Here is a 53,812-nt window from a genome sequence, read left to right on the forward strand (position 1 = left end):
CCTGTTCGAGCCAGCCGAATGCAGAAACTTCTTCAAGGCTGCCGGATATGAGGCCAATTAATAGCGACACGCTTTAGCGATCTTGGCTTGCCGGTGGATTCGCTTCCAAACCCCCCGTCCGTTTAGTCGAAAAACGCCTCGACCACGTTGCGCTTGCCGAGCATGAAGGCGTCGGCGACGTGCTGGAGGGGCGCAAGGTCGACATCGGAGACGCCGGCGCGCACGATCTCGGCGAAGCGCCGGTAGAGCTGGGGATATTCGGCCTCCGGCTCGTCATGGACCACCTTGCCGTCGACGGCGAGCCTCGTGCCGCCGCCGGACAGCACCATCTTGCCTTTGTCGGTGTCTGCCAGGATGTCCCAGCTCTGCGGGCCGGTCTGCAGCCAGTCGAGTTCCATCGTCACCGGCAACCCATCGGAGGTGCGGAAATTGACATGGGCGGCAACCGGAGAGGCGCGGTTTTCGGGAAAGTCGAGCACCGCCGAGGTGATGAACATTGCCGGCAGGATGTGTGTCACGATCGACAGCGCGTTGATGCCGGGATCGAAGACACCGAAACCGCCCGCAGCCCAGATCCAGTCCTGGCTCGGGTGCCAGCGGCGGACGTCTTCTTTCCAATTGATGGCGGCTGAGGTGACCTTGGCCGAAGCCAGAAAAGCGCGTGCGGCTTCCACCGCCGGCGCGTAGCGCGAATGCCAGCTGGCGAACAGCGTCACACCATTGGCCTCAGCCACCCGCTTCAGATCCTCGACCTCGCTGACCGTGGCGCCTGGAGGCTTTTCCAGGAAGACATGCTTTTTCGCCATCAGGGCCGTGCGCGCCGCATCGTAGCGGTACTGCGGCGGCATGCAGAGCGACACGGCCTCGAGTTCGGGCACCGCCTCGAGCATCGCCTCGATGGTCGGGAAGTTCGGGATGTCGTCGACCTTGCCGTGCCGGCTGGCGGCGGCGATCAGGCGGTAATCCCCGTCCTTGGCCACCGCCGGCAGATGCTGGTCGCGCACGATCTTGCCCACGCCGACGATGCCGAGCTTGATGGGACCATTGTTGGAGGACATGGGGACTCCGCAGATTGGAATTTGGACTGTTCTTAAGTTGCTTGGTTCTTAGCAGAGAACCGATGCCCGGCAAGCCGGCGCGATGACAAGTGCGAGCCGAACCCGATTCTCAGGCTTACAGCGGGACCTCGAACGTCACGATCGATACTTCGCCTTCGAGGGCGCCCTGGAAGGCCGACAGATGCGGCTCATCGTCGGGCTCGCCCTCCATGTCGCCGATCTGGTCGAGCTCAGCCTCGGCATAGCCTTCGGCGGCGAGCGATTCGAGGGCACGGCGCACGGCCGAATCGTCGTCGGGGGCAACCAGCATCACATGGACGCCTTCCGGCTTGCCGCCCTTCTTTTTCCAGACGCGGCCGGTGATGATGGTGACCGGGCGCTCCTCATTGTCGTTCACGGGCTGATTCCTCTTGAGATTCGGGCGGGCATGGGGTTTGGGGCTGTCCATGGCGCCTTTTGCCACGAAGCGGCGGTGCAGGACAGCCGCAAGCCGGTCACTTTCTTCCTTCCCCTTGCAAACTTAAGAAAGAAAATTACGTGCGTTTTTCGCATGGCTGCCAAGCCTTGGTCAGCGCGCAATATTTGGCGTGCCGGGGTTGACGGTTCCCGGTCTTGCGAGTAGAAGCCGCCCAGTCAGAACCGATGTGAGGCTCTCCCTTCCGAAGCGACACGCTTTGGAGTTTGCCTCAAACAGGGTTCGTTTTACGAGCGAAAAGACATTTCCGGCGCGCATGAGGCGGTTTCCGCTTCCTCTGCATTTTGTTCGGGCAGGACCGCGAGGCGCGGTTTATGGCCCGAATTTGCGTATGGAATTGACGCTTTGAGCGGCCCTGACCGGGCGAGACACGGAATTGAGAGACAAGAGGGTTTAATGCCTACCGTCAACCAGCTGATCCGCAAGCCGCGCATTGCGCCGGTGAAGCGCAACAAGGTCCCGGCCATGCAGCAGAACCCGCAGAAGCGGGGCGTCTGCACGCGCGTCTATACAACGACGCCGAAGAAGCCGAACTCGGCACTGCGCAAGGTGGCCAAGATCCGCCTGACCAACGGCTTTGAAGTGATCGGCTACATCCCCGGCGAAGGTCACAACCTTCAGGAACACTCCGTGGTCATGATCCGCGGCGGCCGCGTCAAGGATCTTCCGGGCGTGCGCTACCACATCATCCGCGGCGTGCTCGACACGCAGGGCGTGAAGAACCGCAAGCAGCGCCGTTCGAAATACGGTGCGAAGCGTCCGAAGTAAGGTTTTCCGGCTTCGGCGCTTTTTTTTGACAGCGCCGGGCTATGAGAGATTGAGAGACAAAAGCCATGTCCCGTCGTCACAGTGCAGAAAAGCGTGAGATCAACCCGGATCCGAAGTTCGGCGATCTGATCGTTACCAAGTTCATGAACGCCGTCATGTATGACGGCAAGAAGTCGGTCGCCGAGACCATCGTCTACGGCGCGCTCGACCAGGTTCAGTCGAAGACCAAGCAGGAGCCGGTCACCGTCTTCCATCAGGCGCTCGACAATGTCGCGCCGCATGTGGAAGTCCGGTCGCGTCGCGTTGGCGGCGCCACCTACCAGGTTCCGGTCGATGTGCGCCCCGAGCGCCGCCAGGCCCTGGCAATCCGCTGGCTGATTGCAGCTGCGCGCAACCGCAACGAGACCACGATGGTCGACCGCCTCTCCGGCGAGCTGATGGACGCGGCCAACAACCGCGGCACGGCTGTGAAGAAGCGTGAAGACACCCACAAGATGGCAGAAGCCAACCGCGCTTTCGCGCACTACCGCTGGTAAAGCGCGAACGAGACTGAGAAGGCATCCACGATGGCCCGCGAATATAAAATCGAAGACTACCGCAATTTCGGTATCATGGCGCATATTGACGCCGGCAAGACGACGACCACCGAGCGCGTCCTCTATTACACGGGCAAGTCGCACAAGATCGGCGAAGTGCACGACGGCGCTGCCACCATGGACTGGATGGAGCAGGAGCAGGAACGCGGCATCACCATCACGTCGGCCGCCACCACGACCTTCTGGAAGGGTCGTGACGGCAAGATGCACCGCTTCAACATCATCGACACTCCCGGACACGTCGACTTCACCATCGAAGTCGAGCGTTCGCTGCGCGTGCTCGACGGCGCCATTGCGCTGCTCGACGCCAATGCCGGTGTCGAGCCGCAGACCGAGACTGTCTGGCGCCAGGCCGACAAGTATCGCGTTCCGCGCATGATCTTCTGCAACAAGATGGACAAGATCGGTGCCGACTTCTACCGGTCGGTCGAAATGATCGGCTCGCGCCTCGGTGCGCAGGCTGTCGTCATGCAGCTGCCGATCGGCGCCGAGACCGAGTTCAAGGGTGTCGTCGACCTCGTCGAGATGAACGCGCTGGTCTGGCGCGACGAGACGCTGGGCGCTGCCTGGGACGTCGTTGAGATCCCGGCCGACCTCAAGGCTCGTGCTGAAGAATACCGCGAGAAGATGATCGAAGCCGCCGTTGAAATGGACGAGACGGCTCTCGAGAACTACCTCGAAGGCAAGATGCCGTCGAATGACGAGATCCGCTCGCTGATCCGCAAGGGCACGATCGCGGTCAAGTTCTACCCGATGTTCTGCGGCTCGGCTTTCAAGAACAAGGGCGTGCAGCCGCTGCTCGACGCCGTCGTCGAATATCTGCCGTCGCCGGCCGATGTTCCCGCCATCAAGGGTGTCGACGCCAAGACCGACGCCGAGATCGAGCGTCATGCGGACGACAACGAGCCGCTGTCGATGCTGGCCTTCAAGATCATGAACGACCCGTTCGTCGGCTCGCTGACCTTTGCCCGCATCTATTCGGGCAAGCTGACCAAGGGCGTCTCGCTCGACAACACCGTCAAGGGCAAGAAAGAGCGCATCGGCCGCATGCTGCAGATGCATGCGAATTCGCGCGCCGACGTCGAAGAGGCTTTTGCCGGCGACATCGTTGCTCTGGCTGGCCTCAAGGACACGACCACCGGCGATACGCTCAGCGATCCGCTGCACCCGGTCATCCTCGAGCGCATGGAGTTCCCCGATCCGGTCATCCAGATCGCCATCGAGCCGAAGACCAAGAACGACCAGGAAAAGATGGGCCTCGCCCTTCACCGCCTGGCCGCCGAGGATCCGTCCTTCCGCGTCAAGACCGACGAGGAAAGCGGTCAGACCATCATCTCGGGCATGGGTGAGCTTCACCTCGACATCATCGTCGACCGCATGCGTCGCGAGTTCAAGGTCGAGGCCAATGTCGGCGCGCCGCAGGTGGCTTACCGCGAGACGATCACCCGCAAGCACGAGCAGGACTACACGCACAAGAAGCAGACCGGCGGTACCGGTCAGTTTGCTCGCGTGAAGCTGCTGTTCGAGCCGAACCCGGAAAGCTCGGAGTTCGAGTTCGAGTCGAAGATCGTCGGCGGTGCGGTTCCGAAGGAATACATCCCGGGTGTCGAAAAGGGCATCAACAGCGTGATGACGTCGGGCCCGTTCGCAGGCTTCCCGATGATCGGCGTCAAGGCGACGCTCATCGACGGCGCTTACCACGATGTCGACTCCTCGGTGCTCGCCTTCGAAATCGCCGGCCGCGCCTGCTTCCGTGAAGCTGCGCCCAAGCTTGGCGTGCAGTTGCTCGAGCCGATCATGAAGGTCGAAGTCGTGACGCCGGAAGACTATGTCGGCAGCGTCATCGGCGACCTGAACGGCCGTCGCGGCCAGATCCAGGGCCAGGAAGCGCGTGGCGTGGCTGTCGTGATCAACGCGATGGTGCCGCTGGCCAACATGTTCAAGTACGTCGACAACCTGCGCTCGATGAGCCAGGGCCGTGCGGCCTACACGATGCAGTTCGATCACTACGAGCCTGTGCCGACCGCGGTCGCCCAGGAAGTGCAGAAGAAATACGCGTAACCCGAACGGGTTGCAGCGGTAACTTAATTCAAGGCCCGTATGGGCGAGCAGATTGGAGACATCACATGGCAAAAGGTAAATTCGAGCGCACTAAGCCTCATGTGAACATCGGCACGATTGGTCACGTTGACCATGGCAAGACGTCGCTGACGGCGGCGATCACGAAGTATTTTGGCGAATACAAGCGCTACGACCAGATCGATGCGGCGCCGGAAGAGAAGGCCCGCGGCATCACCATTTCGACGGCTCACGTCGAATACGAGACGGCCAACCGCCACTACGCCCACGTCGACTGCCCCGGCCACGCCGACTATGTGAAGAACATGATCACCGGTGCCGCGCAGATGGACGGCGCGATCCTGGTGGTGTCGGCCGCCGACGGCCCGATGCCGCAGACCCGCGAGCACATCCTGCTTGCCCGTCAGGTCGGCGTGCCGTCGATCGTCGTGTTCCTGAACAAGGTCGACCAGGTCGACGACGCCGAGCTGCTGGAACTGGTCGAGCTCGAGGTTCGCGAGCTTCTGTCGAAGAACGAGTTCCCCGGCGACGACATTCCGATCGTCAAGGGCTCGGCTCTTGCCGCTCTGGAAGATTCGAACAAGACCATCGGTGAAGACGCGATCCGCGAGCTGATGGCTCAGGTCGACGCCTACATCCCGACGCCGGTTCGTCCGCTGGACAAGCCGTTCCTGATGCCGATCGAAGACGTGTTCTCGATCTCGGGTCGTGGCACGGTCGTGACCGGCCGCGTCGAGCGTGGCGTGGTCAAGGTCGGCGAGGAACTGGAAATCATCGGCATCCGTCCGACGACCAAGACGACCTGCACGGGCGTTGAAATGTTCCGCAAGCTGCTCGATCAGGGCCAGGCTGGCGACAACATCGGCGCGCTGCTGCGTGGCGTTGACCGTGAAGGTGTCGAGCGCGGCCAGGTTCTGGCCAAGCCCGGTACGGTGAAGCCGCACAAGAAGTTCGTGGCCGAAGCCTACATCCTGACCAAGGACGAAGGTGGCCGTCACACGCCGTTCTTCACCAACTACCGTCCGCAGTTCTACTTCCGCACGACCGACGTGACGGGCATCGTGTCGCTGCCGGAAGGCACCGAGATGGTGATGCCGGGCGACAACATCACGGTCGATGTCGAGCTGATCGTGCCGATCGCCATGGAAGAGAAGCTGCGCTTCGCCATCCGTGAAGGCGGCCGCACCGTCGGTGCCGGCATCGTCGTCACCATCAAAGAATAATTAGACTTAAACCGATCTGTCGCGGGCGCGGAGTTGCCCGCGCCGCGCCAGAACAAGGAAGTGACGCATGAACGGACAGAATATCCGCATCCGCCTGAAGGCGTTTGATCACCGGGTGCTCGACGCCTCGACGAAAGAAATCGTGTCGACGGCCAAGCGCACCGGAGCAAACGTCCGCGGCCCCATTCCGCTGCCGACGCGGATCGAAAAGTTCACGGTCAACCGGTCGCCTCACGTCGACAAGAAGAGCCGCGAGCAGTTCGAGATGCGCACGCACAAGCGTCTGCTCGACATCGTCGATCCGACCCCGCAGACGGTCGATGCTTTGATGAAGCTCGATCTGGCCGCCGGTGTCGACGTCGAGATCAAGCTCTAAGGGAATGAGAGCGCGGTAAGGGGCGGTGCCCCTGGCCCGGAACTCTAAAGGAATTGAACCGATGCGTTCAGGTGTGATTGCAAAGAAGGTGGGAATGACCCGCATCTATAATGATGCCGGGGAACATGTTCCCGTCACCGTTCTCCAGATGGAGAACTGCCAGGTCGTGGCTCAGCGCACGCAAGAGAAGAACGGCTATACGGCCGTCCAGCTCGGCGTTGGCCTTGCCAAGGTGAAGAACACGTCGAAGGCGATGCGCGGCCATTTCGCGACCGCTTCCGTCGAGCCTAAGGCGAAGGTCGCCGAGTTCCGCGTCTCCGCCGACAACATGATCGACGTTGGCGCCGAGATCACCGTCGAGCATTTCGTCGCCGGCCAGAAGGTCGATGTGACGGGCACGACGATCGGCAAGGGTTTCCAGGGCGTCATCAAGCGCCACCACATGGGTGGTGGCCGCGCGACGCACGGTAACTCGGTTTCGCACCGTACGCACGGCTCGACCGGCCAGCGTCAGGATCCGGGCAAAGTGTTCAAGGGCAAGCATATGGCTGGCCACATGGGCGACACCCGCGTCACCACACAGAATGTCGAGATCGTTTCGACCGACGCCGATCGCGGCCTGATCCTGATCCGCGGTGCGGTTCCCGGATCGAAGGGCGCCTGGATCCTGGTCCGCGATGCGGCCAAGGTGGCACTGCCGGCCAATGCGCCGAAGCCTGCCGCGATCCGCGCTGTCGCGAAGAACGAGGCTCCGGCCGCAGAGGGAGCAGAATAATGGATCTCAAGATCACAACGCTTGGCGGCAAGGACGCCGGCAAGGTGAAACTCTCCGAGGAGATTTTCGGCCTTGATCCGCGCGAGGACATCCTGCAGCGCGTCGTGCGCTGGCAGCTGGCCAAGCGCCAGCAGGGCACGCACAAGGCCAAGGGCCGCGCCGAAATCGCGCGCACCGGCGCAAAGATGTACAAGCAGAAGGGTACGGGCCGCGCCCGTCACCATTCGGCACGCGCTCCGCAGTTCCGCGGCGGCGGCAAGGCCCACGGCCCGGTCGTTCGCAGCCACGAGCACGATCTGCCGAAGAAGGTGCGCGCCCTGGGCTTGCGCCATGCTCTCTCGGCCAAGGCCAAGAGCGCGTCGATCATCATCATCGACGAGCTGAAGCTGACCGAGGCCAAGACGAAGGCGCTGATCGCGAATTTCGCGACGCTGGGCCTGACCAACGCTTTGGTGATCGGCGGTGCCGAGCTTGACCAGAACTTCAAGCTGGCGGCGACCAACATCCCGAACATCGACGTGCTGCCCATCCAGGGCATCAACGTCTACGACATTCTTCGCCGCGGCACGCTGGTCCTTTCGAAGGCCGCCGTCGAGGCTCTCGAGGAGCGCTTTAAATGACCGACCTTCGTCATTACGACGTGATCGTCTCGCCGGCGATCACCGAAAAGTCGACCATGGCTTCCGAGAACAACCAGGTCGTCTTCAACGTCGCCAAGAAGGCGTCGAAGCCGGAAATCAAGGCCGCTGTCGAAGCGCTGTTTGGCGTCAAGGTTACGGCCGTGAACACGCTTGTCCGCAAGGGCAAGATCAAGCGCTTCCGCGGCACGATCGGCCGCCAGAGCGACGTCAAGAAGGCGGTAGTGACGCTGGCCGATGGCCAGTCGATCGACGTCGCGACGGGTCTCTGAGCTAGGCCGCGAGGACAGGACAATGGCACTTAAAAAATTCAACCCGGTAACGCCGAGCACCCGCCAGCTGGTCATCGTCGACCGCTCGGGCCTCTACAAGGGCAAGCCCGTCAAGGGCCTGACCGAAGGCCTGACCAAGTCGGGCGGCCGCAACAATCACGGCCGCATCACGGCCCGCTTCATCGGCGGCGGTCACAAGCGTTCGTACCGCATCATCGACTTCAAGCGCCGCAAGTTCGACGTCGTCGGCACGGTCGAGCGCATTGAATACGATCCGAACCGCACCGCCTTCATCGCGCTGATCAAGTATGACGATGGCGAGCTGTCCTACATCATCGCCCCGCAGCGCCTTGCCGCCGGCGACAAGATCGTGGCAGGTGAATCGGTCGACGTGAAGCCGGGCAATGCGATGCCGCTGGCTTCGATGCCGGTCGGCACGATCGTCCACAACATCGAGCTGAAGCCGGGCAAAGGCGCCCAGGTCGCCCGTTCGGCCGGCGGCTACGGCCAGCTGGTCGGTCGTGACCAGGGCATGGCGATCCTGCGCCTCAACTCGGGCGAGCAGCGTGTCGTTCACGGCTCCTGCATGGCCACCGTCGGCGCCGTGTCGAACCCCGACCACGGCAACATCAACGACGGCAAGGCCGGCCGCACGGTCTGGCGCGGCAAGCGCCCGCACAATCGCGGCGTGACCATGAACCCGGTCGACCACCCGCATGGCGGTGGTGAAGGCCGCACCTCCGGTGGCCGTCATCCGGTCAGCCCGTGGGGCAAGCCGACCAAGGGCAAGAAGACGCGGTCCAACAAGGCGACCGACAAGTTCATCCTGCGCTCGCGCCATCAGCGCAAGAGCTAAGAAGAGGTAACGCCAAGTGACTCGTTCTATTTGGAAAGGCCCCTTCATCGACGGCTACCTTCTCAAGAAGGTGGACAAGGTTCGTGAAGGTGGTCGCAATGAGGTGATCAAGATGTGGAGCCGTCGCTCCACCATCCTGCCGCAGTTCGTCGGCTTCACCTTCGGTGTCTACAACGGCCAGAAGCATGTTCCCGTCTCGGTGAACGAGGACATGGTCGGTCACAAGTTCGGTGAATTCGCTCCGACCCGGACCTATTACGGTCACGGCGCGGATAAGAAGGCGAAGAGGAAATAATCATGGGCAAGGCCAAAGCTCCGCGCAGGCTTGCTGACAACGAAGCGCGCGCCGTTCTGCGCACGATCCGTATCAGCCCGCAGAAGCTGAACCTGGTTGCCGCGCTGATCCGCGGCAAGAAGGTCGCGACAGCGCTTTCCGATCTCGAATTCTCGGCCAAGCGGATTTCCGGCACGGTCAAGAAGACGCTGGAATCGGCGATCGCCAACGCGGAAAACAACCACGACCTCGACGTCGATGCGCTGATCGTGGCGGAAGCCTATGTCGGCAAGTCGATCGTCATGAAGCGTTTCCACGCTCGTGGTCGCGGTCGCGCCAGCCGTATCGAAAAGCCGTTCTCGCACCTCACGATCGTCGTTCGTGAAGTCGAAGAAAAAGGGGAGGCCGCATAATGGGCCAGAAAGTCAATCCGATCGGTCTTCGCCTCGGCATCAACCGCACCTGGGATTCGCGCTGGTTCGCGAACACCGGCGAGTACGGCAAGCTGCTGCATGAGGACATCAAGATCCGCAAGTATCTTGAGAAGGAACTCAAGCAGGCTGCGATCTCCAAGGTCGTGATCGAGCGCCCGCACAAGAAGTGCCGCGTCACCATCCATGCGGCGCGTCCGGGTCTGATCATCGGCAAGAAGGGCGCCGACATCGAGAAGCTTCGCAAGAAGCTGATGGAGATGACGAAGTCCGAGACGCACTTGAACATCGTTGAAGTCCGCAAGCCGGAAATCGATGCGACCCTGGTCGCCCAGTCGATCGCCCAGCAGCTCGAGCGTCGTATCGCGTTCCGCCGCGCCATGAAGCGCGCCGTGCAGTCGGCGATGCGCCTTGGTGCCGAAGGCATTCGCATCAACTGCGCCGGTCGTCTCGGCGGCGCCGAGATCGCGCGCATGGAATGGTACCGCGAAGGCCGCGTGCCGCTGCATACGCTGCGCGCCGATGTCGACTACGGCACGGCCGAAGCGAACACGGCTTACGGCATCTGCGGCGTCAAGGTCTGGGTGTTCAAGGGCGAAATCCTCGAGCACGATCCGATGGCTTCGGAACGTCGCGCGACCGAGGGTGATGCTGCGCATGGCGGTGGTGGTGATCGCGAACGCGGTCGTCGTCGCGAAAACGCCTGATTATTTAGGAATTTGGAGTTAGAACGATGCTGCAGCCAAAGCGCACAAAGTTCCGCAAGCAGTTCAAGGGCCGTATCCATGGTACCGCAAAGGGCGGCACCAACCTGGATTTCGGTGGTTTCGGGCTGAAGGCGCTTGAGCCGAACCGCGTCACTGCGCGTGAGATCGAGGCGGCCCGCCGCGCGATCACTCGTGAGATGAAGCGTGCCGGCCGCGTGTGGATCCGTATTTTCCCTGACGTGCCGGTGACGTCGAAGCCGACCGAAGTGCGCATGGGTAAGGGCAAGGGCGCGGTCGATTACTGGGCGGCGCGCGTCAAGCCGGGCCGCATCATGTTCGAGATCGACGGCGTCAACGAAGAAACCGCCCGTGAGGCGCTGCGTCTCGGCGCGGCCAAGCTCTCGGTCAGGACGCGCTTCGTACAGCGCATCGCAGAATAAGGACGGGCTGATCATGAAAGCCGAAGACATCCGGACCAAGACCCAGGACCAGCTGACCGACGAGCTGGCCAGCCTGAAGAAGGAGCAGTTCAACCTGCGCTTCCAGAAGGCCACCGGCCAGCTCGAGAAGACCGCGCGCGTGAGGCAGGTCCGCAAGGACATTGCGCGTATCAAGACCATCGCTGCGGAAAAGTCCGCGGCCAAGAAGGCTTAAGGACGAAAACCATGCCAAAGCGCATTCTGCAGGGCACTGTCGTCAGCGACAAGAACGAGAAGACGGTAGTCGTCAAGGTCGAACGGCGCTTCACGCATCCCGTGATGAAGAAGACCGTGCGCATGACCAAGAAGTACAAGGCGCACGACGAGAACAACGCCCACAAGGTCGGGGACCAGGTGTTCATCCAGGAATCGAAGCCGATTTCCAAGGACAAGCGCTGGATCGTCGTATCCTCGGATCAGGCGTAAACAACGAATTTTGGACAGACCGGGGAGGGGCTTTGAGCCCGTCCCGTTAGAAAAGAAGAAGGCGGCCAGTCATGATTCAGATGCAAACAAACCTCGACGTCGCGGATAATTCCGGCGCGCGTCGTGTCATGTGCATCAAGGTGCTGGGCGGCTCGAAGCGGAAATACGCTTCCGTGGGCGACATCATCGTGGTGTCCATCAAGGAAGCCATTCCGCGCGGCCGCGTTAAGAAGGGCGATGTGATGAAGGCGGTCGTGGTTCGCACGGCCAAGGACATCCGCCGCCCGGACGGCAGCGTGATCCGTTTCGACAAGAACGCGGCCGTTCTCGTCGACAACAAGAAAGAGCCGATCGGCACGCGTATCTTCGGACCGGTTCCGCGCGAACTCCGCGCCAAGAACCACATGAAGATCATCTCGCTCGCGCCTGAAGTGCTGTAAGGAGCCGGACCAATGCAAAAGATTAGAAAAGGCGACAAGGTCGTCGTGCTGGCCGGCAAGGACAAGGGCCGTTCGGGCGAAGTCCTCTCGGTTCAGCCCAAGGAAGACACCGCGCTGGTGCGCGGCGTCAACATGATCCGTCGTCACCAGAAGCAGTCCCAGTCCCAAGAGGGCGGGATCATCACCAAGGAAGCGCCGATCCAGCTGTCGAACATCGCGCTGGCCGACCCCAAGGATGGCAAGCCGACCCGCGTCGGCTTCATCTTCCAGAAGGACGGCAAGAAGGTGCGCGTCGCCAAGCGCTCGGGAGAAGTCATCAATGGCTAAGGCTCAAACCACGAAGCCCAAGGCTGAAAGCAAACAGTCCAAGGCCCAGAACACGCCGCGCCTCAAGCAGGTCTACAACGAGACCATCCGCAAGGCGTTGCAGGAGCAGTTCGGCTACGACAACGAGATGCAGGTTCCGCGCATCGACAAGATCGTGCTGAACATGGGCGTCGGCGAAGCGACCGCAGATTCGAAGAAGCCTTCGATCGCGGCCGAAGACCTGGCGATGATCGCCGGCCAGAAGGCCGTCGTCACCCGCGCCCGCAACTCCATCGCCGGCTTCAAGGTCCGCGAGAAGATGCCGATCGGCGCCAAGGTCACGCTGCGCAAGGAACGTATGTACGAGTTCCTCGACCGCCTCGTGAACATCGCACTGCCGCGCGTTCGCGACTTTCGCGGACTGAATCCGAAGAGCTTCGATGGCCGTGGCAACTACGCCATGGGCATCAAGGAACACATCGTGTTCCCGGAGATCAACTACGACAAGGTTGATCAGATCTGGGGCATGGACGTCATCGTTTGTACGACTGCGAAGACGGACGACGAAGCCAGGGCATTGCTCAAGGCCTTCAACTTCCCCTTCCGCCAGTAACGGCAGCGAGAAAAGGAAAAATCTGAAATGGCAAAGACCAGCTCAGTCGAGAAGAACAACAGGCGCCGCAAGCTTGCCGACCAGTACGGTCCCAAGCGCGCTGCCCTGAAGGCGATCATCATGGACCAGTCCAAGCCGATGGAAGAGCGCTTCCGCGCTCAGCTGAAGCTTGCTGCCCTGCCGCGCAACTCGGCCAAGATCCGCATCCGCAACCGCTGCGAAGTGACCGGCCGTCCGCGCGCCTATTATCGCAAGCTCAAAGTATCGCGCATCGCGCTTCGTGATCTCGGCAATAACGGCCAGATCCCGGGCCTGGTCAAGTCGAGCTGGTAAGGAGGACATAACATGTCATTGAGCGATCCTCTCGGCGATATGCTGACCCGCATCCGCAACGCGTATGGCCGCAAGAAGTCGAGCGTTTCGACGCCGGCCTCGCGCCTGCGTACCCGCGTCCTCGACGTGCTGAAGGCTGAAGGCTATATCCGCGATTACAGCCAGACCGACTTCGACAACGGCAAGTCCGAGATCGAAATCGAGCTGAAGTATTTCGACGGTGCTCCGGTCGTGCGCGAAATCGCCCGCGTCTCGAAGCCTGGCCGCCGCGTTTACGTCTCGGCCAAGTCGATCCCGCACGTCGCCAACGGCCTCGGCATCGCCATCCTTTCGACGCCGAAGGGCGTGATGGCCGATCACGAAGCACGCGAACAGAATGTCGGCGGCGAAATCCTCTGCCAGATTTTCTAATTCGGCAGCGTGATCCCGAAAAGTGGAATCCGGTTTTCGGGCAAGATCACGCTCGAAACAGAGACCTGAAACAAGAGAAGTGACGAGGACAACAAAATGTCTCGTATTGGAAAGAAACCCGTTTCGCTGCCGCAGGGCGTGACCGCGACCGTCAACGGGCAGACCGTGACGGCGAAGGGCCCCAAGGGCGAGCTGAAGTTCGTGGTGAACGACGAAGTGCTGGTCAAGATAGAAGGCAGCGAGATCGCTGTCCAGCCGCGCGACCAGACCAAGACCGCCCGTTCCAAGTGGGGCATGTCGCGCACGCAGATCGTCAACATCCTGCAGGGCGTCAAGGACGGTTTCGAGAAGAAGCTCGAGATCACCGGCGTCGGCTATCGCGCCGCCCTTCAGGGCAAGAACCTGCAGCTGGCTCTTGGCTTCAGCCATGATGTCGTCTACGAGACGCCGGCCGGCATCACGATCACTGTGCCGAAGCCGACGGAAATCACCGTGACCGGCATCGACAAGCAGCAGGTCGGCCAGGTTGCCGCCGAGATCCGCGAGTATCGCGGTCCCGAGCCCTACAAGGGCAAGGGTGTCCGCTATGCCGGCGAGAAGATCGTCCGCAAGGAAGGCAAGAAGAAGTAGTGGGCCTGGCCCCGAAAAGTTGAAGACTTTTCGGAAAAGGCCAAGCCAAAGAAGTGCAACGCCGCGGGGAGCGGTCGCGGGAGGCGCTTTCGCCTACCGCATATGGCGGCCCCCGTCTTTTGAAGGCAAGGAAGACTATCATGGCCGACAAGGAATCCATCCAGCGCCGCGCGCAGCGCGTCCGCCGCCAGATCAAGAAGGTCGCCGGCGAGCGTCCGCGTCTGTCGGTGCACCGCACGTCGAAGAACATCTATGTTCAGGTCATCGACGACGCCAAGGGTCACACCATCGTCGCCGCCTCGACGCTCGAGAAGGACCTCAAGGGTTCGCTCAAGACCGGCGCCGACACTGCGGCTGCGGCCGCGATCGGCAAGCTGATCGCCGAGCGCGCCACCAAGGCCGGCGTCAAGGAAGTCGTCTTCGACCGCGGCGCCTACATCTATCACGGCCGCGTCAAGGCGCTGGCCGAGGCTGCCCGTGAAGGTGGCCTGAGCTTCTAATTTTCACCGTCGGCGACCCAAAGCGGCGCCGGCATTCAGCAACCCGTGCTTCCGGAAAAGAATAAGGAACAGGATATGGCACAGGAACGTAGGGATGGCGGCCGCGGCCGCGATCGTGAAGAACGCGATGACGGCATGGTGGACAAACTCGTCCACATCAACCGCGTCGCCAAGGTCGTCAAGGGCGGCCGTCGCTTCGGTTTTGCAGCACTCGTCGTCGTCGGCGACCAGAAGGGCCGCGTCGGCTTCGGTCACGGCAAGGCGCGCGAAGTGCCGGAGGCCATTCGCAAGGCAACCGAATCGGCAAAGCGCGACATGATCTTCGTGCCGCTGCGCTCGGGCCGCACGCTGCACCATGACGTCGAGGGACGCTGGGGTGCTGGACGCGTGCTGCTGCGCGCTGCCAAGCAGGGTACCGGCATCATCGCCGGCGGCCCGATGCGCGCTGTCTTCGAGACGCTCGGCATGCACGACGTGGTCGCCAAGTCGATGGGTTCGTCGAACCCCTACAACATGGTTCGCGCCACCTTCGACGCGCTGAAGAGCCAGATGCATCCCAAGGATGTGGCTGCTGCGCGCGGCATCAAGTATTCGACCCTTCAGGCCCGCCGCGGCACCGCCGTTGCGGCTGAAGAATAGTCGATCTGACCAGGGATTTTGACCATGGCCAAGAAAGCAACCAAGACCATCACCGTTGAGCAGATCGGTTCGCCGATCCGCCGCCCGAAGGAACAGCGCGCAACGCTGGTCGGCCTCGGCCTCAACAAGATGCACAAGCAGCGCACGCTGGAGGACACTCCCTCGGTGCGCGGCATGATCGCTGCCGTCCAGCATCTCGTCCGCGTCGTGGACGAGGGCTGAGCAAAAGCGCAGGAGAACCCAGATGAAACTCAACGATCTGCGTGACAAGGACGGCGCGACGCACTCCAAGAAGCGTCTTGGCCGTGGCATCGGCTCCGGCTCGGGCAAGACCGGCGGTCGCGGCGTCAAGGGCCAGAAGGCGCGCTCCGGCGTCGCCATCAACGGCTTCGAGGGTGGCCAGATGCCGCTCTACCGGCGCCTGCCGAAGCGTGGCTTCAACAACATCTTCGCCAAGAGCTTTGTCGTCGTGTCGCTGGCCCGTATCCAGACGGCGCTCGATGCCAAGAAGCTCGACGCGAAGGCGACCGTGACGGCTGAGGCACTCGTTGCCGCCGGCGTCATCCGCCGCGTCAAGGACGGCGTGCGCATCCTTTCGGATGGCGAGCTCAAGGCAAAGCTTGCCTTCGACGTCGCCGGCGCCTCAAAGGCCGCGATCGAGAAGATCGAAAAGGCCGGTGGTTCGGTCAAGCTGCCGGAAGCGGCCGCTGCCGAGTAACGGCAATTTGAAGGGCGATCAGCAAGAACGGCATCCGTTTTTGCTCACGATTGCACTTTGATCCGATCAATTAAGCGGCCGCGTCAACGCGGCCGCTTGCATGTTGAGAGCCCGGAGCTTATCTCGTGAGCTTCGGTGAAACGCGCCGCCTGAGCTGCGGGCATCGAGCGTGACATAGAAATCAAGAAGTAGCGCATGATGTTGTCCGAAAACCGCTTCACACTTTTCGGCATCATGCTCTAGCGGAGAATCAGGCATGGCTTCGGCTGCTGAACAACTAGCCTCGAATCTGAATTTTGCGGCCTTCGCCAAGGCGGAGGACCTGAAGAAGCGAATCTGGTTCACCATCGGCGCGCTGCTCGTCTATCGTCTCGGCACCTATATCCCGCTGCCCGGCATCAACCCGGACGCGTTCGCCCAGGCCTTCTCCTCGCAGGCCAAGGGCGTGCTCGGCATGTTCAACATGTTTGCCGGCGGCGCCGTGCAGCGCATGGCGATCTTCGCGCTCGGCATCATGCCCTATATCTCGGCCTCCATCATCATGCAGCTGATGACCTCGGTCATTCCCTCGCTGGAAGCGCTGAAGAAGGAAGGCGAACAGGGCCGCAAGGTCATCAACCAGTACACGCGCTACGGCACGGTGCTTTTGGCGCTGGTGCAGGCCTACGGCATTTCGGTGGGCCTCGAAGGCGGCAACGGCATCGTCAACGATCCAGGGATGTTCTTCCGCATCTCGACCGTCGTCACGCTGGTTGGGGGCACCATGTTCCTGATGTGGCTGGGCGAGCAGATCACCGCGCGCGGCATCGGTAACGGCATTTCGCTGATCATCTTCTCCGGCATCGTCGCTGGCCTGCCTCGCGCCATCTCCGGCACGCTGGAACTCGGCCGCACCGGCGCCTTGTCGACCGGCCTGATTCTCGCGATCATCGTGCTGGCCATCATCGTCATCGCGCTGATCGTGTTCTTCGAGCGCGCACAGCGTCGCCTGCTGATCCAGTATCCGAAGCGCCAGGTCGGCAACCGCATGTTCCAGGGCGACACCTCGCATCTGCCGCTGAAGCTCAACACGTCGGGCGTCATTCCGCCGATCTTCGCGTCGTCGCTGCTGTTGCTGCCGGCAACGGTTGCCGGCTTCTCGCAGTCGACGAACCTGCCGGCGTGGGCAAGCACTGTGCTCGCCTCGCTCGGCCACGGCCAGCCGCTCTACATGCTGTTCTATGCGGGGATGATCGTGTTCTTCGCCTTCTTCTACACGGCCATCGTGTTCAACCCGAAGGACACGGCGGACCAGCTCAAGAAGCATTCCGGCTTCATCCCGGGCTATCGTCCTGGCGAGCGCACCGCCGATTACATCGACTATGTCCTGACGCGCATCACCGTCGTCGGCGCCATCTATCTGGTGCTGGTGTGCCTGCTGCCCGAGTTCCTGATTTCGGCGACTGGCGTACCTTTCTACCTCGGTGGCACATCGCTTCTGATCGTGGTCAGTGTAACCCTCGATACGGTGGCGCAGATTCAGGGTCACCTGATCGCGCACCAGTACGAGGGCCTGATCAAGAAGTCGAAGTTGCGCGGGGGGAAGAAGGCCAGATGAGATTGATATTGCTTGGGCCGCCAGGAGCGGGCAAGGGGACGCAAGCACAAAGACTGGTAGACAGACACGGCATACCCCAGCTGTCGACGGGCGACATGCTGCGGGCGGCCGTGCAGGCCGGCACCGAAGTCGGCAAGCGCGCCAAAGCGGTGATGGACGCCGGCGAGCTGGTTTCCGACGCGATCGTCAACGCGATCGTGGCCGAGCGCATCGATCAGCCAGATTGCGCAAACGGGTTCATCCTCGACGGCTATCCGCGCACGCTGGTGCAAGCCGATGCGGTTGAATCGATGCTTGCCCAGCGCGGCATTGGCCTCGACGCCGTGATCGAATTCGTCGTCGACGACAAGGCGCTGGTCGGCCGCATCGTCAAGCGCGCCGAAGACGCCAAGGCCGCCGGCCAGCCGGTGCGCAAGGACGACAACCCGGTTGTGTTCGAAGAGCGCCTGCGGGAATATTACAAGAAGACCGCGCCGCTGATCGGCTATTACTACGCCAAACGCACGCTGAAGAGCGTCGACGGCATGGCCGGCATCGACACTGTGACAGCCGAGATCGAAGCGCTTCTCAAGGCAGTGACGCGGGAGACCGTTACGGCAAAGTAAAGATTGCGCTTGACTGGAACGGTTCGCTGGGTTATGGCGGCCCGTCTTCCTATCAGGCATGAGGCTTGCTTGTCCGCAAGGGCAAGGCAGCCGCATTGAAACCAGGAAACTCCCGCATGGGCCGGCCTCCACCGGACGCGGGGTAATTTGAACAGCGCCGGGCCCGCCTTTTGAAGGTTGGCCGGCCCACATGGAGAAGAGAAGAATATGGCTCGTATAGCCGGCGTCAACATTCCGACCAACAAGCGCGTCGTCATTGCGCTTCAGTACATTCACGGCATTGGCAAGAAGTTCGCACAGGAGATCGTCGACAAGGTCGGCATCCCGGCCGAGCGCCGCGTCAACCAGCTGACCGACGCGGAAGTGCTGCAGATTCGCGAGACCATCGACCGCGACTACCAGGTCGAAGGTGACCTGCGCCGCGAAGTGTCGATGAACATCAAGCGTCTGATGGACCTCGGCTGCTACCGCGGCCTGCGTCACCGCCGCTCGCTGCCGGTTCGCGGCCAGCGCACGCACACCAATGCACGCACCCGCAAGGGCCCGGCCAAGTCGATCGCCGGCAAGAAGAAGTAAGTGAGCGAATAGCGAGTAGCCATTGGCGAGTAGGGGTCCCTATTCGCTATTCCCTACTCACTACTCGCTTTCAAAGGTGGAGCCGCTGGCATTACGGCGGTGTAGAGATCAACTGAAAGGACTATCATGGCCAAGGAAGCCGCTCGTGTTCGCCGTCGCGAACGCAAGAACATCTCGTCGGGCGTTGCCCACGTCAATTCGACCTTCAACAACACGATGATCACCATCACCGACGCGCAGGGCAATTCGATTGCCTGGTCGTCGGCCGGTGCCCAGGGCTTCAAGGGTTCGCGCAAGTCGACCCCGTTCGCCGCCCAGATGGCTGCCGAAGACGTCGCCAAGAAGGCCCAGGAACACGGCATGCGCATGCTCGAAGTCGAGGTCTGCGGACCCGGCTCCGGTCGTGAGTCGGCGCTTCGCGCCCTGCAGGCGGCCGGCTTCACCATCACCTCGATCCGTGATGTGACGCCGATCCCGCACAATGGCTGCCGCCCGCGCAAGAAGCGCCGCGTCTAAGACATTACCGAACGCCGCGCGAGCGCCTCAGGCGCTCCTCCACGGCACTCCAGGTCGCCCGCCACGATTGGATGGTGGCGGGTCAACGGAAGGAAAGCATCATGATCCAGAAAAATTGGCAGGAACTGATCAAGCCGAACAAGATCGAGTTCTCGTCGAAGAAGAAGACGCTGACCACGCTGGTCGCCGAGCCGCTCGAGCGCGGCTTTGGCCTGACGCTCGGCAACGCGCTGCGCCGCGTGCTTCTGTCTTCGCTGCGCGGTGCGGCTGTGACCGCCGTGCAGATCGACGGCGTTCTGCATGAATTCTCGTCGATCGCCGGCGTCCGCGAAGACGTGACCGACATCGTCTTGAACATCAAGGAAATCGCCATCCGCATGGAAGGCGATGGCCCCAAGCGCATGGTCGTTCGCAAGCAGGGCCCGGGTGCGGTTCTGGCTGGCGACATCCAGACGGTTGGCGACGTCGAGATCCTCAACCCCGACCACGTCATCTGCACGCTGGACGAAGGCGCTGAAATCCGCATGGAATTCACCGTCGACACCGGCAAGGGTTACGTGCCGGCAGAGCGCAACCGCGCCGAAGACGCGCCGATCGGCCTTATCCCGGTCGACAGCCTGTATTCGCCGGTCAAGAAGGTCTCCTACAAGGTCGAGAACACCCGCGAGGGCCAGGTCCTCGACTATGACAAGCTGACCATGACCATCGAGACCGACGGTTCGATCTCGGGCGAGGACGCGGTGGCATTCGCCGCTCGCATCCTGCAGGACCAGCTTGGCCTGTTCGTCAACTTCGACGAGCCGCAGAAGGAAGTCGCCACCGAAGCCGTCACCGAGCTCGCCTTCAACCCGGCGCTGCTCAAGAAGGTCGACGAACTCGAGCTTTCGGTGCGTTCGGCCAACTGTCTGAAGAACGACAACATCGTCTACATCGGCGATCTCATCCAGAAGACCGAAGCCGAGATGCTGCGCACCCCGAACTTCGGCCGCAAGTCGCTGAACGAGATCAAGGAAGTCTTGGCGGCGATGGGCCTGCACCTCGGCATGGAAGTGCCGGACTGGCCGCCGGAAAACATCGAAGACCTCGCCAAGCGTTACGAAGACCAATATTGAGCATGAATTCCAAGGATCGGCGGCGTGAGCCGCTCGATCCGACGGTCATGCGGAAAGCCATCAGAGGCCGTGGCCTCTTGAACAACTGAAGAAGGAAAAGAGCCATGCGCCACGGTTTCAAAGGCCGTCGTTTCGCCCGAAGCATTAGCCATCGCAAGTCGATGTTCGCCAACCTCGCCGTGTCGCTGCTCGAGCACGAGCAGATCGTCACCACCCTGCCGAAGGCGAAGGATTTGCGTCCGATCGTCGAGAAGCTGGTGACGCTCGGCAAGCGCGGCGATCTGCATGCGCGCCGCCAGGTGATTGCCCAGATCGGCAATGAAGGCGTCGTCAAGCGCCTGTTCGACACGATTGCGCCGCGCTACGCCAACCGCAATGGCGGCTACCTGCGCATCATGAAGGCGGGCTTCCGCCACGGCGACAATGCCGCCATGGCGGTCATCGAGTTCGTCGATCGCGACCCCGACGCCAAGGGCGCCGGCGACCGCGCCCGCCTCGAGGCCGAAGGCACCAACGAGGAAGCCGCGGCCGCATAAGGCTCGGTATTTCACAAAGCGTTCAAAGGGGCCTGCGGGCCCCTTTTTCGTTGCCTTTACGTGACCGGCTATCGAAGGAAATCTCCAACGGGCCGAAAAACCAATAGAGCGGAACAAGATCGCCATCGCCGATATTCCAGCCGTCTGGTGAACCGAGTGTCTCGGCGACCTCAATCAGCTTCATGCCAGGCGTCACCGGTCCCAACTTGCCGGTGGCCAGAAAATCACGGAATGAAGCGAGCTGTTTTTTCATGCGATCGACAACGGTACCGGTTGCAGACAGAGCTTTAGCCGATTACTGGGCTGAAAATAATTCGATTTCATCGTCTTAGCCTTTCATTCTGCACAATCGTCGGGACAATGACGCCCGATCTGGAGGATTCGGAATGCACTTCAAACGGCTGTTTCTTGTCGCCCTTTGCGCGCTGGCCGCCTTTGCCGCGGCACCGGCCGTGAGGCAGGCGCTGGCCGAGGACGCCGCCAAGCCAGCGGATCCGGGGCTCTCCGATGTGCTGACCGATCTGTTGCACGGCGTCGAGGGCGAGAACGGCACCTCCGGTCCCGACAAGCGCGTGCCGTTCGGCCGCGAAGAGGTGCAGCTGTCCTTTGCACCACTGGTCAAGCAGACGGCGCCGGCGGTGGTCAATGTCTATGCCTCACAGACGGCCAAGGTCACGTCGCCCTTCGACGGCGATCCTTTCTTCGAGGAATTCTTCGGTCGCGCGCAGCCGCGCGCGCAATCTTCGCTCGGCTCGGGCGTGCTGGTTGACCCGAGTGGCGTTGTCGTCACCAATTTCCACGTCATCAAGGACGCCGATGAGGTCAAGGTCGCGACCGCCGACGGGCGCGAATTCACCTCGAAGGTCATGCTCAAGGACGAGACGCTCGACCTTGCCGTGCTCAAGATCACGTCCGACAAGCCGTTTCCGGTGATCGCCATCGGCGATTCCGACGCGCTCGAGGTCGGCGATCTGGTGCTGGCGATCGGCAATCCGTTCGGCGTCGGCCAGACCACCACCAGCGGCATCGTTTCGGCACTTGCCCGCAGCCATATCGGCGTTTCGGATTCGGGCTATTTCATCCAGACCGACGCTGCCATCAATCCCGGCAATTCCGGCGGCGCGCTGATCAACATGGGCGGCCAACTGGTCGGCATCAACACCGCCATCTACAGCCGCAGCGGCGGCTCGATCGGCATCGGCTTTGCCATCCCGGCCAACATGGTGCGCGCCTTCGCCGACGCGGCCAAGGCCGGGCTCGATTTCTTCGAGCGGCCCTATATCGGCGCCGAGTTCGAGGCGGTCACACCGCAGATCGCCGAATCGCTCGGCATGGAGAAGCCGACCGGGGCGCTGGTCTCGTCTGTCGAGGAGGCCGGACCGGCAGCCAAGGCAGGGCTGAAGCCCGGCGATGTCGTGCTGCAACTTAACGGCACGACCGTCGAAGGCATCGAGGCACTGGATTACCGCATGGCAACGCTGTCGATCGGCACCAAGGCGACCTTCGCCATCCTGAGCAAGGGCCAGCAGGCGACGATGGAGATTGCGCTGGAGCGCGCGCCGGAGGGCGCCAAGGCGTCGGAAGTGACGCTGCATGGCCGCAGCCCGTTCTCCGGCGCCAAGGTCGCCGAACTGTCGCCACGGCTTGCCCAGCGGCTTGGCCTGCGCACCGACCTGAAGGGCGTCACCGTGGTCGACATCAACCACGATTCGCCGGCTGCCGATTTCGGCTTCCAGCCCGGCGACATTGTGCGCGAAGTGAACGGCACCGCCGTCGATACCGCGGCGACACTTGCGCAGCTTGCCCAGCAGGATACACGCTGGTGGCGCTTTACCGTCGAGCGCGGCGGGCAGATACTGCGCCAGGTGTTGCGTTACTGAGGCGCTCTTCCCATCTTGAGGGTCGTCCAACAAAAAGACTTGCATGGCCGATCTGTTCAGCGTCGATGAACCGGAAAGAGCGCCACCTGGCCGGCCGCTCGCCGACCGGCTGCGCCCGAAAAACCTCGGCGAGGTCGTTGGCCAGGAGCATCTGACCGGGCCCGATGGCGCGCTGACGCGGCTGATCAATTCCGGCTCGCTCGGCTCGATGATTTTTTGGGGACCGCCGGGGACCGGCAAGACGACTGTTGCGCGGCTGCTGGCCGGCGAGACCAGTCTTGCCTTCGAGCAGATATCGGCGGTGTTTTCCGGCGTCGCCGACCTGAAGAAGGTGTTCGAGGCGGCAAAACTGCGGCGCGCCAATGGCCGCCAGACGCTGCTGTTCGTCGACGAGATCCATCGCTTCAACCGCGCCCAGCAGGATTCCTTCCTCCCGGTCATGGAGGACGGCACGGTCGTGCTGGTTGGCGCCACCACCGAGAATCCCTCCTTCGAGCTCAATGCCGCGCTTCTATCGCGCGCGCGGGTGCTGGTGTTCCATTCGCTGGGCGAGGAGAGCATCGCCAAACTGATGACGCGGGCGGAGGAGGCCGAGGGCAGGGCGCTGCCGCTCGACGACGAGGCGCTGGCGATGCTCATCCGCATGAGCGATGGCGACGGTCGTGCCTCGCTGACCTTGGCCGAAGAGGTCTGGCGCGCCGCCAAACCTGGCGAGGTTTTCGATCCAGAAGGGCTGCAGCGCATCGTCCAGCGCCGCGCGCCGATCTACGACAAGGGCCAGGACGGCCACTACAATCTGATCTCGGCGCTGCACAAATCGGTGCGCGGGTCCGATCCCGACGCGGCTCTCTACTATCTCGCCCGCATGTTCGACGCCGGCGAGGATCCGCTCTATCTCGGCCGCCGGCTGGTGCGCATGGCGATGGAGGATATCGGCCTCGCCGACCCGCAGGCGCTGGTCGTGGCCAACGCAGCCAAGGACGCCTATGACTATCTGGGCTCGCCCGAAGGCGAACTCGCCTTCGCCGAGGCGACCGTCTATCTCGCCACCGCGCCCAAATCCAACGCCGTCTACACCGCCTTCAAGGCCGCCACGCGGGCGGCGAAGGAGTTCGGTTCGCTGCTGCCGCCCAAGCACATCCTCAACGCGCCGACCAAGCTGATGAAAGAGGAGGATTACGGCGCCGGCTACCGCTACGACCATGACCAGCCCGATGCCTTTTCCGGCCAGGACTATTTTCCGGAAAAGATGGGCCGGCAGACATTTTACGATCCGCCCGAACGTGGCTTCGAGCGCGACATCCGGAAACGGCTGGACTATTGGGCGAAGCTGCGCAGCGAGCGGGAAAAATAGGCTTGCGCGCGCCTGTGGTTTTGGCGCCCCAGGACGAAACCGTGGCATGGGGCATTCCCGCCTCTATCCTTTCCTGTGCACTGAACTAAGTGGAATACAAAACTCCAAATAATTTTGCCGGCAACCGCCGACGGCCACCCCAGCGCCGCGCGATGGCATTGTGCGTGGGGACAAAAGACCCTATCAAGGCGCACGGCCTCGGGGGTGGCCGTCGCCAAGATGCTTGGCGATTGTCGTCGCAACAGGAATCGCGCCCGGCGGCGCGAGAAAAAAATGAAAAAGTCCCTTCGCAAATCCCTTCGCCAGGCTGTGATTGCACTGCCGGTTCTCGCGCTCGGCTTCTATTTCATCCCGATCCTGACGACGATCTGGATCGTCTGCGGCCTGATCGATGTGCTGCGCAATGCCAACAAGAACCTGTCGCTGTTGCGCGGCTATTTCCTCGGCAACGGCATCTTCACCTGGCTGCTGTCGCCCTTCAACCTTCTGGTCGATCTGCTTAGCTACCGCAACCCGGGCGTGTGGAAGCTGGAGCAGTTTCCGCCGGACTATCAGCGCGAGGTCAATGAGGTTCTCGACGTCTTCAAGGCGCGCAAGGACGAGATCATCGCCGATATAGACGCCAATTTCGGCACCGCCAGGCGCGGCATGTATGTCTATCAGTGGTACGGCAAGCACAAGATCGACAACGTCGCGGAATTCAACAAGGATTTCAAATACATCAAGACCATCGCCGTCTCGGTCTTCAGGAGCAAGGAATCGACCTCCTGGCATTTCGGACCGCTGCGGCTCAGCCTGCGCATCCTCTACAATTTGCTGCCGGTGAAGGCCGAGATTTTCGTCGAGTGCAACGGCGCCAGGAACTACTGGCACGACAATCCGCTCTATATATTCGACGACACGCTGCTGCACCGCTCGGTCAACGAGTATGACGGGCGCCGCTACTGCGTGTTCATGGACATCATCCGCCCATCGCCATTCCCCGGCCTTATCGCCGGCCTTCTGGCCATCGTCTCGGTCAGCGTCGAGCGCATCAACTCCATGTTCTACAAGAACTGGAAGATGCTCGGTTCGAGCAGGGCAAAGAAGGTCGAGACAACCTGACGCGTAGTCTTGACCGGCAAGAGGGAGCGCGATGTATCACCTGTTGCTTGTCTGTCTTGGCGGCGCGATCGGCGCGATGGCCCGCTTCTTCCTGTCCGGCTTCATCGCCCGCCGAATCGGCGAGACCTTTCCCTGGGGTACGATGGTCGTTAACGTCTCGGGGGCGTTTGCGATCGGCGTCGTCGCGCATGCGGTGGCACGCGACGGAATGCCCGCCATCTGGGCCTTTGCAGTTACCGGCTGCCTCGGCTGCTATACCACGGTCTCTTCCTTCAGCCTGCAGACGCTGGCGCTGGCCCGCGAGGGTGAATGGTTGCGCGCCGGCGGCAATGTGCTGCTTTCGGTTGTTCTGAGCCTCGGCGGCGTGACGCTGGGCTTTGCCGCGGGAAGTCTCCTGATCGGCAACGGGGCGCCATGAGCAGTCCGCGGAAGCTTCGCTCCGGCGGAACGGACGCCGCCGCGGCAGGGCACGCGGCGCGCCTCATTGGCTGGCGTAAAACGAGTGAAACGGTTCGGATCTATGCTACCGTGGCAGCCGGCGGCATGATCGGCGGCGTGCTGCGGGCGCTTGTCTCATTGGCGAGCAATGCCTTGTGGGGCAGTGGATTCCCCTTCGGCACGCTCCTCGTGAACATTATCGGCTCATTCCTCATCGGCTTCTACGCGACATTGACGGGGCCGGAAGGCCGTGTCTTCGCCAGCCCGTTGCAGCGCCAGTTCTTCATGGCCGGCTTCTGTGGCGGCCTGACGACCTTTTCCGCGTTCAGCCTTGAAACGCTCATCCTCGCGCAAGGCGGGGACCTTGTGGCGGCGGGGCTCAATATCGCGATCTCCGTGGTGGCGTGGCTTGCCGCCGTCTGGCTTGGCCACATCTTTGCAATGCGCCTCAACCGACTGAGAGGATCCGGGCAATGAAAATACCGACACAGGCGCAATTGCTGCGCATATTCATCGGCGAGAACGACAGGGCAGACGGCCGTCCGCTGTATGAGGCAATCGTGCTCAAGGCCCGCGAAATGCAGGTTGCCGGCGCGACCGTCCTGCGCGGAGCGATGGGGTTCGGCCATTCCAGCCGGCTTCATACCACGAAGATCCTCCGTTTGTCAGAGGATCTGCCCCTTGTGATCGAGATCGTCGATGGCGAGGAAAAGATAGCCGCTTTCCTGCCAATACTTGAGACAATCATGACAAGCGGTCTGATCACGCTGGAGAAAGTTCAGGTTCTGCAATATGGAACCGACAACGAATGACCGAGTATGAGGTTGCGGGTGCCGGCGAATGCCGCTGCATGCCGCGGAACGGCGATTGGAATTATGGCAGGCGTTGAACAGATCACAGTGGAGGCCGGCGAGGCGGGCATGCGGCTCGATCGCTGGTTCAAGACCCATTTCCCCGGCCTCGGGTTCGGCCATCTGCAGAAGTTGCTGCGTTCCGGCCAGATCCGCGTCGATGGCGGTCGGGTCAAGGCTGACAGCCGTGTCGAGCCGGGCCAGGTGGTGCGCGTGCCGCCGCTCGAGGTCGACAAGAAGGGCGAGAGCGCGCTTACCGGTCACTCGATCCGCAACCAGGGCGACGCCGATGTACTGGCCAAGATGCTGATCCACGAGGACCCGAAGGTCTTTGTCTTCAACAAGCCGGCTGGCCTGGCCGTGCAAGGCGGCTCGGGTGTTACCCGCAATGTCGACGACATGCTGGAGGCATGGCGCAGCCAGAAGGGCGAGAAGCCGCGCCTTGTGCACCGGCTCGACCGCGACACGTCGGGCGTGCTGGTGGTTGCCCGCACCCGGCTTGCGGCGATGAAGCTCTCAGAGTCCTTTCGCGCACGCGAGACCAAGAAGACCTACTGGGCGCTAGTCAAGGGCGTGCCGCCCAAGCGCGAGGACAAGATCTCGACCTGGCTGATCAAGGAGCCGACCGAGGACGGTGATCGCGTGCGGGTGGCCGCCCATGGTGAAAAAGGCGCCGACCACGCCGTGTCCTACTACCGCATCATCGAGCAGGCGGCGCAGACGATGACCTGGCTGGAAATGGAGCCCTATACCGGCCGCACCCACCAGCTTCGCGTCCATGCCGCCTATATTGGCTGCCCGATCATCGGCGACCCCAAATATTTCGAGGCCGACACCAATTGGGATTTCCCTGGCGGCATTCAGAATCGCCTGCATCTGCATGCGCGCCGCATCGTCATTCCGCACCCGGACAAGGGCGTCATCGACGTCACCGCGCCGATGCCGCCGCATATGCGCCAGAGCTGGAACCTGATCGGCTTCGACGACGCCAGCGCGGAGGACTGACATTGGCTGTTGCCTCGGCATTGGACCGCCGCGACGCGGTCGATCTGGCGGCTGCTTCGATCATGGTCGGGCTGACCTTTTCCTGGGGGCTGAACTACGTTGCCGGTGAGGCGCCGACAGTCAGGATCTTCGTGGCGCTTGGGCTGATCGCGGTCGGCCTCATCATCGTCAATAGGCCGGCGCGCAAGCAGGTTTTGGCAAATTTATAGAGCATGATGTTGTCCGAAAACCGCTTCATACTTTTCGGCATCATGCTCTAAGGAGTTCGAGATGCGCGATATCCTCAACGACCTCGAAGCAGGCAAGCAACTGTCCGATCCGGATCCGGTGCGCCGCGCGCAGATCCAGATGAAGACGCATCTGCCGAAGCGTTTCTACAAGGACGTTTCCGTCGTGCCGGTGGACGACGGCTTTGCCGTGCATCTCGACGACAAGCCGGTGCGCACGCCGGGCAAAGCGTTGCTGGCGCTGCCGACCGAGAAGGCAGCACAGTTGGTAGCCGGCGAATTCGACGCGCAAGGTGAGACCATCGATCCCGTCACGATGCCGGTGCTGCGTCTGGTCAACACCGCCATCGACGGCGTCGCCAGCGACCCGCAGGCGGTGCTGGAGGACGTGTTGCGTTTCGCGTCGTCCGATCTGACCTGCTACCGCGCCGACGCGCCGCAGGGACTGGTCGAGCGCCAGAATGCGCATTGGGATCCGGTGATTGACTGGGCGCGCAGCGCGCTTGGCGCCCGCTTCAATCTTGCCGAGGGCATCATCCACGTCGAACAGCCGCGTGAAAGCATCGCCGTGCTCGGCGCTCATCTTGCCCAGCGCGCCGAGCCGCTGCGGCTCGCTGCCATCCATGTCATGACCTCGCTGACCGGGTCGGCGCTGCTGGCGCTTGCAGTCGACTACGGCGCGCTTGACGGCGAGGCGGCTTGGGCCGCCGGCCATGTCGATGAGGACTGGCAGATCGAGCACTGGGGCCAGGATGCCGAGGCGGTGGCACGCCGCTCGGCCCGCAAGCGTGATATGATGGGCGCCGTCAGCCTGCTGCAAGCGCTCAAGGCCTGATGTCAGGCTCAATGCCGCACTGCACCTAATACCAAAGTCATAAACCCAAGGTCGGTCTGCCTCCGGCTGCCGCTTTCTGTCATTTTTGCGCCGATGGCTGAGCTGAGTCCGCGTTCGGAGGGAACGTGGGCGTTGAAGCACAGCATCGAGGCAGACGGGATCTCACGGGAGGACATTTCCATGGCAATGGCATCGACCGCCGGCGGAAGCAGCCGAGGCATGACGCGGGAGGAGAAGAAAGTCATCTTCGCTTCTTCGCTCGGCACCGTTTTCGAATGGTATGATTTCTATCTCTACGGGGCGTTGGCGGCCGCGATCGGCGCCGCATTCTTCGCTTCATATCCAGAGGCGACCCGCAACATCTTCACGCTGCTGGTTTTCGCCGCCGGCTTCCTCGTGCGTCCGTTCGGCGCGCTGGTGTTCGGCCGCATCGGCGATCTCGTCGGCCGCAAATACACATTCCTTGTCACCATCACCATCATGGGCCTGTCGACCTTCCTGGTCGGCCTGCTTCCCGGTTCGGCGAGCTGGGGCATTGCGGCGCCCATTATCCTGGTTGGGTTGCGCATGCTGCAAGGCCTGGCGCTTGGCGGTGAGTATGGAGGTGCGGCGACCTATGTCGCCGAACATGCTCCCGACGACCGCCGAGGCTTCTATACGTCGTGGATCCAGACAACGGCCACGCTTGGCCTGTTTCTGTCGCTGATTATCATCCTGATCGTGCAGAATTCGCTGAGCAAGGAGGATTTCGCGGCCTGGGGCTGGCGTATTCCATTCCTGGTCTCGTCCATCCTGCTCGCCATATCGGTTTGGATTCGTCTGTCGCTCGCCGAATCGCCGACCTTCCAGCGGATGAAGGACGAGGGCAAGGGCTCCAAGGCGCCTCTGTCGGAAGCCTTCGGCCAGTGGAAGAACGCCAAGATCGCGCTTCTGGCGCTGCTCGGCCTCACCGCCGGCCAGGCCGTGGTCTGGTACAACGGCCAGTTCTATGCGCTGTTCTTCCTGGCCAATGTGCTCAAGGTCGATCCGCAGTCGGTCAACATCATGATCGCGATCGCGCTGGCGCTCGGCTCGATCTTCTTCGTCGTGTTCGGCTGGCTCTCCGACAAGGTCGGTCGCAAGCCGATCATCATGGCCGGTCTTGCGCTGGCGATCGTCACCACCTTCCCGCTGTTCAAAGCGCTGACCTGGGCCGCCAACCCGGCGCTCGCCACCGCGCAGCAGAACACGCGTGCCACGGTGACCGCCGCACCGGGAGACTGCAAGTTCCAGTTCAATCCGACCGGAACACGCAAGCCTCTCACTTCGTGCGATATTGCGACCGACTTCCTTGCCAAGAGCTCCGTGCCCTACGACATCGTCACGACGGCGGCACCGGGAACCGCGGCCAGTGTCAAGATTGGCACCGAAACGGTGGCGTCCTATGATGCGGTGGCAGCCGCGGACAAGGCGGCTTCAAACGATGCTGCTTTCAAGAAGGCAGTCAACCTCGCGCTTCAGGCCGGCGGCTATCCGTTGAAACGTGCTGCCGCCAAGGTTGCCGACCAAAAGCTCGACGCCTTTGTAGCGGCCAATCCCGAACTGAAACTCGACGCGGCAGCCATTCGCGCCGGCGAAAAAGCCAGTGTCCCGCTCGCCCAGGCGGTCAAGGACAAGGTGCTGACGGCAGATGACGCCGCCGGCGCCACCGACGTGACGGTCTACAGTGTTCCGGCGGCCGGTGCATTCTCGATGTTTGCCGACCCGGCAGCCGTCAACTGGGCAAAGGTCATCGGCATCCTGTTCATCCTGGTCGTCTATGTGACCATGGTCTACGGGCCGATCGCTGCGATCCTGGTCGAGATGTTCCCGACCCGCATCCGCTACACCGGCATGTCGCTGCCCTATCACATCGGCAATGGCTGGTTCGGCGGCCTGCTGCCGGCGATCGTGTTCGCGCTCAGCGCTTCCAAGGGCGATATCTATTACGGCCTCTGGTACCCGGTGGTGATCTCGGCGATGTCGCTGATCATCGGCATGATCTTCGTCAGGGATACGCTGGGAACCGACCTGCATACTAAGCAGTAGCCGACGGCGTGGTATCAAACAAAACCCGGCGCGAGCGATCGCGCCGGGTTTTTCAATGGTCAGACCTGCTTTTCAGCTGTTGGTCCGGGGAGACGGCTAGCTCTTGCGAGGCTGCTCGGCTTCCGCGATGGCGGCCTCGTGGTACCAGGCCTCGCCATAACCCAGGGGATGATCGCGCAATGAGGCAAGCTCTGCCGCGAACTTGGCCTTTACGCCTAAATTTGAGGCAGCTGCACGCGCTGCCATCGGGAACATCAGGATTTTTGCCGACGGACGGGCTGGCGTGATTTCCACTGTCGGTCTCCTTTCTTCTGGAGAGGCTTGTCGATTCATCTTTCCACGAAAGTAAGTCCTGCAATCCGTTTAGGCAAGATGCCTAAAGAAAGATCAGCATTTGCCTGTTATTTAAGCAAATTCCGTCTTTGATCGATCGCGGCGCATTGCTTAGACGGCTTGGCCGCATCGCTGGCAAAAATGGGCATTTTTGCCGCACCCCGCGCAGCGGAAATGGCACATGACTTGCATTTTATCGACCGGCAGCCGGCCTGCCGGATGGCTCGGCATGCGCCGGCGTTATCCAGCTTCGGTGATCAAGCAACGAGAGGCTCTAGAATGACGAAATACAAGCTCGAGTACATCTGGCTCGATGGTTACACCCCGGTCCCCAATCTGCGCGGCAAGACCCAGATCAAGGAGTTCGCCGAGTTCCCGACGCTCGAGCAGCTGCCACTGTGGGGCTTCGACGGTTCTTCGACGCAGCAGGCCGAAGGCCACAGCTCCGATTGCGTGCTGAAGCCGGTCGCCGTGTTCCCCGACCCGGCCCGCACCAATGGCGTGCTGGTGATGTGCGAAGTGATGATGCCCGATGGCGTGACGCCGCATGTCTCCAACAAGCGCGCCACCATCCTCGACGACGAGGGCGCCTGGTTCGGCTTCGAGCAGGAATATTTCTTCTACAAGGACGGCCGTCCGCTCGGCTTCCCCGAGAGCGGCTATCCGGCCCCGCAGGGCCCGTACTACACCGGCGTCGGCTACTCCAATGTCGGCCCGGTTGCACGCCAGATCGTCGAGGAGCATCTCGACCAGTGTCTCGCCGCCGGCATCAACCACGAAGGCATCAACGCCGAAGTGGCCAAGGGCCAGTGGGAATTCCAGATCTTCGGCAAGGGCTCGAAAAAAGCTGCCGACCAGATGTGGATGGCCCGCTATCTCTTGCAGCGCCTGACCGAAAAATACGAGATCGACATCGAGTATCACTGCAAGCCGCTCGGCGATACCGACTGGAACGGTTCGGGCATGCACGCCAACTTCTCGACCGCCTATATGCGCGAAGTCGGCGGCAAGGCCTATTTCGAAGCGCTGATGGCTCAATTCGACAAGAACCTGATGGACCACATTGCCGTCTACGGCCCCGACAACGACAAGCGCTTGACCGGCAAGCACGAGACCGCGCCGTGGAACCGCTTCAGCTACGGCATCGCCGACCGAGGCGCCTCGATCCGGGTGCCGCATTCCTTCGTCAACAATGACTACAAGGGCTACCTGGAAGACCGCCGCCCGAACTCGCAGGGCGACCCCTACCAGATCGCCTCGCAGATCCTGAAGACGATCGCGGAAGTTTCGACCAGCGCCCAGGTTTCGGCGGCTGCGTAAGCATTCGCTGAGGCGGAGACTTGGTCTCCGCCTCAGCCTGTTCTTCCGGTATCGGACGCCAGACGTCGGTCGTTTGGTCAAAGAAAAACCCCGGCGTCTGGACTGACGCCGGGGTTTTTCTTTACTTCGAGACTTGTCGCTCAGACCGAATAGTACATGTCGTATTCGACCGGATGCGGGGTCATTTCGAAGCGCATCACTTCGGCCATCTTCAGTTCGATGTAGCTGTCGATCTGGTCGTCGTCGAAGACGCCGCCGGCTTTCAGGAAGCCGCGGTCCTTGTCGAGGCTCTGCAGGGCTTCGCGCAGCGAACCGCAGACGGTCGGGATCTTCTTCAGCTCCTTCGGCGGCAGATCGTAGAGATCCTTGTCCATCGGCTGACCCGGGTGGATCTTGTTCTTGATGCCGTCGAGGCCGGCCATCAGCATGGCGGCGAAAGCGAGGTAGGGGTTCGCGCCCGGATCGGGGAAGCGGACCTCGACGCGCTTGGCCTTCGGCGAAGAGCCGAACGGAATGCGGCAGGAGGCCGAGCGGTTGCGCGCGGAGTAGGCGAGCAGCACCGGGGCTTCATAGCCAGGCACCAGGCGCTTGTAGGAGTTGGTCAGCGGGTTGGTGAAGGCGTTGATCGCCTTGGCATGCTTGATGATGCCGCCGATGTAGAACAGGCACGACTCCGACAGGCCGGCATATTCATTGCCGGCGAAGGTCGGCTTGCCGCCCTTCCAGATCGACTGGTGAACGTGCATGCCCGAGCCATTGTCGCCGAAGATCGGCTTCGGCATGAAGGTCGCCGTCTTGCCGTAGGCATTGGCGACCTGGTGCACGACGTACTTGTAGATCAGCATCTTGTCAGCGTTGCGGACCAGCGTGTCGAACTTGATGCCGAGCTCGTGCTGGGCGGCGGCCACCTCGTGGTGGTGCTTTTCGACGCGCACGCCCATTTCGGCCAGCACGGTCAGCATTTCGGAGCGCATGTCCTGCGCGCTGTCGATCGGCGGCACCGGGAAATAGCCGCCCTTGATACGCGGACGGTGGCCGAGATTGCCGGTCTCGTAGTCGGTGTCGTCGTTGGACGGCAGTTCGGTGGAGTCCAGCTTGAAGCCGGTGTTGTAAGGATCGGCCTTGTACTTGACGTCGTCGAAGACGAAGAACTCGGCTTCGGGGCCGACATAGATGGTGTCGCCTATGCCTTCCGCCTTCATGTAGGCCTCGGCCTTCTTGGCGGTGCCGCGCGGGTCGCGGTTGTAGGATTCGCCAGAGACCGGATCAAGGATGTCGCACAGGATGACCATGGTCGACTGGGCGAAGAACGGGTCCATGTGGACGGTGTCCGGATCGGGCATCAGAACCATGTCGGATTCGTTAATCGCCTTCCAGCCGGCGATCGAGGAGCCGTCGAACATGACGCCGTCGGCGAACATGTCTTCCTCGACCTCGATGACATCCATCGTCACGTGCTGCAGCTTGCCCTTCGGATCGGTGAAGCGCAGGTCGACGAATTTCACGTCGTTGTCCTTGATCTGCTTCATGATGTCTTTGGCTGTCGTCATGTCGTTTCTTCCCTGTGTGATGACGTTTCGAGGAGACGCTAATCTGAAATCAGAAAGCTCAGACGGCGTCCATACCCGTTTCGCCGGTGCGGATACGAACGACTTCCTCGATGTTGGAGACGAAGATCTTGCCGTCGCCGATGCGGCCGGTCTGCGCCGCCTTGCGGATGGCTTCGATCGCGCCTTCGACGGCGTCGTCGCCAAGCACGACTTCGATCTTCACCTTGGGCAGGAAGTCGACGACATATTCGGCGCCGCGATACAGTTCGGTATGGCCTTTCTGACGGCCGAAACCCTTGGCTTCGGTCACGGTGATGCCTTGCAGCCCGGCCTCCTGAAGCGCTTCCTTCACTTCGTCCAGCTTGAATGGCTTGATGATCGCTTCGATCTTTTTCATGTAAAAAGTGGCCTCCACTGCCAAAAAGACGGGTTGTGTGCCCCGCTTGCGCCTCCATCAAGCACGAACTGTGCCAATTTCAGCCCACGAGAAGCGGTTTCGCGCAATTCCAATGCCGCGCCGGGCCGGGATGCACATTCGCGTCATCCACTGCTTCGGAAGCGGCGCGGGTGTTCGGAGCCTACACATTGCTGCTGAAGGCGTCTGCACGATAATTAGGCAGATCGCGCATTTTGCGGGCGGCATGCATCGCGGCTTCCAAGGGATTGGCTGCACGCCAGCTCGGCGCCTGGCCGTTTGCTTCGAACTCGAAACTGGACAATGCTCGACCGGCACAAAGAGCCTTGAGCGAAATACGGATCGGCAATCCATGAGCAACGAAGTCTTGTCGCCGGCCGAGATGGCGGAGGCCGACCGGCTGGCGATCGCGGCCGGTCCGCTCGACGGCTATGGCCTGATGCAACGCGCCGGCGAGGCGGTCGCGGCGGTGGTGCTGGCGCGCTATCCCGCCGCAAGCCGTGTGCACGTGCTGTGCGGCCCCGGCAACAATGGCGGCGACGGCTATGTTGTGGCGCGGTTGCTTGGGGAAAGTGGTGTCGATGTCACGCTGTGGGTGTCCGGTGAACCGAGGGCAGGCAGCGATGCGGCGATTGCCACGGCCGAATGCTCGCTGGAGCGCCGGCCCCTGGCGACTTTCGTCGCTGAGCAGGGCTCGTTGATTATCGATGCTCTCTATGGCGCGGGGCTGTCCAAGGACCTCTCGGGTGATGCGGCGCGTGCCGTAGACATTGCCGCCGGCCTGTCTGTCGTTGCCGTCGATTTGCCTTCAGGTGTTTCCGGTGACAGCGGCCACATTCTCGGCACGGCGTTTCGTGCCGATATCACCGTCACATTCGCGCGCAAGAAACCGGGGCACCTGCTGTTGCCCGGTCGCGAGCGATGCGGCGAGATCGTTGTCGCCGATATCGGCATCGGCAACGGCATCATCGCGCAGGTCGCGTCGCGGACGTTGGAAAACAAGCCAATGTCCTGGCTCAGGGAGTTGCCCGTACCCACGGTCGACACGCACAAGTACAAGCGGGGCCATGTCGGGGTCTTTTCCGGCGGACCATCGGCGACGGGTGCGGCGCGGTTGTCAGCTCTTGCCGCAGCAAGAAGCGGGGCAGGGGCGGTCACCGTGCTGTCGCCGGGAAATGCCATGCAGGTCAATGCCGCGCATCTGACCTCGATCATGCTGCGCAAGACCGATGCTATCGAGGATGTGCACGACTTTCTCGGTGATCGCCGGTCGTCGAGCTTCGTGCTTGGCCCGGGTTTCGGTGTCGGTGACAAGGCGCGCGATTTCGCCCTCGCCGTGCTCGCCGGAAAACGGCAAGAGGGTGGTGTCGAGGGGCTGGTGCTTGATGCCGACGGCATCACGTCGTTCCGCAACGCGGCCTCAACGCTGTTCGAGGCGGCCAGCAGGCCGGATGCGCCAGCACTGGTCATGACGCCGCATGAGGGTGAGTTCGGCCGGCTGTTCCCTGATATCGCTGATGACAAAAGCCTGTCCAAGCTCGCCAGCGCGCGCGCGGCGGCGGCGCGCGCCAATGCCACTGTCATCTACAAGGGCGCCGACACGGTGATCGCGGCACCCGACGGTCGGGCGGCGATCAACAGCAATGGCGCGCCATGGTTGGCTACTGCCGGGTCGGGCGATGTGTTGGCAGGCATGATTGCCGGGCTCTTGGCGCAAAGCATGCCATGCTTCGAAGCAGCCTGCGCCGCAGTCTGGATCCATGCAGAAGCCGGCAGCCGCTTCGGTCCGGGGCTGATCGCCGAGGATCTGCCGCTGGCGCTGGTTCCGGTGCTGCAGGAGCTGGTCGAAGCCCGGCAGAAAGTGCCGATCGGATGAGGCATTTCGCGTTCGTCCTCGCGGCCGTCATGGCGCTGTTCGCGTCGCATGGCGTGCGCGCCGAGCAGCCGGTGACCATCGTCGACGATCCGGCGGTGCTCGCCGCCCTCGATGCCAAGGGCTTTGGCTTCTCAGGCCTATTTGCCGTCGACGGCGACGACGATCTGAAGACCCTCTACAACGAGGCGCCGGCCTATCATGCTGTTGTCGACATGGTGGCGGCCGATGTTGCCAAACTGCGGGCCGAGATGAAGGCCGGCGGGCGCATGCTCCATGAGGTGACCGACGGCAATGTCGGCCGCATCATGGACATGCGCTGGCTGAAGACTGAAGCCGCGCGCTTCCGGCTGGTCGGTGTCGTCAACCGGCTCGACCGGCGCGATTTCGCTTCCCTGTCGGGCGATAAAAGCTGTGGCGAGGTGCGCTTTATCTATCGTCTTGCCTATAGTTTTCGCAAGAACGGCAAGGTTCTGGCCTCGCGGCTGCCGTTCAACTTCAACGCCGTCTACAGCGTGGCGCCCGATGCCGATGGCGGTTGTGTCGGCGTTGCCGGGCGCTGGACGCCGCAGCTCGATGAAAACGTCGATGCCGGCTGGCTGGCCGGCGGGCCGCTGGAACCGGAGGAACTGACTTTCAAGCAGCTCGAGCTCAACGCGCAGGTGGTGCGCTTTCCCTCGGGGCAGGAGACCGAGTTCGGCGGGCAGGCGGCCTACCTCATGCGGATCTTTGGCATCGATGGCGCCACCGTCGTCGAGAAGCCGCTGGAGAATACGCCTGACACCGCGCGGCTCGCGGACGATGCGGCACTGAAGAAAAGGCTCGCCGATTATGTCAGCGCCAATGTCGCGGCGGTCGATCTCGGCGTCTACGAAATCCCCGACGAATTCCTGGCGAAGAAGATCATCTCGTGGTCGACCTTCGGCAGCGCGAGACAGGCCAATCATCCGTTTACCCCACTGTTCCAGCCAGCGGATTTCGCCGGCCTCGACTATGCAGCGCTGAAACTGGTGCGCACACCGGAGGCGCTGGTCGAACGGCTGGACAATGGCGCCTGCCATGGCTGCCACCAGGCAGGCTCGACCGCCGGCTTTCATTTCATCGGCCTCGACGACAAGACGACGTCACCGCTCAACCGCATTGAGGTCGGCATCTCGCCGCATCTCCATGCCGAGATCCCGCGGCGCGAAGCCTGGTTGCGCGCAACGCAGGAGGGAAAGGAGCCGAACCGGTATAGGCCGCTGTCCTTCGCGCCGCCGGCGACGTGGACAGATACCGGTGATGTCGACTATGCGCCCGCCGAGATGGCGATGCCGTGCCTGATGCCGAACGATGGCAAGCGCTTCGGCGCGACCTGGCAATGCGGCGGCGGCACCGTCTGCACGCCGCTGGCGACCGTATCAGGCGTGCGCACCACGTTGGCGCAGTGTCTGCTGCCGAAGGACAGCCCAAAGATGTTTTCCGGCCATCCCTGCCTGACCGGCTCGATCGCCAGCAACGCGTCGCAGCCTTTCAACGACCGCTACAAGATCACCGGCCAGTTCGCAGCCTTCGCGCCGACCTTTTCGCGAACCGCCTACACCTGCCGGCCGCCGAAGATCGGCGTGCCGGCGGGCATTGCTTACCGCGCCTGCGACGACAAGGACCGCAGCTTCGCCGCCTTCAAGGCGGGAAAGCCGATGCCGGATGAAATCTGCGGCCTGGTCGGCGGCAAAAAGTTCGACACTTGCGTGGCGACCAACAATTTCGATCAGTGTCTCGGCGGCGCGGTCAACCGCGGCAACCGGCCGGCATGCTCGGCCGATCATTTCTGCCGCGAGGATTACATGTGCCAGTCACTGCCGTCGGATACGCCGGGCGCCGCCAAGGTGAAAGGCATCGGCTTCTGCTCGCCGACCTATTTCATCTTCCAGATGCGCATCGACAACCACGCGACACCCTGGGCGAGTGCCACCGATGCTACCAGGGATGCTGGGTTCGGCGCGGCGGAAGAGGAGTAGGCTCCTAGCTCAGCGCTGGAGATAGTCTTCTGTCTCAGCGGTCCATTTGGCATTGAATTCCGCGATATGCCGTTCGGCGGCACTCGAAGTCACCAGCGTCGAGAGGGCGGTTGCCGCTATCGGGTTCAGATCGGGCGGCTCGGCATAGCCAAGCGCGGCCAGCCTTTGCGCCCATGATGGATGGGTGGATTTTTCGCGCTGCGGGCTTTCCCACGCCTTGCGGGCAAAGGCATTCAGGCAAGCGGGCTCGCGCAACTCTCCGGCGGTGCCCAGGAGCCGATCGAGCAGCGGTCGTGGCGCACGTAGCGCACCCCGCAACTCGTGTTCCAGGGGATCATAGACCTTTTCTTTGAAATGCGTGTCCGCGGCGCCGATGAGCAACAGAGCGCGGGCAGCTTGAGCCGCATCGCCGGAGGATGCCGCGTGCCGGTCCGCCTTGATTTCAGCATCGCGCGACAGCCGGATGGTTTCCCGTTCCAGGGATTGCGACAGCCAGCCGATTGCGGCGTATAGCAGACTGCCGGTAATCGTAGCACCGGGCGGGGCGTACTCGAAGACAAATCCGAAACCGTTTTCGAACTCAGCCAGATTGAGGCTGCCATTGGTGTCTTTGTTGCGCACATGCGCGTCCTCATGGGCGAGGATGGCGGCAAAGGCTGTCTCATCGGTTACGGCCAGCATGGGAATGCCGACGGTCAGGAACAGGCGGTTGCCGAGAAGGCCAAAAAGCGTGCGCTCTTCGTGCACGCTGGCATTCAGGTCGTCCTCTAGTACGACAACCGTCCGCGCTGCCCGGCGCGGCCCGGCGACGCTCCGCCAGAGCGCCCACAGGCCAGGCGCCTCCGCTTCGCTGATGCCCTTGACCTTGCTGCGCCGAAAGCCGGCAAACAATGTGCCGAACAGGAACGCCAACGCGGTGGTCGCGATCGGCATGGCGACGAAACCGCTGGCAATGAACCAGATCGGATGGCTGTCGAGCAGGGACATCCAGACGCAGAAAATGATGAGAGCGGGGACAACGAAAAGCAGGACCGCGAACCTGCCGAACCGCCGCCCGACGCTGATGATCAGTCGCGACATCGGTGGACTACAACGGAATGTTGTCGTGCTTCTTCCAGGGGTTCTGCATGTCCTTGTTGCGCAGCATCCTGAGTGCGCGGGCAATGCGGCGGCGGGTTGAGTGCGGCATGATCACCTCGTCGACGTAGCCGCGTTCGGCGGCGACGAAGGGTGACAGGAAGCGATCCTCGTAAGCCTTTGTATGCACTGCGATCTTCCCGGCATCGCCGATATCCTTGCGGTAGATGATCTCGACCGCGCCCCTGGCGCCCATCACCGCGATCTGCGCCGTCGGCCAGGCATAGTTCATGTCGCCGCGCAGATGTTTTGAGGCCATCACGTCATAGGCGCCGCCATACGCTTTGCGGGTGATGACGGTGATTTTCGGCACGGTCGCTTCGGCATAAGCGAACAGCAGCTTGGCGCCATGCTTGATCAGGCCGCCATATTCCTGCGCGGTGCCAGGCAGGAAGCCGGGGACATCGACAAAGGTGACGATGGGAATGGAAAAACAGTCGCAGAAGCGCACGAAGCGCGCCGCCTTGCGGCTGGCGTCGGAATCGAGCACGCCGGCCAGCACCATCGGCTGGTTGGCGACGAAGCCGACCGTGCGGCCCTCGACGCGGCCGAAACCGGTGACGATGTTTTTGGCAAAGCTCTGCTGGATCTCGAAGAAATCGCCTTCATCGGCAACCTTCAGGATCAGCTCCTTGATATCGTATGGCTTGTTGGCGTTGTCCGGGATCAGCCGGTCGAGCGACAAATCGTGATCGGTGACCGACTGGTAGCATTCGATCTCGGGAAGCTCCGACGTGTTGGAGGCCGGCAGCAGATCGACCAGCCGGCGCATCTGCAGGAGCGCCTCAACGTCATTGTCGTAGGCGCCGTCGGCGATCGAGGATTTGGTCGTGTGGACGGAGGCGCCGCCAAGGCTCTCGGCGGTCACCGTCTCGTTGGTGACGGTTTTGACCACATCCGGTCCGGTGACGAACATGTAGGAGGTGTCGCGGACCATGAAGATGAAGTCGGTCATGGCGGGCGAATAGACGTCGCCGCCCGCGCACGGGCCCATGATCACGGAAATCTGCGGAATGACGCCCGAGGCCAGCACGTTGCGCTGGAAGATTTCGGCATAGCCGCCAAGGGCCGCCACGCCTTCCTGGATGCGGGCGCCGCCGGCGTCATAGAGGCCGATGATCGGCGCCCGGTTGCGCAGCGCCATCTCTTGCACCTTGATGACCTTCTCGGCATGCGCTTCCGAAAGCGAGCCGCCGAACACGGTGAAGTCCTTGGCGAAGAGATAGACCGGACGGCCGTTGACTGTGCCCCAGCCGGTGACGACGCCGTCGCCGGCGATCTTGGTCTTCTCCATGCCGAAATCGGTCGAGCGATGCTCGACATACATGTCGAATTCCTCGAACGAGCCTTCGTCGAGGAACACCTCGATGCGTTCGCGCGCCGTGAGCTTGCCCTTCTTGTGCTGGGCGTCGATGCGCGCCTTGCCGCCGCCCATGCGGGCGATGTCCCGGCGGCGCTCGAGTTCCTTCAGCACGTCCTTCATCGCTCGGTCCCCAGAAATGGAAGCTGTGTTTGTGGTAATGATGCCTGCAGGCGCGCGCAAGCGCCGCTTTCGCCCTCGATTTTGCTGCGCTGCAACATGACGCCTCTTGCATTCCGGGGCGAACTCAGCCATATGCAGCCCATAGGCGCTTGGGCCGGGAGATTCCGGCCTTCTCGACGAATGAGACTGGTTGCGTCTGTTTTCCCTCTTTCCGTTAAATCGACTTTAGGTCGATCGGCAAGGTGGCGAAAAAGCCCCGTGGCATGATGCCTGCGGGCACGACAGCGCAGCCGAGCGGACGTCATCGTCCGCCCGCCTTGTCGTTTCATATCAATTTACTCGACAGCAGGTTGCGCCCTGCCGCGTCGATGTTTGCGGCCATCGGCCGCGTGAAAGAAGACTATTTTGACCAACGAAAACAATCTTGCCGGCAACACCATCTCGACCGGCAACACTGCGGAACTCGCCGGTTTCGCAGCCCTTGGAATTAGCGGCGCGCTGCTCAAGGCGACGCATGGCGCCGGCTTCACCGAGCCGAAGCCGATCCAGATGCAGGCGATCCCGCCGCAGATGGAAGGCCGCGATATCTTCGGCATCGCCCAGACCGGCTCCGGCAAGACCGCGGCCTTCGCGCTGCCGATCCTGTCGAAGATCATCGCGCTCGGCACCAAGCGCCGGGCCAAGACCACCCGTGCGCTGATCCTGGCGCCGACGCGCGAACTCGCCGTACAGATCGAGGACACCATCAAGATCCTCGCCAAGGGCGCGCATGTCTCGACCGCTCTCGTGCTTGGCGGCGTCTCGCGCTTCAGCCAGGTGAAGAAGGTCGCTCCCGGCGTCGACATCCTGATCGCCACGCCCGGCCGCCTGACCGATCTGGTCCGCGAAGGTGACCTAATCTTATCCGACACCAAATGGCTCGTGCTCGACGAGGGCGACCGCATGCTCGACATGGGCTTCATCAACGACGTCAAGCGCATCGCCAAGGCGACCGCGCCCGACCGTCAGACGGTGCTGTTCTCGGCCACCATGCCGAATGAAATCGCCGAGCTGGCGAAGGGCCTGTTGAAGAACCCGATCCGCGTCGAAGTCGCGCCGCAAAGCACCGCGGCAGCCGAGATCGTCCAGGGTGTCGTCTTTGCCCGCACCAAGCAGAAGCGCCAGGTGCTGTCGACGATGCTCGCCGACGCGGCGATGAAATCTGTCATCATCTTTTCGCGCACCAAGCATGGCGCCGACCGAGTGACCAAGGACCTCGAGCGCGACGGCTTCAAGGCCGCCGTCATCCACGGCAACAAGTCGCAGAACGCCCGCCAGAAGGCGCTCAACGATTTCCGCGAGGGTTCGGTGCGCATTCTCGTGGCGACCGATATCGCGGCGCGCGGCATCGACGTCCCCGGCATCAGCCATGTGGTGAATTTCGATCTGCCGGACGAAGCCGAAAGCTATGTCCACCGCATCGGCCGCACTGGCCGCAACGGCATGGACGGCATTGCGATCACGCTTTGCGATCCTTCGGAAAACAGCAAGCTGCGCCAGGTCGAGCGCATCATCCGCAGCAAGCTGCCGATCGTTGCTGACCATCTCGGCAGCCCCGATCCGGTGCGCAATCCGGCTGAAAAGAACGAGCGCTTCGAGCCGGCCAACGATCGCAACGACCGCAATGGCCGTCGCGACGGCAGGCGCCCCGGTGGCCAGAACAACGGCTTCGGCAAGAAGCGCTTTGGCGACAAGCCGGCCTTTGCAGGTGCAGGCGAGCGCAAGCCGGAAGGCGCCAAGCCCTTCAAGGGCAACAACAAGCGCCGCTTCGGCGGCAAGCGGCCTGCGGCGCGGGCTGCTTGATCGGACAATCGGCCAGGCGCGTCGCGCCTGGCTTGATTGCTGACTGTAGAAATGAGGACGGACCGAGCAATGCTTCGGCCGTCCTTTTCGTTTTGCGGCTACTCGGTAATTGCCTTCACCCAAACGACAATCCGCTGCGCCAGGAATGCCGTGGTCGACGGCGACAACGCGTCGCCGGCGATGACGTGGTTGTCGGGATCGCCATTGTCGTCGACCGGCACCAGTTCGTGCGGTGCGCCCCAGCGGCCGGCGATCTCGCGGGTGCGGTCTTCCCGCACCACGCTGTCTGAATCCGAGAAGATGAAGAGAGCCGGTATCTTCGCTTTTTCCACCGGTGCTGCGTAGGCAAGCTCGGTCAATGCTGCCATCGGCAGTACGGCCGCCATCGGATAGGTGTGCGTCCAGAGTTTCTCGTGCAGCGCATTGCGCGTTGGAAAGCTGCGTTGTTTGCCGCCGACAAGCTCAGCGATCTGCCTGCCCCAGGGCATGGTCAGCAGTTCGGCGCCTGAAGCCCTGACGCCGAAATTCGGCGAGATGAACGCGATTGCGGCGACGCCGTCAGATGCGCCAGGCTCGGTCGCCGCCCATGCCGCCAGTGAGCCGCCGGTCGAGGTGCCGATGACGATCACCTTGTCGCCGATGGCCCGGCCGATGGCGAGCGCCTCCTCATAGTCGTTGATCCAGGCATTGACGCTGCCTTGCGCCATGGCGGTACCGTCCTGCCCATGGCCGGTGAGGCGGGTGTAGAGAAGGTTGGCGTCGAGCTGGTCGGCGACCTCGTCGGCCAACGGGCGAACCTCGCCCTTCGATGCCGAAAACCCGTGGATATAGACGATCGCCACCGGCGTCCTGGCGTGAACCATCGGGTCGGCCCAGATGATTTCTTTCTCGAGCCCGTCGCGGATGTTGGGGACGGCCGCTTCTTCGCGCGCGAGATAGGCCTGCGGATCGTCGCCGATCACTTTGGGATCGAAACGGATCGTGGTGTCGACGGGAACGCGCGGACCAAGCAGGAAGGCCAGGACAAGGATGACGATGACGCCCAGCACCGCAAGCACGATCCGTCGCCCCATCGCAGACTCCACGCAACAAATCTCAACCTATGGCGGCTATTGCGCCCGAGCAACAGCCGGCCTGTGGACAGCTAGAGCGTTTCACCGTTTCACGGAAACGGCGAACCGCTCTATCTCTTTTTTGTTTTGCGCAATTCCCAAGGGCAAGCGCTACGCGCTTCTCCCGGGAAAACCGCTCACACTTTTCCTGGAATTGCTCTAGTCGTTCGGCGGCTTGCGATCGAAATTCAGTGGTCGCCCAGTCCAGCGGGTCGCCGTGCTGATGAACCAGCGGCAGACGGGCCTCGGCAGCAGCGCCAGCAGCTTCAGCCCCCAGCTCAATCGGCGCGGGAAAGTGACCTCGAAGCCGCCGGTTTCGATGCCGCGCAGCATGCGTCGCGAGGCGCGGTTGACCGGCATCAGTCCCGGCATCGGCAGCATGTTCTTTTCGGTCAGCGGTGTGTCGATGAAGCCCGGATTCATCACCTGGACGCGGACATTCATCTTGTCGAAATCGTATTTCAGCGACTCGGCCAGGATGTTGATCGCCGCCTTCGAGCCGCCATAGGCGGCCGTGGTCGGCCAGCCGAAATAGGCGGTCACCGAGCCGACAAGCACGATATGGCCGCGCGCGCGGATGCGCATGCGCTTCATCAGCGGGACGAGACCATTGATAATGCCGAAATAGTTGACCTCGAAGGACTGGCGAAAGTCGCGGACCCTGAGGTCTTCGCCGGGTGTGGCGATGTAGTTGCCGGCGTTGAAGACGGCGAGCACGATCGGGCCGAGATCCTTTTCGATCGCCGCCACATTGCTTGCCATGCGCGGCTCGTCGGTGACGTCGCAGGGATAGGCAACTACGCGTCCCGGCATCTGTGCCGTCTCGACGATGAGCGAGTCGATCGGATGCTCGTCAAGCGCGCTCACCGCGACGACAAAGCCCTTTGCCGCAAGATCCTTGGCCAGAGCGCGGCCGATGCCGCTGCTGCCGCCGGTGATCCAGGCGACGCCGTGCTTCGGGTTGGCCCGGTAAAGTGTCATTCTGCGCCCCGCCGATCTGTCATTAGTGCTCTAGCGGTGAAAAAATCGAATGAAAAGAGCGCTTTTTAGCACAAGGTTGAAATGATCGTCATCGCGCGCCATCCGGCGGCAGGAGATTGCAGTACCCGAAATGCGACTGGACCAGGCGAATTCTTGCCTTGAAACGCAAGCTTCGGGTTTCTAGGGTCTCGCCGCAGCTACATGAAGGAATCCCGGATGCCCCGTTCTGTGATCGAAGCGATCGGCAACACGCCCCTGATCCGCCTCAACAAGGCTTCTGAGCTGACCGGCTGCGAGATCCTGGGCAAGGCCGAGTTCATGAATCCGGGCCAATCGGTCAAGGATCGCGCCGGCCTGTTCATCATCCGCGACGCCGAACAGCGCGGGCTGTTGAAGCCGGGCGGCGTCATCGTCGAAGGTACGGCCGGCAATACCGGAATTGGCCTGACGCTGGTCGCAAAGGCGCTGGGCTATCGCACGGTGATCGTCATTCCCGACACGCAGAGCCAGGAGAAGAAAGACACGATCAAGCTGCTTGGCGCGGAATTGATCGAGGTGCCGGCGGTGCCTTACAAGAACCCCAACAACTATGTGAAACTGTCGGGGCGGCTGGCCGAGCAGATGGCGCGTTCCGAGCCCAACGGCGCGATCTGGGCCAACCAGTTCGACAATGTCGCCAATCGCGACGGCCATATCCGCACCACCGCGGAAGAAATCTGGACGCAGACCGGCGGCAAGGTCGACGGCTTCGTCTCGGCTGTGGGTTCGGGCGGCACGCTGGCTGGCGTCGCCTTCGGGCTGAAGGCCAAAAGCAAGGACGTCAAGATCGCGCTCGCCGATCCGCTCGGCGCCGCGCTCTATTCCTTCTACACCAGCGGTGAATTGAAGTCCGACGGCAGCTCGATCACCGAAGGCATAGGGCAGGGGCGCATCACGGCCAATCTCGAAGGGTTCACGCCGGACTTCTCGTTCCAGGTTCCGGATGAGGAGGCGCTGCCGATCGTCTTCGACCTGATCCAGGAAGAGGGCCTGTGCGTCGGCGGCTCGACCGGTATCAATATCGCTGGCGCGATCCGGCTGGCGCGTGAGCTTGGCCCCGGCCACACCATTGTGACCATCCTGGCCGACTATGGCACCCGTTATCAGTCGAAGCTGTTCAACCCGGAATTCCTGCGCGAGAAGAACCTGCCGGTGCCGGGCTGGATGGACGAGCGTAGCACAATTTCGGTGCCGTACGAGAAGGTTGCCTGATGGCGCACAAGACCGAAGCGCTGTTTCGCGACGACGCCTATCTGAAGACGGCCGAAGCCACGGTGGTCGCGATCAACGAGCGTGGCGGCATCATTCTCGACCGGACGATCTTCTATGCCACATCGGGTGGCCAGCCCGGCGATACCGGCACATTAGAGCGCGCCGACGGCAGCCGCATCGCTATTGCCGCCACCATCACCGGCGAGACCAAGGACGAGATCATCCATGTGCCGGCGCCGGAGCAGCCGGTGCCGGAGGTTGGCGAACGGATAAAACTCGCGATCGACTGGGAGCGGCGGCATCTGCTTATGCGCATGCATGCCGCCTGCCACCTGCTCACCGTCGTCTGTTCGTTTCCGATCACCGGTGCTTCGGTTTCCGAGGATGACAGCCGTGTCGACTTCGACGCTCCCGATGCCGGCTTCACCAAAGAGGATGTCACCGCCGGGTTGATGGAGCTGGTACGGGCCGATCATCCGATCTTCATCAGGCTGATCACTGACGAGGAACTGGCGGCGAATCCGGGCCTGGTGAAATCCAAGAATGTCCGGCCGCCGGTCGGCACTGGCAAAATCCGTCTGGTTTGCATCGGCGACGACGCTTCGGTCGACAGCCAGCCCTGCGGCGGTACCCACGTCAAAAGCACCGGCGAGATCGGCGAGATCCACATCGGCAAGATCGAAAAGAAGGGCCGCGAGAACCGGCGTTTTCGCATTCGCTTCGGACCGCTGCCGGCAGCTTGAACCAGAAAATGCCTCGCAGAGGCGGGGCGGGAGAACAACAATGGCCGATGACAGCCCTTTCACCGTCGACGCGGACTGGTTGCAGAGCCGTCTTGGTGAGCCTGGCCTGACGATCGTCGATGCGTCCTGGTATCTGCCGGCGCAAAAGCGCGATGCGCGCGCCGAGTATGAGGCGGCGCATATTCCGGGCGCGCGCTTCTTCGACCACGATGCGGCCTCGGACCCGGATGCCAAGCTGCCACACACGCTGCCGTCGCCGCAGCATTTCGCGCAATATGTCGGCACCATGGGCATTTCGGCCGACGACACCATCGTCGTCTATGACGGTCCAGGTTTCTTCTCGGCGCCGCGGGCGTGGTGGATGTTTCGCGTCATGGGCGTGTTCCAGGTCTATGTGCTGGACGGCGGCTTCGACCGCTGGAAGGCGGCGGGCCGGCCGGTGACGGCGGAACCGACGAAGATCGCGCCGAATGTGTTCTATGCCGATTTCGATGCCTCCCGGGTCGCCAGCCTCTCCGACATGCGCCGCATCGTCGAAACGAAAGAGAGCCAGATTGCGGACGCCCGTGGCGCCGGCCGCTTCACCGGAACCGAACCCGAGCCCCGCGCCGGTGTCCGCTCCGGTCACATGCCTGGCGCGCGCAACCTGCCTTATTCGGCGCTGTCGCAAGATGGCGAGCTGTTGTCGAAGGATAGGCTGCGCAAGGCCGTTGAGGATGCCGGCATCGATCTGTCGAAGCCTGTCGTCACCTCGTGTGGCTCCGGCATCACCGCGGCTGTCGTCACGCTGGCGCTGGAGACGCTTGGCCACACCGACAACAGGCTCTACGACGGCTCATGGACCGAATGGGGCGGGCTGGCCGATACGCCCGTTGCAACGGGCAAGGAATGATGGCGATGGAAAACGGCGCGCTGGACAACATTGAGGTTACGGTCACGTTTCTGGAAATGCATGTGCCGCCGGCCTATTCACCGCCCGTGCCGTACAACAAGCAGATCGCGCTGTTGAAGACCAAGGACATTCCGCTGCATTTCTACCGCTATCTGATGGATCGGGTGGGGCGCAAATGGCATTGGGTCAATGTGCTGCGGCTGGACGATGACGAGCTTGCGGCCGGTATTCACCGCGAAGACCGCGACATCAGGGTGCTTTATCTCGACGGCGCGCCGGCGGGGTTCTTCGACCTCAAGCCGCATCTGCCGGAGGAAGTCGAACTCGCTTATTTCGGCATGATGGAGCATGCGACCGGGCAAGGCATCGGCCGCTGGTTCCTGGGCGCGGCGATCGCCGCCGCCTGGTCATACGGGCCGAAACGGGTGACGGTGCAGACCTGTACGCTCGATCATCCGGCCGCCTTGCCGCTCTACCAGAAGCTCGGCTTTGCGCCGGTGGCGCAAAAGAAGGAGACCGTGCATCCGCTGCCTTTTGCCGAGCGCTCGGCCAGCGTCATGCGACCCTAATCTCTCCGAAAGCTGAACCAGCCGTTCATCGGCGCTTCAGGCTGCCTTTGCCATGGTGGCGTCAACACGGACGCGGCCATTGCCGAGGAGAAAGATATGCTGAGCCGACGTACATTTGCCGCAGCGCTGATTGCTGCACTTGCACTGCCGACCCTTGGACCGACCTTGGCCGCCGCACAGGCGACCACGCCGTCGGCGGCAACGATCGAGCGACAGCTCGACGCGGCGCCCCGGGTGAAACTGCGACCCAACCAGCGCGTCACCATCCGCGAATTCAAGCGGCGGCCGGATCTGAGGCGCCAGGCGCGCTCGATCGACATCCAGTCCATCAATTTCGCCTTTGGCCCGGCGGCCATTTCCAGTTCGCAATACGGCAAGATCGAGAACATCGCCGACGCGCTGGAGCGCATCCTGCGCCGCGATCCCCGCGCCCGCGTGCTGATCGAGGGCCATCTGACGCGGTCGGCTCCTTCCGGTCGAACCAGGTCCTGTCGGAGCAACGCGCCGCCTCGCTGAAGCGCACTTTGGTTCGCGAGTTCGGCGTGCCGGGCTATGCGCTGGAAACTGTCGGCTATGGCGAGGAATTCCTGCTGGTGCAGACCCAGGACGAAAACTGGCGCAACCGCCGTGTGACGCTGCGCCGCTTCGACGATTTCATCCGCTGACCGGGACAGGTTTCTGATGCAACGTTTCAGCAGTCCGGCTTGAAAATGGCCGGGCTGCTGGGGGCCTCACAGTCTTGGCAGGAATCGGGTGGGAGGCAGCCGCTTCGCGGCATATTTTCCGGTCAACGACACCGGAGATTCAGCCATGACCGTTCAGTTCAAAGCCTTGCCGACAAAAGACGTCAGAGCGCTGCAGCGCGGCGGTCCGGACGCCTATGGCCGCACGCCGGAGCGGAAGGTTTCCGATGGCGACGGCATGCCGTGCCGGCATTGTCTGAGAAACGTCGCCGAAGGCGATGGCTATCTGATCCTGGCCTACCGGCCGTTTCCTTCTTTGCAGCCTTACGCCGAGACCGGCCCCATCTTTCTGCATGCGCAGGAGTGCGAACGCGCAGCCGAGACAGAAGCGCTGCCGGACATACTGGAGAGCAGCGACTATATTGTGCGCGGCTATGGAGCGGATGACCGCATCGTCTATGGCAGCGGCGGCGTCATTCCTACGGTCGATATAGCGGCGCGAGCCGAGACATTGTTCGAGCGCGACGACATCGCTTATGTCCATGTCCGCTCTGCACGCAACAATTGCTATCAGTGCCGCATCGAGCGCGCCTGACAAAAAAATGCCCGCCGGTGATCTGGCGGGCAGTTGGGAGCCGTGTGACGGAAGCTGCTGCCGAGGCCTGCATAGGAGACATCAGGCGTTCGGAGGCGGCTGGGGCCGTCAAGTTGGCAGCATCTGTCTGCGCAGGTTTTTCGAATGCCTGATGTGAAACACTTCACACAGCGCCAGCGATCGTCGCGAACATGACGGCGCGCGGCCGTAGCTGGCTGAGAGCTGTCGCACTCCCGTCGCATTCATTCGTTAAAAGGTGAGTGTCGATGGATTTGCCGACCGCGGATGAACCGGCGGGAATCTCGATGACTGAGGAAGCGGGGCTTTGGCTCCGCTTTTTTGTTGTCAGCCGACCTGTCTAATTATGACCTTGCGCAAAGAAAAAGCCCGTCGGAATTGACCGACGGGTTTTTGACCGTGCCTGGCCGGGTTTTTTAGTTGAATTTATACTTCGCACCGAGGCGAACGGTCTGGAACGAAGGCTCGTCAGTCAGCAGGCCGCCCGAGCCGAAGTCCTCTTTCTCATACTGCGAATAGCGGTATTCGAGACCGAGCGTCATGTTGGAGGAAAAGGCCGTTTCCAGACCGCCACCGACTGGCTAGAGCCTTGTTCCATCCCGATGGTATCGGGATGGGGCGCTATTTTTTTGTTTGAGCATGATCTTGTCCGAAAACCGGATTCCACTTTTCGGGATCATGCTAAGATCAGGTCAGGCGGCCAGGACCGCCTTGGGTTCTACCAGCTCATAGCCGAGAGCCTCGGCGACGGCGCGGTTGGTGATCTTGCCCCTGTGGACGTTGAGACCGTTGCGCAAATGATGGTCGTCGACCAGCGCCTTCAGGCCCTTGTCGGCCAACTGCAGGCCATAGTGCAGCGTCGCGTTGTTCAGCGCGTGCGCCGAAGTGACCGGCACGGCGCCAGGCATGTTGGCGACGCAGTAATGGATGACGCCATCGACCTCGTAGGTCGGATCGGCATGGGTGGTGGCGTGCGAGGTTTCGAAGCAGCCGCCTTGGTCGATGGCGACGTCGACCAGCACCGAACCCTTCTTCATGCCCGACAGCATTTCCCGGGTCACCAGCTTGGGTGCCGCCGCGCCCGGGATGAGCACGGCGCCGACGACGATGTCGGCGGAGAAGCATTCTTCTTCCAGCGCCTCGACAGTGGAATAACGGGTGTGGACACGGCCGGCAAAGAGGTCGTCGAGCTGACGCAGGCGCGGGATCGAACGGTCGATGATAGTGACGTCGGCGCCAAGGCCGGCGGCCATCCTGGCCGCATGCAGGCCGACGACGCCGCCGCCGAGCACGGTGACTTTGCCGGGCAGCACGCCGGGCACGCCGCCGAGCAGCACGCCGCGGCCGCCATTGGCCTTCTGCAGCGCTGTGGCGCCGGCCTGGATCGACAGGCGGCCGGCGACTTCCGACATCGGCGCCAAGAGCGGCAGGCCGCCGCGGTCGTCGGTCACGGTCTCATAGGCGATTGCCGTGACGCCGGAGGCGAGAAGACCCTTGGTCTGTTCCGGATCCGGAGCCAGGTGAAGATAGGTGTAAAGGATCTGGCCATCGCGCAGTTGCACCCATTCATTGGGCTGCGGCTCCTTGACCTTGACGATCATGTCCGACTTGGTGAACACATCTGCGGCGGTCTTGGCAATGGTGGCGCCGGCGGCGCGATAGGCATTGTCATCGGCGCCGATGCCGGCGCCGGCGCCGGTTTCGACCAGCACCTCATGGCCATGCGCGACATATTCGCGGACTGAGCCCGGCGTCAGGCCGACGCGGTATTCGTGATTCTTGATTTCCTTGGGGCAACCGACGCGCATTCTTCTTCTCCTGATCCGGCCCTTGGGGCTCGTTCCCTGTATCAATGTAGTCAACCATGAATCGTTGCGCAGATGTTTGCGAATGCGCTTGCGCGCCAGGACGCGTTTCGATAATCGTTGCGCCAAATCGCAGGATTTTCGCAGGAACCACGAAAAATGCCGCTCGACAGGATCGATATCGCCATTCTTGAGACTTTGCAGAAGGATGGGCGCATACCCAATGCGGCGCTCGCGGAGCGGGTCGGCCTGTCGCAGTCGGCCTGCTCGCGACGCCTCGACAATCTGGAGAAATCCGGGACCATTCGCGGCTATCACGCCCGGCTTTCGAATGCAGCGCTCGGGCACCAGATGACGGCGATCGTGCACATCTCGTTGTCGGGGCAATTCGAAAAGACGCTGTCGGATTTCGAGGCGGCGATCAAGCGCTGCCCCAATGTCTTGTCATGCCACCTGATGTCAGGCGAATACGACTACATCCTGCGCATCGCCGCCAAGGACCTGGTCGACTATGAGCGCATCCACAAGGAGTGGCTATCGGCGATGCCGCATGTGACCAAGATCAACTCGTCATTTGCCTTGCGCGAGATCGTCGATCGCACGGCCATGGGGATGAAGCCGGAACTGGCTTAACGCCAAAGGCACACCCGGACGCTTTCAAGCCTCGGTGACGAGCCGGTCCATCGGGATGTCGTGCGGCTGCGGGTAGATGGTGGCGATGCGCTGCAACTCGTAACCGACGCCGATGACCAATGGCTTGAACGGCATCGCCGCCAACGTACGGTCGAAGAAGCCGCCGCCGTAGCCCAGGCGGTAGTTTTGCGGATCGATGCCGACGATTGGCGAAATGACGATGTCGGGCAGCACCGGGTCGCCTTGGGCGGGGATGGGGATGTTCCAGACGCCTTTTTCCAGCCGGTCGCCAGGAACGTAGGCGCGGAACATCAGTGGTTGTCCTTTCTCGATGACGATGGGGAGCGCCGTGCGACCGCCGCGCTCGTTGATAGACGCCATCCAAGGCCGCAGGTCCGGCTCGCCGCGAAACGGCCAGTAGAGGCTGACCATGCGACCGGCGATGTCGCCGATCACCGCGTCCAGTCCGTTGGCAATGCGCTGCGACATGGTTGTGCGCGCATCGGCCGAACCCGCCAGACGCGCCGCGATCAGCCGTTCGCGCTCGACCTTGCGCCAACGGCGCACATCGGTCCAGTCGGTCAATGGCGCCCGAAATTCCGGATCGAGTTCGTGCATGAAGCAAGGCGGCGAAGAATATTGCGCCGGGCCTTCGCCGTCTTTCGCGCCGTGACTATCGTTGGCCATGCCTCGCTCCCGTGGTTCCTTCCCCTGCGAGGCTATACCCGTCTGAGCCTGCCGACATGGGCATTCGCGACATTGGACGGCGAGTCCGGGGCAGCCTTGATGCATGACAGTCTTGCGCCCCACGACATTGTTGCGGTGCACAAAAATCATTAGATAAGGACGGTGAAAACGAGGTGAGTGCGATGAACGAAACGAGCCATCATGTCGTTGTCGTCGGTGCGGGATTCGGGGGTCTGGAACTCACCCGCGCATTGGCCGGCGCGCCCGTGCACATCACCATGATCGACAAGCGCAACCACCACCTTTTCCAGCCGCTGCTCTACCAGGTGGCAACCACATTGCTGGCGACATCGGAAGTTGCCTGGCCAATCCGTCATCTGCTGCGCAAGCGCAAGGATGTGACGACCTTGCTGGGTAATGTCACCGGCGTCGACCGCGCCGGCAAATGCGTGCTGCTCGAGGACGGCAGTTCGGTTCCCTACGATACGCTGGTGCTCGCCACCGGCGCGCGCCACGCTTATTTCGGCCATGACGAATGGGAGCCTTTTGCGCCCGGACTGAAGACGCTTGAGGATGCCACCACGATCCGCCGCCGCATCCTGCTTGCTTTCGAGCAAGCGGAACTCGAGACCGATCCAGCCACGCGCCAGGCGCTGCTGACGCTGGTCATCGTCGGCGGCGGCCCGACCGGCGTCGAGCTTGCCGGCACCATTGTCGAACTCGCGCATGAGACGCTGCGCGGCGAATTCCGCAACATCGACCCGCGTGAGGCGCGTGTGGTGCTGGTCGAGGCCGGTGACCGGATCCTGGCCAACTTCGCGCCGGAACTGTCCGACTATGCCCGCAAGGCGCTGGAGCGGCGGGGCGTCACGGTGGAGCTTGGCCGCGCCGTCACGCGCCTCGATGCCGAAGGCGTCGTCTTTGGCGATACGCATCTGCCGGCGCGGACGATCCTTTGGGCTGCCGGCGTTGCCGCTTCGCCCGCGGGAGAATGGCTGGGAGCGCCGGTCGACCGGGCGGGCAGGGTGATGGTCGAACCAGATCTGACCGTGCCGAATAGCCCGGAGATATTCGTCATCGGCGACACTGCGCATGTGTTGCGGCCGGATGGCAAGCCGGTGCCGGGCGTGGCGCCCTCCGCCAAGCAGGAAGGCAAGCACGTTG

Annotated in this window: 63 protein-coding genes and 3 pseudogenes (1 of these 66 cut by a window edge); 53 read left to right on the forward strand and 13 right to left on the reverse strand. The window is 62.4% G+C overall.

What is annotated here, in order from left to right; genetic code table 11:
• Positions 1-122 precede the first annotated feature (122 nt).
• Complete coding sequence (locus FJV77_RS03580) at positions 123-1,058, reverse strand: Gfo/Idh/MocA family oxidoreductase (protein ID WP_142865525.1); 936 nt, start codon at positions 1,056-1,058, stop codon at positions 123-125.
• 115 nt (positions 1,059-1,173) lie between these two features.
• Positions 1,174-1,455, reverse strand: a complete 282-nt coding sequence (locus tag FJV77_RS03585; RefSeq protein ID WP_112566715.1) for a transcriptional regulator — start codon at positions 1,453-1,455, stop codon at positions 1,174-1,176.
• Between the two features lie 474 nt (positions 1,456-1,929).
• Between FJV77_RS03585 and rpsL the strand changes: the two genes are divergently transcribed.
• The 31 genes from rpsL (at position 1,930) to rplQ (ending at position 20,965) form a co-directional block, all read left to right on the forward strand.
• Positions 1,930-2,301, forward strand: coding sequence for a 30S ribosomal protein S12 (gene rpsL, locus FJV77_RS03590; RefSeq protein ID WP_006333356.1), 372 nt, complete (start codon positions 1,930-1,932; stop codon positions 2,299-2,301).
• 65 nt (positions 2,302-2,366) lie between these two features.
• Positions 2,367-2,837, forward strand: coding sequence for a 30S ribosomal protein S7 (gene rpsG / locus FJV77_RS03595; RefSeq protein WP_008875664.1), 471 nt, complete (start codon positions 2,367-2,369; stop codon positions 2,835-2,837).
• Between the two features lie 30 nt (positions 2,838-2,867).
• Entirely contained in the window at positions 2,868-4,958 is a 2,091-nt protein-coding gene (gene fusA / locus FJV77_RS03600; RefSeq protein ID WP_065518238.1) for an elongation factor G, read from the forward strand.
• 65 nt (positions 4,959-5,023) lie between these two features.
• Positions 5,024-6,199 carry an elongation factor Tu gene (tuf, locus tag FJV77_RS03605; RefSeq protein WP_013895701.1) on the forward strand — a complete coding sequence of 392 codons (1,176 nt, stop codon included), beginning with the start codon at positions 5,024-5,026 and terminating at the stop codon, positions 6,197-6,199.
• A 67-nt stretch (positions 6,200-6,266) separates the two neighbouring features.
• Entirely contained in the window at positions 6,267-6,575 is a 309-nt protein-coding gene (gene rpsJ / locus FJV77_RS03610; RefSeq protein WP_010909272.1) for a 30S ribosomal protein S10, read from the forward strand.
• A 61-nt stretch (positions 6,576-6,636) separates the two neighbouring features.
• Positions 6,637-7,350 (forward strand): 50S ribosomal protein L3, encoded by a 714-nt coding sequence (gene rplC, locus FJV77_RS03615; protein ID WP_112395064.1) that lies wholly within the window; start codon positions 6,637-6,639, stop codon positions 7,348-7,350.
• Complete coding sequence (rplD, locus tag FJV77_RS03620; RefSeq protein WP_023672750.1) at positions 7,350-7,970, forward strand: 50S ribosomal protein L4; 621 nt, start codon at positions 7,350-7,352, stop codon at positions 7,968-7,970. The genes rplC and rplD overlap by 1 nt, the downstream gene beginning before the upstream one ends.
• On the forward strand, positions 7,967-8,260 hold the full coding sequence (locus FJV77_RS03625; protein WP_027170367.1) for a 50S ribosomal protein L23: 294 nt from the start codon (positions 7,967-7,969) through the stop codon (positions 8,258-8,260). Before rplD ends, FJV77_RS03625 begins: the two co-directional genes overlap by 4 nt.
• Positions 8,261-8,282: 22 nt before the next feature.
• Entirely contained in the window at positions 8,283-9,116 is an 834-nt protein-coding gene (gene rplB / locus FJV77_RS03630) for a 50S ribosomal protein L2 (protein WP_023706515.1), read from the forward strand.
• Positions 9,117-9,132: 16 nt separating this feature from the next.
• Entirely contained in the window at positions 9,133-9,411 is a 279-nt protein-coding gene (rpsS, locus tag FJV77_RS03635; protein ID WP_006205463.1) for a 30S ribosomal protein S19, read from the forward strand.
• 2 nt (positions 9,412-9,413) lie between these two features.
• Complete coding sequence (gene rplV / locus FJV77_RS03640) at positions 9,414-9,803, forward strand: 50S ribosomal protein L22 (protein WP_006205462.1); 390 nt, start codon at positions 9,414-9,416, stop codon at positions 9,801-9,803.
• Positions 9,803-10,528 carry a 30S ribosomal protein S3 gene (gene rpsC, locus FJV77_RS03645; RefSeq protein WP_013895697.1) on the forward strand — a complete coding sequence of 242 codons (726 nt, stop codon included), beginning with the start codon at positions 9,803-9,805 and terminating at the stop codon, positions 10,526-10,528. Before rplV ends, rpsC begins: the two co-directional genes overlap by 1 nt.
• 26 nt (positions 10,529-10,554) lie before the next feature.
• The gene (rplP, locus tag FJV77_RS03650; protein WP_006205460.1) at positions 10,555-10,968 is read left to right on the forward strand and encodes a 50S ribosomal protein L16; all 414 of its coding nucleotides are present in this window, start codon (positions 10,555-10,557) and stop codon (positions 10,966-10,968) included.
• Positions 10,969-10,981: 13 nt separating this feature from the next.
• Complete coding sequence (gene rpmC, locus FJV77_RS03655) at positions 10,982-11,182, forward strand: 50S ribosomal protein L29 (RefSeq protein ID WP_023799289.1); 201 nt, start codon at positions 10,982-10,984, stop codon at positions 11,180-11,182.
• Between the two features lie 11 nt (positions 11,183-11,193).
• Positions 11,194-11,433 (forward strand): 30S ribosomal protein S17, encoded by a 240-nt coding sequence (gene rpsQ, locus FJV77_RS03660; RefSeq protein ID WP_010909280.1) that lies wholly within the window; start codon positions 11,194-11,196, stop codon positions 11,431-11,433.
• A gap of 71 nt (positions 11,434-11,504) precedes the next feature.
• Positions 11,505-11,873 carry a 50S ribosomal protein L14 gene (gene rplN, locus FJV77_RS03665; RefSeq protein ID WP_006205457.1) on the forward strand — a complete coding sequence of 123 codons (369 nt, stop codon included), beginning with the start codon at positions 11,505-11,507 and terminating at the stop codon, positions 11,871-11,873.
• A gap of 12 nt (positions 11,874-11,885) precedes the next feature.
• Complete coding sequence (rplX, locus tag FJV77_RS03670) at positions 11,886-12,200, forward strand: 50S ribosomal protein L24 (RefSeq protein WP_013531428.1); 315 nt, start codon at positions 11,886-11,888, stop codon at positions 12,198-12,200.
• Positions 12,193-12,792, forward strand: coding sequence for a 50S ribosomal protein L5 (gene rplE, locus FJV77_RS03675; protein WP_013531429.1), 600 nt, complete (start codon positions 12,193-12,195; stop codon positions 12,790-12,792). Before rplX ends, rplE begins: the two co-directional genes overlap by 8 nt.
• Positions 12,793-12,819: 27 nt before the next feature.
• The gene (rpsN, locus tag FJV77_RS03680) at positions 12,820-13,125 is read left to right on the forward strand and encodes a 30S ribosomal protein S14 (protein WP_010909282.1); all 306 of its coding nucleotides are present in this window, start codon (positions 12,820-12,822) and stop codon (positions 13,123-13,125) included.
• A gap of 12 nt (positions 13,126-13,137) precedes the next feature.
• Positions 13,138-13,536, forward strand: coding sequence for a 30S ribosomal protein S8 (gene rpsH / locus FJV77_RS03685; RefSeq protein WP_006205453.1), 399 nt, complete (start codon positions 13,138-13,140; stop codon positions 13,534-13,536).
• A gap of 96 nt (positions 13,537-13,632) precedes the next feature.
• Positions 13,633-14,166, forward strand: a complete 534-nt coding sequence (rplF, locus tag FJV77_RS03690) for a 50S ribosomal protein L6 (protein ID WP_142865526.1) — start codon at positions 13,633-13,635, stop codon at positions 14,164-14,166.
• Positions 14,167-14,306: 140 nt separating this feature from the next.
• Positions 14,307-14,666, forward strand: coding sequence for a 50S ribosomal protein L18 (rplR, locus tag FJV77_RS03695; RefSeq protein WP_142865527.1), 360 nt, complete (start codon positions 14,307-14,309; stop codon positions 14,664-14,666).
• A gap of 75 nt (positions 14,667-14,741) precedes the next feature.
• Positions 14,742-15,305 carry a 30S ribosomal protein S5 gene (gene rpsE / locus FJV77_RS03700; protein ID WP_006333394.1) on the forward strand — a complete coding sequence of 188 codons (564 nt, stop codon included), beginning with the start codon at positions 14,742-14,744 and terminating at the stop codon, positions 15,303-15,305.
• A 24-nt stretch (positions 15,306-15,329) separates the two neighbouring features.
• On the forward strand, positions 15,330-15,527 hold the full coding sequence (gene rpmD, locus FJV77_RS03705; RefSeq protein ID WP_006205449.1) for a 50S ribosomal protein L30: 198 nt from the start codon (positions 15,330-15,332) through the stop codon (positions 15,525-15,527).
• 22 nt (positions 15,528-15,549) lie between these two features.
• On the forward strand, positions 15,550-16,023 hold the full coding sequence (gene rplO, locus FJV77_RS03710; RefSeq protein ID WP_142865528.1) for a 50S ribosomal protein L15: 474 nt from the start codon (positions 15,550-15,552) through the stop codon (positions 16,021-16,023).
• A 256-nt stretch (positions 16,024-16,279) separates the two neighbouring features.
• The gene (secY, locus tag FJV77_RS03715; RefSeq protein ID WP_142865529.1) at positions 16,280-17,620 is read left to right on the forward strand and encodes a preprotein translocase subunit SecY; all 1,341 of its coding nucleotides are present in this window, start codon (positions 16,280-16,282) and stop codon (positions 17,618-17,620) included.
• A complete protein-coding gene (locus FJV77_RS03720) occupies positions 17,617-18,225 on the forward strand; it encodes an adenylate kinase (RefSeq protein WP_142865530.1) in 609 nt (202 codons plus the stop codon). The genes secY and FJV77_RS03720 overlap by 4 nt, the downstream gene beginning before the upstream one ends.
• Positions 18,226-18,432: 207 nt before the next feature.
• The gene (gene rpsM / locus FJV77_RS03725; RefSeq protein WP_006205445.1) at positions 18,433-18,801 is read left to right on the forward strand and encodes a 30S ribosomal protein S13; all 369 of its coding nucleotides are present in this window, start codon (positions 18,433-18,435) and stop codon (positions 18,799-18,801) included.
• 126 nt (positions 18,802-18,927) lie between these two features.
• Complete coding sequence (gene rpsK / locus FJV77_RS03730) at positions 18,928-19,317, forward strand: 30S ribosomal protein S11 (protein WP_006205444.1); 390 nt, start codon at positions 18,928-18,930, stop codon at positions 19,315-19,317.
• Positions 19,318-19,418: 101 nt separating this feature from the next.
• Positions 19,419-20,429: a DNA-directed RNA polymerase subunit alpha gene (locus FJV77_RS03735; protein WP_032933403.1), complete on the forward strand. Its 1,011-nt coding sequence runs from the start codon at positions 19,419-19,421 to the stop codon at positions 20,427-20,429.
• Positions 20,430-20,533: 104 nt separating this feature from the next.
• Positions 20,534-20,965: a 50S ribosomal protein L17 gene (rplQ, locus tag FJV77_RS03740; protein WP_142865531.1), complete on the forward strand. Its 432-nt coding sequence runs from the start codon at positions 20,534-20,536 to the stop codon at positions 20,963-20,965.
• 22 nt (positions 20,966-20,987) lie between these two features.
• Here the strand turns inward: rplQ and FJV77_RS03745 are convergent, their stop codons facing one another.
• Entirely contained in the window at positions 20,988-21,218 is a 231-nt protein-coding gene (locus FJV77_RS03745; RefSeq protein WP_142865532.1) for a hypothetical protein, read from the reverse strand.
• A gap of 133 nt (positions 21,219-21,351) precedes the next feature.
• On the opposite strand from FJV77_RS03745, the gene FJV77_RS03750 reads away from it, so the two are divergent.
• The 10 genes and pseudogenes from FJV77_RS03750 (at position 21,352) to FJV77_RS03795 (ending at position 30,726) form a co-directional block, all read left to right on the forward strand.
• Positions 21,352-22,845 carry a DegQ family serine endoprotease gene (locus tag FJV77_RS03750; protein ID WP_142865533.1) on the forward strand — a complete coding sequence of 498 codons (1,494 nt, stop codon included), beginning with the start codon at positions 21,352-21,354 and terminating at the stop codon, positions 22,843-22,845.
• 43 nt (positions 22,846-22,888) lie between these two features.
• Positions 22,889-24,199, forward strand: coding sequence for a replication-associated recombination protein A (locus FJV77_RS03755; RefSeq protein ID WP_142865534.1), 1,311 nt, complete (start codon positions 22,889-22,891; stop codon positions 24,197-24,199).
• 273 nt (positions 24,200-24,472) lie between these two features.
• Positions 24,473-25,303, forward strand: coding sequence for an aspartyl/asparaginyl beta-hydroxylase domain-containing protein (locus FJV77_RS03760; RefSeq protein WP_142865535.1), 831 nt, complete (start codon positions 24,473-24,475; stop codon positions 25,301-25,303).
• A 31-nt stretch (positions 25,304-25,334) separates the two neighbouring features.
• Positions 25,335-25,721 carry a fluoride efflux transporter CrcB gene (gene crcB / locus FJV77_RS03765; protein WP_142865536.1) on the forward strand — a complete coding sequence of 129 codons (387 nt, stop codon included), beginning with the start codon at positions 25,335-25,337 and terminating at the stop codon, positions 25,719-25,721.
• Between the two features lie 125 nt (positions 25,722-25,846).
• Entirely contained in the window at positions 25,847-26,218 is a 372-nt protein-coding gene (locus FJV77_RS03770) for a CrcB family protein (protein ID WP_246691142.1), read from the forward strand.
• Entirely contained in the window at positions 26,215-26,553 is a 339-nt protein-coding gene (locus tag FJV77_RS03775) for a DUF190 domain-containing protein (RefSeq protein WP_142865538.1), read from the forward strand. Before FJV77_RS03770 ends, FJV77_RS03775 begins: the two co-directional genes overlap by 4 nt.
• 63 nt (positions 26,554-26,616) lie before the next feature.
• On the forward strand, positions 26,617-27,597 hold the full coding sequence (locus tag FJV77_RS03780; RefSeq protein WP_142865539.1) for an RluA family pseudouridine synthase: 981 nt from the start codon (positions 26,617-26,619) through the stop codon (positions 27,595-27,597).
• Between the two features lie 2 nt (positions 27,598-27,599).
• Positions 27,600-27,707 (forward strand): annotated as a pseudogene (locus FJV77_RS03785) (EamA/RhaT family transporter); the annotation flags it as partial.
• Positions 27,708-27,867: 160 nt separating this feature from the next.
• Positions 27,868-28,659 carry an ATP12 family chaperone protein gene (locus FJV77_RS03790; RefSeq protein WP_142865540.1) on the forward strand — a complete coding sequence of 264 codons (792 nt, stop codon included), beginning with the start codon at positions 27,868-27,870 and terminating at the stop codon, positions 28,657-28,659.
• A gap of 180 nt (positions 28,660-28,839) precedes the next feature.
• Entirely contained in the window at positions 28,840-30,726 is a 1,887-nt protein-coding gene (locus tag FJV77_RS03795) for an MFS transporter (protein WP_142865541.1), read from the forward strand.
• Between the two features lie 96 nt (positions 30,727-30,822).
• Here the strand turns inward: FJV77_RS03795 and FJV77_RS03800 are convergent, their stop codons facing one another.
• Positions 30,823-31,020 (reverse strand): DUF2735 domain-containing protein, encoded by a 198-nt coding sequence (locus FJV77_RS03800; protein WP_142865542.1) that lies wholly within the window; start codon positions 31,018-31,020, stop codon positions 30,823-30,825.
• Between the two features lie 318 nt (positions 31,021-31,338).
• Here FJV77_RS03800 and FJV77_RS03805 point away from each other — a divergent pair, with 318 nt between their 5' ends.
• Entirely contained in the window at positions 31,339-32,379 is a 1,041-nt protein-coding gene (locus FJV77_RS03805; protein ID WP_142865543.1) for a glutamine synthetase beta-grasp domain-containing protein, read from the forward strand.
• A gap of 140 nt (positions 32,380-32,519) precedes the next feature.
• On the opposite strand, the gene glnA is transcribed toward FJV77_RS03805, so the two are convergent.
• Both glnA and FJV77_RS03815 read right to left on the reverse strand, forming a co-directional pair.
• Positions 32,520-33,929, reverse strand: coding sequence for a type I glutamate--ammonia ligase (gene glnA / locus FJV77_RS03810; RefSeq protein WP_142865544.1), 1,410 nt, complete (start codon positions 33,927-33,929; stop codon positions 32,520-32,522).
• A 58-nt stretch (positions 33,930-33,987) separates the two neighbouring features.
• Positions 33,988-34,326, reverse strand: a complete 339-nt coding sequence (locus FJV77_RS03815; protein ID WP_006205430.1) for a P-II family nitrogen regulator — start codon at positions 34,324-34,326, stop codon at positions 33,988-33,990.
• A 370-nt stretch (positions 34,327-34,696) separates the two neighbouring features.
• Here FJV77_RS03815 and FJV77_RS03820 point away from each other — a divergent pair, with 370 nt between their 5' ends.
• Positions 34,697-36,220, forward strand: a complete 1,524-nt coding sequence (locus tag FJV77_RS03820) for an NAD(P)H-hydrate dehydratase (RefSeq protein ID WP_142865545.1) — start codon at positions 34,697-34,699, stop codon at positions 36,218-36,220.
• Entirely contained in the window at positions 36,217-38,217 is a 2,001-nt protein-coding gene (locus FJV77_RS03825; RefSeq protein ID WP_142865546.1) for a hypothetical protein, read from the forward strand. Before FJV77_RS03820 ends, FJV77_RS03825 begins: the two co-directional genes overlap by 4 nt.
• A 9-nt stretch (positions 38,218-38,226) precedes the next feature.
• Here FJV77_RS03825 and FJV77_RS03830 read toward each other — a convergent pair whose 3' ends face one another.
• On the reverse strand, positions 38,227-39,129 hold the full coding sequence (locus tag FJV77_RS03830; protein ID WP_185970181.1) for a M48 family metallopeptidase: 903 nt from the start codon (positions 39,127-39,129) through the stop codon (positions 38,227-38,229).
• Between the two features lie 175 nt (positions 39,130-39,304).
• A complete protein-coding gene (locus FJV77_RS03835) occupies positions 39,305-40,837 on the reverse strand; it encodes an acyl-CoA carboxylase subunit beta (protein ID WP_142865548.1) in 1,533 nt (510 codons plus the stop codon).
• Positions 40,838-41,242: 405 nt separating this feature from the next.
• Between FJV77_RS03835 and FJV77_RS03840 the strand changes: the two genes are divergently transcribed.
• Positions 41,243-42,679: a DEAD/DEAH box helicase gene (locus FJV77_RS03840; protein WP_142865549.1), complete on the forward strand. Its 1,437-nt coding sequence runs from the start codon at positions 41,243-41,245 to the stop codon at positions 42,677-42,679.
• Between the two features lie 98 nt (positions 42,680-42,777).
• Here the strand turns inward: FJV77_RS03840 and FJV77_RS03845 are convergent, their stop codons facing one another.
• Positions 42,778-43,752 carry an alpha/beta fold hydrolase gene (locus tag FJV77_RS03845; protein WP_142865550.1) on the reverse strand — a complete coding sequence of 325 codons (975 nt, stop codon included), beginning with the start codon at positions 43,750-43,752 and terminating at the stop codon, positions 42,778-42,780.
• A 198-nt stretch (positions 43,753-43,950) separates the two neighbouring features.
• Entirely contained in the window at positions 43,951-44,772 is an 822-nt protein-coding gene (locus tag FJV77_RS03850) for an SDR family oxidoreductase (RefSeq protein ID WP_142865551.1), read from the reverse strand.
• Between the two features lie 216 nt (positions 44,773-44,988).
• On the opposite strand from FJV77_RS03850, the gene FJV77_RS03855 reads away from it, so the two are divergent.
• The 6 genes and pseudogenes from FJV77_RS03855 to FJV77_RS03880 all read left to right on the forward strand — a co-directional run bounded on the left by FJV77_RS03855 (position 44,989) and on the right by FJV77_RS03880 (position 49,505).
• Positions 44,989-46,023 (forward strand): cysteine synthase A, encoded by a 1,035-nt coding sequence (locus FJV77_RS03855; protein ID WP_142865552.1) that lies wholly within the window; start codon positions 44,989-44,991, stop codon positions 46,021-46,023.
• Positions 46,023-46,766, forward strand: coding sequence for an alanyl-tRNA editing protein (locus tag FJV77_RS03860; RefSeq protein WP_142865553.1), 744 nt, complete (start codon positions 46,023-46,025; stop codon positions 46,764-46,766). Before FJV77_RS03855 ends, FJV77_RS03860 begins: the two co-directional genes overlap by 1 nt.
• A gap of 40 nt (positions 46,767-46,806) precedes the next feature.
• Entirely contained in the window at positions 46,807-47,658 is an 852-nt protein-coding gene (gene sseA, locus FJV77_RS03865) for a 3-mercaptopyruvate sulfurtransferase (protein WP_142865554.1), read from the forward strand.
• A 5-nt stretch (positions 47,659-47,663) separates the two neighbouring features.
• Entirely contained in the window at positions 47,664-48,227 is a 564-nt protein-coding gene (locus FJV77_RS03870) for a GNAT family N-acetyltransferase (protein WP_142865555.1), read from the forward strand.
• A 96-nt stretch (positions 48,228-48,323) separates the two neighbouring features.
• Positions 48,324-48,892 (forward strand): annotated as a pseudogene (locus tag FJV77_RS03875) (OmpA family protein).
• Between the two features lie 145 nt (positions 48,893-49,037).
• Complete coding sequence (locus FJV77_RS03880) at positions 49,038-49,505, forward strand: DUF1203 domain-containing protein (RefSeq protein ID WP_142865556.1); 468 nt, start codon at positions 49,038-49,040, stop codon at positions 49,503-49,505.
• Between the two features lie 434 nt (positions 49,506-49,939).
• On the opposite strand, the pseudogene FJV77_RS03885 reads toward FJV77_RS03880, so the two are convergent.
• Both FJV77_RS03885 and ald read right to left on the reverse strand, forming a co-directional pair.
• Positions 49,940-50,101: pseudogene (locus FJV77_RS03885) on the reverse strand (porin family protein); the annotation flags it as partial.
• A 114-nt stretch (positions 50,102-50,215) separates the two neighbouring features.
• Entirely contained in the window at positions 50,216-51,331 is a 1,116-nt protein-coding gene (gene ald, locus FJV77_RS03890) for an alanine dehydrogenase (protein ID WP_142865557.1), read from the reverse strand.
• 156 nt (positions 51,332-51,487) lie between these two features.
• Here ald and FJV77_RS03895 point away from each other — a divergent pair, with 156 nt between their 5' ends.
• Positions 51,488-51,961, forward strand: a complete 474-nt coding sequence (locus tag FJV77_RS03895) for an Lrp/AsnC family transcriptional regulator (RefSeq protein ID WP_112395099.1) — start codon at positions 51,488-51,490, stop codon at positions 51,959-51,961.
• A gap of 24 nt (positions 51,962-51,985) precedes the next feature.
• Here FJV77_RS03895 and FJV77_RS03900 read toward each other — a convergent pair whose 3' ends face one another.
• A complete protein-coding gene (locus tag FJV77_RS03900) occupies positions 51,986-52,648 on the reverse strand; it encodes a 5-formyltetrahydrofolate cyclo-ligase (protein ID WP_142865558.1) in 663 nt (220 codons plus the stop codon).
• 182 nt (positions 52,649-52,830) lie between these two features.
• On the opposite strand from FJV77_RS03900, the gene FJV77_RS03905 reads away from it, so the two are divergent.
• A protein-coding gene (locus FJV77_RS03905) for an NAD(P)/FAD-dependent oxidoreductase (RefSeq protein ID WP_142865559.1) crosses the window boundary here: on the forward strand, positions 52,831-53,812 show its 5' portion. 284 nt of this gene lie beyond the right edge of the window; only the first 982 of its 1,266 coding nucleotides appear in the window; it begins with the start codon at positions 52,831-52,833; its stop codon lies off the right edge, out of view.

Source organism: Mesorhizobium sp. WSM4306, assembly GCF_007003975.1.
Taxonomy (GTDB): Bacteria; Pseudomonadota; Alphaproteobacteria; order Rhizobiales; family Rhizobiaceae; genus Mesorhizobium.

Bases quoted from the DNA above. Each gene is read 5' to 3' on its own strand.
- FJV77_RS03580 (WP_142865525.1), bottom strand. From the start codon at position 1,058: ATGTCCTCCAACAATGGTCCCATCAAGCTCGGCATCGTCGGCGTGGGC.
- rpsL (WP_006333356.1), top strand. From the start codon at position 1,930: ATGCCTACCGTCAACCAGCTGATCCGCAAGCCGCGCATTGCGCCGGTG.
- rpsG (WP_008875664.1), top strand. From the start codon at position 2,367: ATGTCCCGTCGTCACAGTGCAGAAAAGCGTGAGATCAACCCGGATCCG.
- fusA (WP_065518238.1), top strand. From the start codon at position 2,868: ATGGCCCGCGAATATAAAATCGAAGACTACCGCAATTTCGGTATCATG.
- tuf (WP_013895701.1), top strand. From the start codon at position 5,024: ATGGCAAAAGGTAAATTCGAGCGCACTAAGCCTCATGTGAACATCGGC.
- rpsJ (WP_010909272.1), top strand. From the start codon at position 6,267: ATGAACGGACAGAATATCCGCATCCGCCTGAAGGCGTTTGATCACCGG.
- rplC (WP_112395064.1), top strand. From the start codon at position 6,637: ATGCGTTCAGGTGTGATTGCAAAGAAGGTGGGAATGACCCGCATCTAT.
- rplD (WP_023672750.1), top strand. From the start codon at position 7,350: ATGGATCTCAAGATCACAACGCTTGGCGGCAAGGACGCCGGCAAGGTG.
- FJV77_RS03625 (WP_027170367.1), top strand. From the start codon at position 7,967: ATGACCGACCTTCGTCATTACGACGTGATCGTCTCGCCGGCGATCACC.
- rplB (WP_023706515.1), top strand. From the start codon at position 8,283: ATGGCACTTAAAAAATTCAACCCGGTAACGCCGAGCACCCGCCAGCTG.
- rplV (WP_006205462.1), top strand. From the start codon at position 9,414: ATGGGCAAGGCCAAAGCTCCGCGCAGGCTTGCTGACAACGAAGCGCGC.
- rpsC (WP_013895697.1), top strand. From the start codon at position 9,803: ATGGGCCAGAAAGTCAATCCGATCGGTCTTCGCCTCGGCATCAACCGC.
- rplP (WP_006205460.1), top strand. From the start codon at position 10,555: ATGCTGCAGCCAAAGCGCACAAAGTTCCGCAAGCAGTTCAAGGGCCGT.
- rpmC (WP_023799289.1), top strand. From the start codon at position 10,982: ATGAAAGCCGAAGACATCCGGACCAAGACCCAGGACCAGCTGACCGAC.
- rpsQ (WP_010909280.1), top strand. From the start codon at position 11,194: ATGCCAAAGCGCATTCTGCAGGGCACTGTCGTCAGCGACAAGAACGAG.
- rplN (WP_006205457.1), top strand. From the start codon at position 11,505: ATGATTCAGATGCAAACAAACCTCGACGTCGCGGATAATTCCGGCGCG.
- rplX (WP_013531428.1), top strand. From the start codon at position 11,886: ATGCAAAAGATTAGAAAAGGCGACAAGGTCGTCGTGCTGGCCGGCAAG.
- rplE (WP_013531429.1), top strand. From the start codon at position 12,193: ATGGCTAAGGCTCAAACCACGAAGCCCAAGGCTGAAAGCAAACAGTCC.
- rpsN (WP_010909282.1), top strand. From the start codon at position 12,820: ATGGCAAAGACCAGCTCAGTCGAGAAGAACAACAGGCGCCGCAAGCTT.
- rpsH (WP_006205453.1), top strand. From the start codon at position 13,138: ATGTCATTGAGCGATCCTCTCGGCGATATGCTGACCCGCATCCGCAAC.
- rplF (WP_142865526.1), top strand. From the start codon at position 13,633: ATGTCTCGTATTGGAAAGAAACCCGTTTCGCTGCCGCAGGGCGTGACC.
- rplR (WP_142865527.1), top strand. From the start codon at position 14,307: ATGGCCGACAAGGAATCCATCCAGCGCCGCGCGCAGCGCGTCCGCCGC.
- rpsE (WP_006333394.1), top strand. From the start codon at position 14,742: ATGGCACAGGAACGTAGGGATGGCGGCCGCGGCCGCGATCGTGAAGAA.
- rpmD (WP_006205449.1), top strand. From the start codon at position 15,330: ATGGCCAAGAAAGCAACCAAGACCATCACCGTTGAGCAGATCGGTTCG.
- rplO (WP_142865528.1), top strand. From the start codon at position 15,550: ATGAAACTCAACGATCTGCGTGACAAGGACGGCGCGACGCACTCCAAG.
- secY (WP_142865529.1), top strand. From the start codon at position 16,280: ATGGCTTCGGCTGCTGAACAACTAGCCTCGAATCTGAATTTTGCGGCC.
- FJV77_RS03720 (WP_142865530.1), top strand. From the start codon at position 17,617: ATGAGATTGATATTGCTTGGGCCGCCAGGAGCGGGCAAGGGGACGCAA.
- rpsM (WP_006205445.1), top strand. From the start codon at position 18,433: ATGGCTCGTATAGCCGGCGTCAACATTCCGACCAACAAGCGCGTCGTC.
- rpsK (WP_006205444.1), top strand. From the start codon at position 18,928: ATGGCCAAGGAAGCCGCTCGTGTTCGCCGTCGCGAACGCAAGAACATC.
- FJV77_RS03735 (WP_032933403.1), top strand. From the start codon at position 19,419: ATGATCCAGAAAAATTGGCAGGAACTGATCAAGCCGAACAAGATCGAG.
- rplQ (WP_142865531.1), top strand. From the start codon at position 20,534: ATGCGCCACGGTTTCAAAGGCCGTCGTTTCGCCCGAAGCATTAGCCAT.
- FJV77_RS03745 (WP_142865532.1), bottom strand. From the start codon at position 21,218: ATGAAAAAACAGCTCGCTTCATTCCGTGATTTTCTGGCCACCGGCAAG.
- FJV77_RS03750 (WP_142865533.1), top strand. From the start codon at position 21,352: ATGCACTTCAAACGGCTGTTTCTTGTCGCCCTTTGCGCGCTGGCCGCC.
- FJV77_RS03755 (WP_142865534.1), top strand. From the start codon at position 22,889: ATGGCCGATCTGTTCAGCGTCGATGAACCGGAAAGAGCGCCACCTGGC.
- FJV77_RS03760 (WP_142865535.1), top strand. From the start codon at position 24,473: ATGAAAAAGTCCCTTCGCAAATCCCTTCGCCAGGCTGTGATTGCACTG.
- crcB (WP_142865536.1), top strand. From the start codon at position 25,335: ATGTATCACCTGTTGCTTGTCTGTCTTGGCGGCGCGATCGGCGCGATG.
- FJV77_RS03770 (WP_246691142.1), top strand. From the start codon at position 25,847: ATGATCGGCGGCGTGCTGCGGGCGCTTGTCTCATTGGCGAGCAATGCC.
- FJV77_RS03775 (WP_142865538.1), top strand. From the start codon at position 26,215: ATGAAAATACCGACACAGGCGCAATTGCTGCGCATATTCATCGGCGAG.
- FJV77_RS03780 (WP_142865539.1), top strand. From the start codon at position 26,617: ATGGCAGGCGTTGAACAGATCACAGTGGAGGCCGGCGAGGCGGGCATG.
- FJV77_RS03790 (WP_142865540.1), top strand. From the start codon at position 27,868: ATGCGCGATATCCTCAACGACCTCGAAGCAGGCAAGCAACTGTCCGAT.
- FJV77_RS03795 (WP_142865541.1), top strand. From the start codon at position 28,840: ATGGCAATGGCATCGACCGCCGGCGGAAGCAGCCGAGGCATGACGCGG.
- FJV77_RS03805 (WP_142865543.1), top strand. From the start codon at position 31,339: ATGACGAAATACAAGCTCGAGTACATCTGGCTCGATGGTTACACCCCG.
- glnA (WP_142865544.1), bottom strand. From the start codon at position 33,929: ATGACGACAGCCAAAGACATCATGAAGCAGATCAAGGACAACGACGTG.
- FJV77_RS03815 (WP_006205430.1), bottom strand. From the start codon at position 34,326: ATGAAAAAGATCGAAGCGATCATCAAGCCATTCAAGCTGGACGAAGTG.
- FJV77_RS03820 (WP_142865545.1), top strand. From the start codon at position 34,697: ATGAGCAACGAAGTCTTGTCGCCGGCCGAGATGGCGGAGGCCGACCGG.
- FJV77_RS03825 (WP_142865546.1), top strand. From the start codon at position 36,217: ATGAGGCATTTCGCGTTCGTCCTCGCGGCCGTCATGGCGCTGTTCGCG.
- FJV77_RS03835 (WP_142865548.1), bottom strand. From the start codon at position 40,837: ATGAAGGACGTGCTGAAGGAACTCGAGCGCCGCCGGGACATCGCCCGC.
- FJV77_RS03845 (WP_142865550.1), bottom strand. From the start codon at position 43,752: ATGGGGCGACGGATCGTGCTTGCGGTGCTGGGCGTCATCGTCATCCTT.
- FJV77_RS03850 (WP_142865551.1), bottom strand. From the start codon at position 44,772: ATGACACTTTACCGGGCCAACCCGAAGCACGGCGTCGCCTGGATCACC.
- FJV77_RS03855 (WP_142865552.1), top strand. From the start codon at position 44,989: ATGCCCCGTTCTGTGATCGAAGCGATCGGCAACACGCCCCTGATCCGC.
- FJV77_RS03860 (WP_142865553.1), top strand. From the start codon at position 46,023: ATGGCGCACAAGACCGAAGCGCTGTTTCGCGACGACGCCTATCTGAAG.
- sseA (WP_142865554.1), top strand. From the start codon at position 46,807: ATGGCCGATGACAGCCCTTTCACCGTCGACGCGGACTGGTTGCAGAGC.
- FJV77_RS03870 (WP_142865555.1), top strand. From the start codon at position 47,664: ATGGAAAACGGCGCGCTGGACAACATTGAGGTTACGGTCACGTTTCTG.
- FJV77_RS03880 (WP_142865556.1), top strand. From the start codon at position 49,038: ATGACCGTTCAGTTCAAAGCCTTGCCGACAAAAGACGTCAGAGCGCTG.
- ald (WP_142865557.1), bottom strand. From the start codon at position 51,331: ATGCGCGTCGGTTGCCCCAAGGAAATCAAGAATCACGAATACCGCGTC.
- FJV77_RS03895 (WP_112395099.1), top strand. From the start codon at position 51,488: ATGCCGCTCGACAGGATCGATATCGCCATTCTTGAGACTTTGCAGAAG.
- FJV77_RS03900 (WP_142865558.1), bottom strand. From the start codon at position 52,648: ATGGCCAACGATAGTCACGGCGCGAAAGACGGCGAAGGCCCGGCGCAA.